This is a genomic window from Aquipuribacter sp. SD81, assembly GCF_037153975.1.
Taxonomy (GTDB): domain Bacteria; phylum Actinomycetota; class Actinomycetes; order Actinomycetales; family JBBAYJ01; genus Aquipuribacter.
This window is the reverse complement of sequence record NZ_JBBAYJ010000001.1, coordinates 1-54,803: the sequence shown is the minus strand read 5'-3', so window position 1 is coordinate 54,803 and position 54,803 is coordinate 1. Positions and strand designations below refer to the sequence as shown.

Below are 54,803 nucleotides of genomic sequence, written 5' to 3'. Positions count from 1 at the left end.
CACGCCGGCCTGGTTCTCCGCCAGCCGCAGGCACTCCCGCACGTTGCCGAAGTCGACCCCCGGCGTCGGGATGAACGACCCCAGCCGGAAGATCGCCATGATCCCCAGGGTGAAGAGGATCTTGGCCCGGAGATCCGGGGTCTTGAACGCGCTCACGAACGCGCCGAGGCTGACCACGACGACTTACCTCCTGCTAATGCCCCGAACGGGGCAGGGACGACCGGCCGGCACGCCGACGGGCCTCGTGCTCGCGACCCTAACACCAGGACCGGGGCGCGAGGCCCCGGTCCTGGGTGGCGTGCGTGGTGCCGAGACGGGCTCGGCCGGGCTCAGACGGTGGTGGTGCTGCCGCCGGCGGCCTCGATCTTGCTCTTCGCGGACGCGGAGAACTTGTGCGCCGAGACCTCGAGCCGGACGCCGAGGTCGCCGTCGCCGAGCACCTTGACCGGCAGGCCGTCGCGGACGGCGCCCTTGGCCACGAGGTCGGCCGGGGTCACCGTGCCGCCGTCGGGGTACAGCTGGCCGAGGCGGTCGAGGTTGACGACCTGGAACTCGGTGCGGAAGCGGTTCCTGAACCCGCGCACCTTCGGCAGGCGCATGTGCAGCGGGGTCTGGCCGCCCTCGAACCGGTCCGGCACCTGGTAGCGGGCCTTCGTGCCCTTGGTGCCGCGGCCGGCGGTCTTGCCCTTGCTCGCCTCACCCCGACCCACGCGGGTCTTGGGGGTGTGCGCGCCGGGGGCGGGGCGAAGGTGGTGCACCTTCAGCGCCTTGGCCCCGAACGAGTCGTTCGCCATCGTCACTCGACCTCCTCGACCGCGACGAGGTGCGCCACGGTCTGGACCATCCCGCGGATCTCGGGGCGGTCCTCCTTCACGACGACGTCACCGATGCGCTTGAGACCCAGCGAGCGGACGGTGTTCCGCTGCCCGTGGGTGCCGCCGATGACGCTCTTGACCTGGGTGACCTTGAGCCGCTTGCCCGAGGTCGTGGAAGTGCTGGCAGCCATGATCAGGACGCCTCCTGCCGGGCACGCAGCAGCGCGGCGGGGGCGACGTCCTCCAGGGGCAGGCCGCGGCGCGCCGCGACCGCCTCCGGCGGCTCGAGGCCCCGCAGGGCCGCGACCGTCGCGTGCACGATGTTGATCGCGTTGTCCGAGCCGAGCGACTTGCTCAGCACGTCGTGGATGCCCGCGGCCTCCAGCACGGCGCGCACCGGACCACCGGCGATGACACCGGTACCGGGAGCGGCCGGGCGGAGCATGACGACACCGGCCGCCTTCTCGCCCTGGATGGGGTGCGGGATGGTGCCGGCGATGCGCGGCACGCGGAAGAAGCTCTTCTTGGCCTCCTCGACGCCCTTGCTGATCGCAGCGGGCACCTCCTTGGCCTTGCCGTAGCCGACGCCCACCATGCCGTCGCCGTCGCCGACGACGACGAGCGCGGTGAAGCTGAAGCGACGGCCACCCTTGACGACCTTGGCGACGCGGTTGATCGCGACGACGCGCTCCACGTAGTTGGTGCGGTCGTCCCCACCGCGGCCACCGCGGTCGTCACGACGGTCGCGACCGCCACGGCGACCGTCGCGGCCGCCCTCGGGGCCACCGCCGCCGGCGGTGCTCCCGCGGCGCTGCTGCGGTCCAGCCATCAGAGGTCTCCTTCCTTCGGGTGCGTCGTACCGGTGGACTGCCCCGTGGTCAGCCCGGCCATCAGAGGGCCAGGCCCTTCTCGCGGGCGCCGTCCGCCACCGCCGCGACGCGACCGTGGTACTTGTTGCCGGAGCGGTCCAGGACGACCGCGCTCACACCGGCCGCCTTGGCGCGCTCGGCGACGAGCTCGCCGACGGCGCGGGCCTTGGCGGTCTTGTCGCCCGAGTCGGCGCGGAGGTCGGGCTCGAGGGTCGACGCCGAGGCGAGCGTGCGTCCCGTCGAGTCGTCCACGACCTGCACCACGACGTGGCGCAGGGAGCGGGTGACGACGAGACGGGGCCGCTCGGCGGTCCCGACGACGTGCTTGCGGACACGCTGGTGACGGCGGCTGCGGGCCGCGACGCGGCTGCGGCCGCCCTTGCGCGAGCTGCGCTCGACGACAGTGGGCATTACTTCTTCCCAGCCTTCCCGGCCTTGCGGCGGATCTGCTCGCCCTCGTAGCGGATGCCCTTGCCCTTGTAGGGGTCGGGCTTGCGGAGCTTGTGGATGTTGGCGGCCACCTCGCCGACGAGCTGCTTGTCGATGCCGGACACCGAGAAGCGCGTCGGGTTCTCCACGGCGAAGCTGATGCCCGCCGGGGGCTCGATGGTGATCGGGTGGCTGTAGCCGAGGGCGAACTCGAGGTTGCTCCCCCGCGCCTGCACGCGGTAGCCGGTGCCGTGGATCTCCATCTTCCGGGTGTAGCCGTCCGTCACGCCCGTGACCATGTTGGCGATGAGCGTGCGGGTGAGGCCGTGCAGCGACTTCGAGCGGCGCTCGTCGTCGGGACGGCTGACGACCACCGAGGTGTCCTCGGCGGCGACGGTGATGGGCTCGGCCACGACGTGGCTGAGCTCGCCCTTGGGGCCCTTGACCGTGACCGTGCGCCCGTCGAGGGCGATCGTCACGCCCGAGGGCACGGGCACGGGGTTCTTGCCGATGCGCGACATGGGGTTCTCCTCAGCTCCTCGCGGCCGTCACCAGACGTAGGCGAGCACTTCGCCGCCCACGCCCTGCTTCGCGGCCTGCTTGTCGGTGAGGAGGCCGGACGACGTCGACAGGATCGCGACGCCGAGGCCGCCCAGGACCTTGGGCAGGTTCGTCGACTTGGCGTAGACCCGCAGGCCCGGCTTCGACACCCGGCGCAGCCCGGCGATGGAACGCTCGCGGGACGGGCCGAACTTCAGCTCGACGGTGAGGGTGCGGCCGACCTCGGCCTCCTCCACCTTCCAGCCGGCGACGTAGCCCTCCTGCTTGAGGATCTCGGCCACGCTCGCCTTCAGCTTGCTGTACGGCATGGTGACGTCGTCGTGGTACGCCGAGTTGGCGTTCCGCAGACGCGTCAGCATGTCCGCGATCGGGTCGGTCATCGTCATCGGGCCTCAGCCCTTCCTGCCGCGGTTTCCGCTGTCGGACCTGCGGCGGTCATGAGGGTGTTCGGGAACGGGTGGTGCCGGTGGCTCCCCGCGCCGGGCGCGGGAAGGCTCACCAGGAGCTCTTGGTGACGCCCGGCAGCTCGCCGCGGTGCGCCATCTCGCGCAGGCACACGCGGCACAGGCCGAACTTGCGGTACACCGAGTGCGGACGCCCGCACCGCTGGCAGCGGGTGTAGGCGCGCACCTTGAACTTCGGCTTGCGGGCGGCCTTGTTGATGAGGGCGGTCTTCGCCATGGGTACTCCTCCCCTCAGCTGGTCTTGAAGGGGAACCCGAGCCGGCGGAGCAGGCTGCGTCCCTCGTCGTCGGTGGTCGCGGAGGTGACGACCGTGATGTCCATGCCCCGGACCCGGTCGATGCGGTCCTGGTCGATCTCGTGGAACATCGCCTGCTCCACGAGGCCGAAGGTGTAGTTGCCGCGACCGTCGAACTGGCGGTCCGACAGCCCGCGGAAGTCGCGGATGCGGGGCAGCGCGACCGACAGGAGCCGGTCGAGGAACTCCCACATGCGGTCCCCGCGCAGCGTCACGTGGGCGCCGATCGGCATGCCCTCGCGCAGCTTGAACTGCGCGATGGACTTGCGGGCCTTGGTGACCTGCGGCTTCTGGCCGGTGATGGCCGTGAGGTCGCGGACCGCGCCGTCGATGAGCTTGGAGTCCCGGGCCGCCTCGCCGACGCCCATGTTGACGACGACCTTGACGACGCCGGGCACCTGCATGACGTTCGGGTACGCGAACTCCTCGAGCAGCGCGGGGAGGATCTCCTCGCGGTAGCGCGTGCGCAGGCGCGGCGTCGGGGCGGCCGGGGCCTGCTCGGCCGGGGCGGTCTCGATGGTGTCGGTCATGCGATGTCCTTGCCCGAGCGCCGGGCGATCCGGACGCGCACGGTGCGCTCCCGGCCGTCACGCTCCTGGGTCTCGGTGCGGATGCCCACGCGGGTGGGCTTCTTGGTCTCCGGGTCCACGACCGCCACGTTCGACAGGTGGATCGGGGCCTCGGTGTGCACGAGGCCGCCCGTGCGCGAGCCGCGGCCGGTCTGGCCGGCGCGCACGTGCTTGGTCACGCGCTTGACGCCCTCGACGAGCACCCGACCGGACTCCCGGTCGACGGAGATGACCTTGCCGGTCTTCCCCTTGTCGGCGCCCGCGATGACGGTGACGGTGTCACCCTTCTTGATGCGGGTCCTGATGCGGGCCTTGCCCGCCTGCTGCCGCCCGGCCATCAGAGCACCTCCGGTGCCAGCGAGATGATCTTCATGAACTTCTTGTCGCGCAGCTCGCGACCCACGGGCCCGAAGATGCGGGTGCCGCGGGGGTCGCCGTCGTTGCGGAGGATGACGGCCGCGTTCTCGTCGAAGCGGATGTAGCTGCCGTCGGGACGGCGCCGCTCCTTGACGGTGCGGACGACGACGGCCTTGACCACGTCGCCGCGCTTCACGTTGCCGCCGGGGATCGCGTCCTTGACGGTCGCGACGATCGTGTCGCCGATGCCGGCGTAGCGGCGGCCGGAGCCACCGAGCACGCGGATGCAGAGGATCTCCTTCGCACCCGTGTTGTCGGCGACCTTGAGCCGGGACTCCTGCTGGATCACTGGTGCCTCACTTCGCCTTCTCGAGGACCTCGACGACGCGCCAGCGCTTGGTGGCCGACAGCGGTCGGGTCTCCATGAGCAGGACCAGGTCGCCGGTGCCGGCGCTGTTCTGCTCGTCGTGGGCCTTCACCTTGCTCGTGCGGCGCAGCACCTTGCCGTACAGCGGGTGCTTGACGCGGTCCTCGACGGCGACGACGACGGTCTTGTCCATCTTGTCGCTCACGACGTAGCCGCGGCGCACCTTGCGGTTGCCGCGCTCCGCGGCCGAGGCGGCGCCGGTGGTCTCGGTGCTCACGATGCGACCTCCTGCGAGGTGATGCCGAGCTCCCGCTCACGCATCACGGTGTAGATCCGGGCGATGTCCCGCTTGACGGCCTTGAGGCGGCCGTGGCTCTCCAGCTGGCCCGTGGCCGAGGCGAAGCGGAGGTTGAACAGCTCCTCCTTCGCCTTGCGGAGCTCCTCGACGAGCCTGTCGTCGTCGAAGGTGCGCAGGTTCTCGGGGGCGAGGTCCTTGCTCCCGACGCTCATCAGCTCTCACCACCTTCACGCTGGACGATGCGGCACTTCATGGGCAGCTTGTGCATGGCGCGGGTGAGCGCCTCGCGGGCGATGTCCTCGCTCGGGTAGCTGAGCTCGAACATCACGCGGCCCGGCTTGACGTTGGCGATCCACCACTCCGGCGAGCCCTTGCCGGAGCCCATGCGGGTCTCGGCCGGCTTCTTGGTGATGGGGCGGTCGGGGTAGATGTTGATCCACACCTTGCCGCCGCGCTTGATGTGACGGGTCATGGCGATACGCGCGGACTCGATCTGGCGGTTCGTCACGTACGCCGGCTCGAGCGCCTGCAGGCCCCAGTCCCCGAAGGTCACCTGGGTGCCGCCCTTGGCGGCGCCCCCGCGACCCGGGTGGTGCTGCTTGCGGTGCTTGACACGACGCGGGATGAGCATGGCTCAGGCCTCCTGTCCGGTCGCGCCCGCGCCCGCCTCGGCGGTCGCGGCGGTGACGGCGTTGGGGTCGGTCGCCGCGGCCTCGGCCACGGGGGCCTCGCTGCGCGGGGCGCGTTCGGCGCGCTCCGGGCGGTCGCCGCGGCGCGCCGGGCGCTCGCCGCGGTCGCGGCCACGACCGCGCGGAGCGGCGGCGGCCTGCTCGCGGGCGAGCTCCTTGGCCGTCTTGTCGCCGTTGTAGATCCACACCTTGACCCCGATGCGGCCGAAGGTCGTCTTGGCCTCGAAGAAGCCGTAGTCGACGTTGGCGCGCAGCGTGTGCAGCGGGACCCGGCCCTCGCGGTAGAACTCGGTGCGGCTCATCTCCGCGCCGCCGAGGCGGCCGGAGACCTGCACGCGCACGCCCTTGGCGCCCGCGCGCTGGGCCGACTGCATGCCCTTGCGCATGGCGCGGCGGAACGACACCCGGCTGGCCAGCTGCTCGGCGATGCCGACGGCCACGAGCTGCGCGTCGCCCTCGGGGTTCTTCACCTCGAGGATGTTGAGCTGGACCTGCTTGCCGGTGAGCTTCTCGAGCTCGCCGCGCAGGCGGTCCGCCTCCGCGCCGCGCCGGCCGATGACGATGCCGGGGCGTGCGGTGTGGAGGTCGACGCGGACGCGGTCGCGCGTGCGCTCGATCTCGACCTTCGCAATGCCCGCGCGCTCGAGGCCGTTCGTCATGAGCTTGCGGATCTTGACGTCCTCGCCCACGTAGTCGCGGTAGCGCTGACCCGTCGTCGTCGAGTCCGCGAACCAGCGCGACTTGTGCTCGGTGGTGATGCCGAGCCGGAACCCGTGCGGGTTGACCTTCTGACCCATCAGCGGGCTCCCTTCTTCGTGCGCGTCGTGGTGGTCGTGGCGCCCGCGGCCTCGGCCTCGGGCCCGGCGACCACGACGGTGATGTGGCTCGTGCGCTTGTTGATGCGGAACGCGCGGCCCTGGGCCCGCGGCTGGAACCGCTTGAGCGTCGGCCCCTCGTCGACGAACGCCGTCGTGACGACGAGCTCGTCCGCGACGAAGCGCTCGCCGTACTGGTCGGCCTGCACCCGGGCGTTCGCGATCGCGCTCTCGACGAGCTTGCGGACGGGCTCCGCCGCGGCCTGCGGCGCGAACCGCAGGACCTGCACCGCCTCGGTGGCGCGCCTGCCGCGCACGAGGTCGACGACGCGACGGGCCTTCATGGGCGTGACGCGAACGAAGCGCGCCTTCGCCGTGGCTTCCATGATCAGCTCCTGACCTGTCTCGGGAGGTACCGCCGCCTCAGCGGCGGCGGCCCTTCCGGTCGTCCTTCTCGTGCCCGCGGAAGGTGCGGGTGGGGGCGAACTCGCCCAGCTTGTGACCGACCATCGACTCGGTGACGAACACCGGGACGTGCTTGCGGCCGTCGTGCACCGCGATCGTGTGGCCGAGCATGTCGGGCACGATCATCGAGCGGCGCGACCAGGTCTTGATGACGTTCTTGGTCCCGGCCTCGTTCTGCGCGTCCACCTTCTTGGCGAGGTGGTCGTCGACGAAGGGGCCCTTCTTCAGGCTGCGTGGCATCGTCGCAACTCCTCTCAGCGCTTCTTGCCGGTCTTGCGGCGGCGGACGATCTGCTTGTCGCTGGCCTTGTTCGGCCGGCGGGTACGACCCTCGGGCTTGCCCCAGGGGCTGACGGGGTGACGGCCACCGGAGGTCTTGCCCTCACCACCGCCGTGCGGGTGGTCGACCGGGTTCATGACGACACCGCGGACGGTCGGGCGCTTGCCCTTCCAGCGCATGCGGCCGGCCTTGCCCCAGCTGATGTTCGACTGCTCGGCGTTGCCGACCTCGCCGACGGTCGCGCGGCAGCGCACGTCGACGTTGCGGATCTCCCCCGAGGGCATGCGCAGCTGCGCGTTGCCGCCCTCGCGGGCGACCAGCTGGACGCTGGCGCCGGCCGAGCGGGCGATCTTCGCGCCGCCACCGGGACGGAGCTCGATCGCGTGCACGACCGTGCCGACCGGGATGTTGCGCAGCGGCAGGTTGTTGCCGGGCTTGATGTCGGCCCCGGGGCCGTTCTCCACCACGTCGCCCTGCTTGAGCCGGAACGGCGCGAGGATGTAGCGCTTCTCGCCGTCGGCGTAGTGCAGCAGCGCGATGCGCGCGGTGCGGTTGGGGTCGTACTCGATGTGCGCGACCTTCGCGTTGACCCCGTCCTTGTCGTTGCGACGGAAGTCGATCACCCGGTAGGCGCGCTTGTGCCCGCCGCCCTGGTGCCGCGTCGTGATGCGCCCGGAGTTGTTGCGCCCGCCCTTCTTGGACAGGGGGCGCACGAGCGACTTCTCGGGCTCGCTACGGGTGACCTCGACGAAGTCGGCGACCGAGGAGCCGCGGCGACCGGGGGTCGTCGGCTTGTACTTGCGGATGGCCATGTGCAGTCAGTCCTCGTCAGTCCTCGGCCGTCAGCCGACCGGTCCGAAGATGTCGATCGAGCCCTCGCGGAGGGTGACGATCGCGCGCTTCGTGTCCTTGCGGCGGCCGGTGCCGTAGCGGGTGCGGCGGGCCTTGCCCTGGCGGTTGATGATGTTGACGCCCTTGGTGGCGACCTTGACGCCGAAGACCTTCTCGACCGCGATCTTGATCTCGGTCTTCGTGGCGCGGGGGTCGACGAGGAAGGTGTACTTCCCCTCCTCCTGCAGCCCGTAGGACTTCTCGCTCACGACCGGCGCGAGCAGGATGTCGCGCGGGTCCTTGCCGACGTTGCTGAAGTCGCTCACTGCCCGGCCTCCGTCTCGCTGGTCGTGCCGGCACCGGTGCGGGCCGCGACGAACTCGTCGTAGGCGGCGCCGACGAACACGACGTCGTCCGAGCACAGCACGTCGTAGGTGTTGATCTGGTCGACGGCCAGGAGGTGCAGGCCGGCGATGTTGCGCACGCTCTTCCACGTGAGCTCGTCGTCCCGGCTCACGACCACGAGCAGGTTGGTCCGCTCGGTGAGCGCCGCGAGCGCCGCGACGGCCGCCTTGGTGCTCGGCACCTCGCCGCCGACGACCGACTCCAGCACGTGCACGCGGCCGTGGCGGGCCCGGTCCGACAGGGCCCCGCGCAGCGCGGCGGCCTTCATCTTCTTGGGCGTCTTCTGCGTGTAGTCGCGCGGCACGGGGCCGTGCACCACGCCACCGCCGGCGAACTGCGGCGCGCGGGTCGAGCCCTGGCGGGCGCGGCCGGTGCCCTTCTGGCGGTACGGCTTCTTGCCGCCGCCGGACACCTCGCCGCGGTTCTTCGCCTTGTGCGTGCCCTGGCGGGCCGCGGCGAGCTGCGCGACGACGACCTGGTGGATGAGCGGCACGTTGGTCTGCACGCCGAAGACGTCGGCGGGCAGGTCGACCGTGCGCGAGCTCGACCCGTCGGGTGCGGTGACCGGGACGGTCAGCGTCTCGGTGGTCTCGGCCCCGGGGGCCGCGGTCTGGGTCGCCATGTCAGGCCCCCTTCTTGCTGGCGGTCTTCAGCAGCACGACGCCGCCGCGGGGACCGGGGACCGCGCCCTTGACCAGGACGTAGCCGCGCTCGGCGTCCACCGCGTGCACGGTGAGGTTCTGGGTGGTCTGGCGGGCACCGCCCATGCGGCCGGCCATGCGGACGCCCTTGAAGACGCGACCGGGGGTCGCGCAGGCGCCGATCGAACCGGGCTTGCGGTGGTTGCGGTGGGCACCGTGCGAGGCGCTCACGCCCGCGAAGCCGTGGCGCTTCATGACGCCCGCGTGGCCCTTGCCCTTGGTGGTGCCGACGACGTCGACCACGTCGCCGTCCGCGAACGTGTCGAGCCCGACCTCCTGGCCGAGCTCGAGCTCGACCGTGGTCCGCACCTCGACGAGGTGGCGGCGCGGCGGCACGCCGGCGCGCTCGAAGTGCCCGCCCAGCGGCTTGTTCACCTTGCGCGGGTCGATCCGGCCGTAGCCGATCTGCACGGCGCGGTAGCCGTCCTTGTCCTCGGTGCGCACGTCGGTCACGACGTTGCCGGCCGCCTCGACGACCGTGACGGGCACGAGGACGTTGTTCTCGTCCCAGACCTGCGTCATGCCGAGCTTGCGGCCCAGCAGCGCCTTCACGTCTCTCTCGATGGTCACGATCGGTCCCTCAGAGCTTGATCTCGATGTCGACGCCCGCGGGGAGGTCGAGCCGCATGAGCGAGTCGACGGTCTTGGGCGTCGGGTCGAGGATGTCGATGAGCCGCTTGTGGGTGCGCATCTCGAAGTGCTCGCGGCTGTCCTTGTACTTGTGGGGCGAGCGGATGACGCAGTAGACGTTCTTCTCCGTCGGCAGCGGCACGGGGCCGGCGACGGAGGCGCCGGTGCGCGTGACCGTCTCGACGATCTTGCGCGCCGACGAGTCGATGACCTCGTGGTCGTAGGCCTTGAGCCTGATGCGGATCTTCTGTCCCGCCATGGCGTCGTCCACTCTCTCTCTTCGTACCGGTTCCCGGCCTCGTGCGGCCGCCATCCGGTGGTCGTGCGTCGGTGTCGTCCCCGTCCGACCCCCGCGGTCGGGCGTGTCGCACGCTCGCCGCAGGTACGGGGTGGTCTCGTGTGTGGTGCAGGGGGTCGCTCCCCCGGGCCGGCCACCGTGCTCCGCACGTCGGCCCCGCCCCGGGTGGCGCAGTAGTGCGCCGGGCAACCGCAGCAGTCTGTCAGACCGGGCGCCCGATCCCAAATCGGCCGCCGGCTGCCGGCGGCCCGCCGGCGCGCCCGTCGCCGGGCGCACGACGGCGGCGGCACCCCGGGTACCCGGGGCGCCGCCGCCGCTCAGATCACTTGAGGATCTTGGTGACGCGGCCGGCGCCGACCGTGCGGCCACCCTCGCGGATGGCGAAGCGGAGACCCTGCTCCATGGCGATCGGCTGGATGAGCTGCACGCTCATCTGGGTGTCGTCGCCGGGCATGACCATCTCGGTGCCCTCGGGCAGCGTGATGACGCCGGTGACGTCGGTGGTGCGGAAGTAGAACTGCGGGCGGTAGTTCGAGTAGAACGGGTTGTGACGGCCGCCCTCGTCCTTCGACAGGATGTAGACCTGCGCCTCGAAGTCCGTGTGCGGGGTGATCGACCCCGGCTTGCAGACGACCTGGCCGCGCTCGACGTCCTCGCGCTTGATGCCGCGGAGCAGCAGGCCGACGTTCTCGCCCGCGCGTGCCTCGTCGAGGAGCTTGCGGAACATCTCGACACCTGTGACCGTCGTCTTGGTCGACGAGTCCTTGATGCCGACGATCTCGATCTCCTCGTTGACCTTGAGGATGCCGCGCTCGGCGCGGCCGGTCACGACGGTGCCGCGGCCGGTGATCGTGAAGACGTCCTCGATCGGCATGAGGAACGGCTGGTCGACGGCGCGCTCCGGCTCCGGGATCGCGGTGTCGACGGCGTTCATGAGCTCGAGCAGCTTCTCGCTCCACTCGGCGTCGCCCTCGAGCGCCTTCAGCGCCGAGACGCGGACGACGGGGACGTCGTCGCCGGGGAACTCGTACTGGCTGAGCAGGTCGCGGACCTCGACCTCGACGAGCTCGAGGATCTCCTCGTCGTCGACCATGTCGGCCTTGTTCAGAGCGACGACGATGTAGGGGACGCCGACCTGGCGGGCCAGGAGGACGTGCTCCTTCGTCTGCGGCATCGGGCCGTCGGTGGCGGCGACCACGAGGATCGCGCCGTCCATCTGGGCCGCGCCGGTGATCATGTTCTTGATGTAGTCGGCGTGACCGGGGCAGTCGACGTGCGCGTAGTGACGGTTCTCCGTCTGGTACTCGACGTGCGCGATCGAGATCGTGATCCCGCGCTCGCGCTCCTCGGGGGCCTTGTCGATCTGGTCGAACGGCGAGGCCTGGTTGAGGTCGGGGTACTTGTCGTGCAGCACCTTCGTGATCGCCGCGGTGAGCGTCGTCTTGCCGTGGTCGATGTGACCGATGGTGCCGATGTTGACGTGCGGCTTGGTCCGCTCGAACTTCGCCTTGGCCACTGGGGGCTCCTCCTCGGGCTGTTCTCCGCCGGCGAGGTTCGCCCGACGGTGGTCTTGGGTGTGGTGCGGTGTTCAGGTCTGGTGCTCTGACGGTGGTACGCGACCGGGGGCAAGCCTAGACCGCCCCCGAGGGGTCACTCGCCGCGGACCTTCTTGACGATCTCCTCGGCCACGTTGCGCGGGACCTCGGCGTAGGAGTTGAACTGCATGGTGTACATCGCGCGACCCTGGGTGCGCGAGCGCAGGTCCCCGACGTAGCCGAACATCTCCGACAGCGGCACGAGGGCCTTGACGACCTTGGCGCCGGAGACGTCGTCCATCGACTGCATCTGCCCACGACGGGAGTTGATGTCACCGATGACGTCGCCCATGTAGTCCTCGGGCGTCCGGACCTCGACGGCCATGATCGGCTCGAGCAGGACGGGGTCCGCCTTGCGGGCCGCCTCCTTGAAGCCGGCGGAGCCGGCGATCTTGAAGGCGAGCTCGGAGGAGTCGACGTCGTGCGCCGCGCCGTCCGTCAGGGTCGCCTTGACGCCGACCATCGGGTAGCCCGCGAGCACGCCGACCTGCATGGCGTCCTGGAAGCCGGCGTCGACGCTGGGGATGTACTCCCGCGGGACGCGACCACCGGTCACCTTGTTGTCGAACTCGTACTGCACGCCCTCCTCGGCGTCGACGAGGGGCTCGATCGTGAACTGGATCTTCGCGAACTGCCCCGAGCCACCCGTCTGCTTCTTGTGGGTGTAGGAGTACTTGTCGACGACGCGGCGGATGGTCTCGCGGTACGCGACCTGCGGCTTGCCGACGTTCGCCTCGACCTTGAACTCGCGCCGCATGCGGTCGACGAGGATGTCGAGGTGGAGCTCGCCCATGCCCTTGATGATGGTCTGGCCGGTCTCCTCGTCGAGCTCCACCTGGAAGGTGGGGTCCTCGTCCGCGAGCTTCTGGATCGCGACGGAGAGCTTCTCCTGGTCGGACTTGGTCTTCGGCTCGATGGCGACGTTGATGACCGGGTCCGGGAACGTCATGGACTCGAGCACGACCTGCTGCTGCGGGTCGCAGAGCGTGTCGCCGGTGGTCGTGTCCTTGAGGCCGATCATCGCGTAGATGTGGCCGGCCTGGGCGTTCTCGACCGGGTTCTCCTTGTTGGAGTGCATCTGGAAGAGCTTCCCGATGCGCTCCTTCTTGCCCTTGGTCGAGTTGATCACCTGGGCGCCGGAGTCGACGTTGCCGGAGTACACCCGCACGTACGTGAGCTTGCCGAAGAACGGGTGCGCGGCGACCTTGAAGGCCAGCGCCGAGAACGGCTCGTCGGAGGACGGCTTGCGGATGATCTCGACGGTCTCGTCGCGCGTGTCGTGGCCGATCATCGGCGGCACGTCGAGGGGCGTTGGGAGGTAGTCGATGACGGCGTCGAGCACGGGCTGCACGCCCTTGTTCTTGAACGCCGAGCCGCACAGGACCGGGTACGCCTCGCCGGCGATCGTGAGCTTGCGGACGGCCACCTTGATCTCCTCCGGGGAGATCTCCTCGCCGCCGAGGTACTTCTCGAGGAGCTCCTCGTCGGTCTCCGCGACGGCCTCGATGAGGGCGTTGCGGTACTCCTCGACCTTGTCGACCATGTCGGCCGGCACGTCCTCGATCGTGTAGTCCTCGCCCTTCTGCACCTCGCCGCGCCACGTGAGGGCGCGCTTGTAGACGAGGTCGACGACGCCGATGAAGTCGCTCTCGGAGCCGATCGGCAGCTGCAGCGGCAGCGGCTTGGCACCGAGGCGCTCCACGATCGTGCGGACCGTGAAGTAGAAGTCCGCGCCGAGCTTGTCCATCTTGTTGACGAAGCAGATGCGGGGGACGTTGTACTTGTCCGCCTGGCGCCACACCGTCTCCGACTGCGGCTCCACGCCCTCCTTGCCGTCGAACACCGCGACGGCGCCGTCGAGGACGCGCAGCGACCGCTCGACCTCGACGGTGAAGTCGACGTGGCCGGGCGTGTCGATGATGTTGATCTGGTTGTTCTCCCAGAAGCACGTCGTCGCGGCGGACGTGATGGTGATGCCGCGCTCCTGCTCCTGCTCCATCCAGTCCATCGTCGCGGCGCCGTCGTGCACCTCGCCGATCTTGTAGTTGATGCCGGTGTAGAACAGGATCCGCTCGGTCGTCGTGGTCTTGCCGGCGTCGATGTGCGCCATGATCCCGATGTTGCGGACCTTGGTGAGGTCGGTCAGGACGTCCTGAGCCACGGTTGGCCTTCCTGGTTCGTGGGGCGGGCGGGTGCGGGACGGACTCCGGCCGGCCGCCCCTCGCGGGGCGCCGGCCGTCGTGTCACCAGCGGTAGTGGGCGAACGCCTTGTTCGACTCCGCCATCTTGTGCATGTCCTCGCGGCGCTTCACGGAGGCACCGAGGCCGTTGCTGGCGTCGAGGATCTCGTTCATGAGGCGCTCGGTCATCGTCTTCTCGCGGCGGGCGCGGGCGAAGGTGACGAGCCAGCGCAGCGCGAGCGTCGTCGAGCGCGAGGGGCGCACGTCGACCGGCACCTGGTAGGTCGAGCCACCGACGCGGCGCGAGCGGACCTCGAGCGCGGGCTTCACGTTGTCCAGCGCGCGCTTGAGGATGATGACGGGGTCGTTGCCGGTCTTGGCGCGGGCACCCTCGAGGGCGCCGTACACCGTGCGCTCGGCGACGGACTTCTTGCCGTCGAGGAGCACCTTGTTGACCAGCTGGGTCACCAGCGGGGAGCTGTAGACCGGGTCGACGACGAGCGGCCGCTTGGGGGCGGGACCCTTACGAGGCATCAGCCCTTCTCCTTCTTCGCGCCGTAGCGGGAACGCGCCTGCTTGCGGTTCTTCACGCCCTGGGTGTCGAGCGAGCCGCGCACGATCTTGTAGCGGACGCCCGGGAGGTCCTTCACGCGGCCGCCGCGCACGAGCACCATCGAGTGCTCCTGCAGGTTGTGGCCGACGCCGGGGATGTACGCGGTGACCTCGATGCCGTTCGACAGCCGCACGCGGGCGACCTTGCGCAGCGCCGAGTTCGGCTTCTTCGGCGTGGTCGTGTAGACGCGCGTGCAGACGCCGCGGCGCTGGGGGGACCCCTTGAGCGCGGGCGTCGAGTTCTTGACCGGCTTGTCCTGGCGGCCCTTGCGCACCAGCTGCTGGATCGTGGGCACCTCGGCGGTACTCCCTACTTCGTGTCGTGGTTGTGCCTGGTCGGGGTCTGACCCCCGCGGTCGGGCGTGTCGCGCTGCCCTGGGAACCCCCGGACCTGCTCGAGGGGCGGGAGGGGGTGGCCCGGCGCCGCGGTGGTCCTGCGGCACGCGCGATGACCCGGTCGGACCGGGCAGCTCGGGAGAGGGTAACCGGCCCGAGCGTGACGGGTCAAAACGCCCCGGGGCGCCGGGTGGCGCCCCCGGGCACCGGCGCGGCCGGGACGACCACGGGGGTCGCCGCCGGCCGCGCCGGGCGGTGCGGAGGAGCTGCTCAGCGGTAGGAGCCGCCGAAGTCGAGGTCCTCGAGCGGGACGGCCTGCCCCGAGCCGGCGCCGAACGGCGCGTAGTCGCCGTCGTCGTAGCTCGGCAGCGTGTACATCGCCGCCTTCGCCTCCTCCGTCGGCTCGACCGTGACGTCGCGGTAGCGCGACAGGCCGGTGCCGGCCGGGATCAGCTTGCCGATGATGACGTTCTCCTTGAGGCCGACCAGCGGGTCGGACTTGGCGTTCATCGCCGCGTCCGTCAGCACCCGGGTGGTCTCCTGGAAGGAGGCCGCGGACAGCCACGACTCCGTCGCGAGCGACGCCTTCGTGATGCCCATGAGCTCCGGGCGCCCCGACGCGGGCTTGCCGCCGTTGCGCACGACCTCGCGGTTCGTCGTCTCGAAGCGCGCCCGCTCGGTCAGCTCGCCCGGCAGCAGGTCGCTGTCGCCGGAGTCGATGATCGTGACCCGCTTGAGCATCTGCCGGACGATGACCTCGATGTGCTTGTCGTGGATCGTCACGCCCTGGCTGCGGTAGACCCGCTGCACCTCGTCGACCAGGTGCTGCTGCACCTTGCGCGGGCCGAGCAGGCGGAGCACCTGCTTGGGGTCCACGACGCCGGCCACGAGCTGCTGGCCGACCACGACGGGGTCGCCGTCCTTGACCAGCAGCTTGGCGCGCGTGCTGACGGCGACCTCGATCTCCTCGCTGCCGTCGTCGGGCACCACCGTCACGCCGGTGACGACCTCGGCCTCGTTGCGCTCCAGGCGCACGCGACCGGTCACCTCCGCGATGGGCGCGTTGCCCTTCGGGGTGCGGGCCTCGAACAGCTCGACGACGCGGGGCAGACCCTGCGTGATGTCGTCGCCGGCCACACCACCGGTGTGGAAGGTCCGCATGGTCAGCTGCGTGCCGGGCTCGCCGATCGACTGCGCCGCCACGATGCCGACGGCCTCGCCGATGTCGACGAGCTTGCCGGTCGCGAGCGAGCGGCCGTAGCAGCGCGCGCACGTGCCGACGTGCGACTCGCACGTGAGGACCGAGCGCACCTTGACCTCGCGCACGCCGGCCGCGATGAGCCGGTCGATGACGACGTCACCGAGGTCGGTGTTGGCCGTGGCGACGACCTCGCCGTCCACCTCGACGTCGACCGCGAGGTTGCGGGCGTACACCGTGGACTCCACGTGCTCGTCCTTGGTGAGGACGCCCTCGCTGTTGTCGGTGCCGATCGGCATGACGAGGCCGCGCTCGGTCCCGCAGTCGTCCTCGCGGACGATCACGTCCTGGCTGACGTCCACCAGACGACGGGTGAGGTACCCGGAGTCGGCGGTGCGCAGGGCGGTGTCGGCGAGGCCCTTGCGGGCACCGTGCGTGGAGATGAAGAACTCGAGCACCGACAGGCCCTCGCGGAAGTTCGACTTGATCGGCCGCGGGATGATCTCGCCCTTCGGGTTCGCCACCAGGCCCCGCATGGCGGCGATCTGACGCATCTGCATCATGTTGCCGCGGGCGCCGGAGGTGACCATCCGGTAGATCGTGTTGGTGTCGGTGAGGTTCTCCTCCATCGCCTTCGCGACGGTGTCGGTGGCCTCGGTCCAGATCTCGATGAGCTCCGAACGGCGCTCGTCGTCGGTGATGAGACCGCGCTCGTACTGGCTCTGCACCTTGTCCGCGCGGGTCTCGTACGCCTCGAGGATCTGCGTCTTGTTGGCCGGCGGCACGACGTCGCTGAGGGCGACTGTCGTGCCGGAGCGGGTCGCCCAGTGGAACCCGGCCTCCTTGAGCGCGTCGAGGGTCGCCGCGACCTGCACCTTGGGGTAGCGCTCGGCGAGGTCGTAGACGATCGCCGACAGCTTCTTCTTGTCGACGGTGTAGTTGACGAAGGGGAAGCCCTCCGGCAGCGCCTCGTTGAACAGCGCCCGGCCGAGCGTCGTGTGCAGCCGCACCGGCTCGCCCTCGACGTGACCCTCCGGCGCCTCCCAGCCCTGCGGCGGGGTGACGTCGGTGAAGCGGATCTGCACCTCGGAGCCGACCGCGATCTCACCGCGGTCGTGGGCCATGAGGGCCTCGGACACGTCGGAGAAGACGCGCCCCTCCCCCGGCGCCTCGGCCACGTTCTTGGTGAGGTGGTAGAGGCCGATGATCATGTCCTGGGTCGGCATGGTCACGGGACGGCCGTCGGACGGCTTGAGGATGTTGTTGCTCGAGAGCATGAGGATGCGGGCCTCAGCCTGCGCCTCCGCGCTCAGCGGCAGGTGGACGGCCATCTGGTCGCCGTCGAAGTCCGCGTTGAACGCGGTGCAGACGAGCGGGTGGATCTGGATGGCCTTGCCCTCGACCAGCTGCGGCTCGAAGGCCTGGATGCCGAGGCGGTGCAGCGTCGGTGCGCGGTTGAGCAGCACGGGGTGCTCGGCGATGACCTCCTCGAGCACGTCCCACACGACCGAGCGCGAGCGCTCGACCATCCGCTTGGCGGACTTGATGTTCTGGGCGTGGTTGAGGTCGACGAGCCGCTTCATGACGAACGGCTTGAACAGCTCCAGCGCCATCTGCTTGGGCAGGCCGCACTGGTGCAGCTTCAGCTGCGGGCCGACGACGATGACCGAGCGGCCGGAGTAGTCGACGCGCTTGCCGAGGAGGTTCTGGCGGAACCGGCCCTGCTTGCCCTTGAGCATGTCCGACAGCGACTTGAGCGCCCGGTTGCCCGGGCCCGTGACGGGCCGGCCGCGGCGGCCGTTGTCGAACAGCGCGTCGACGGCCTCCTGGAGCATGCGCTTCTCGTTGTTGACGATGATCTCGGGCGCGCCCAGGTCGAGGAGGCGCTTGAGGCGGTTGTTGCGGTTGATGACACGGCGGTACAGGTCGTTGAGGTCGCTGGTGGCGAAGCGGCCGCCGTCGAGCTGGACCATGGGCCGCAGGTCCGGCGGGATGACCGGGACGCAGTCGAGCACCATGCCGAGCGGGGAGTTCGTCGTCGACAGGAACGCCGAGACGACCTTGAGCCGCTTGAGGGCACGGGTCTTCTTCTGGCCCTTGCCGGTCGCGATGATCTCGCGGAGGTTGCCCGCCTCGGCCTCGAGGTCGAAGGTCTCGAGGCGCTTCTGCAGCGCCGCGGCACCCATCCCGCCCTCGAAGTACATGCCGAAGCGCAGCCGCATCTCGCGGTACAGCTGCTCGTCGCCCTCGAGGTCCTGGACCTTGAGGTTCTTGAAGCGGTCCCAGACGGCCTCGAGCTTGTCGAGCTCCTGGGTCGCGCGACGGCGCATCTGCGACATCTCGCGCTCGGCGCCCTCGCGCACCTTGCGGCGCACGTCGGCCTTGGCGCCCTCGGCCTCGAGCTCGGCGAGGTCGGACTCGAGCTTCTTGGCCCGCTCCTCGATGTCGGCGTCGCGCCGCTTCTCGATCTCGGCCTTCTCGTTGAGGATGCCGGTCTCCAGCGACGACAGGTCGCGGTGGCGCGCCTCGACGTCGACGTGGGTGATCATGTAGGCCGCGAAGTAGATGACCTTCTCGAGGTCCTTCGGCGCGAGGTCGAGCAGGTAGCCGAGCCGGCTCGGGACGCCCTTGAAGTACCAGATGTGGGTGACGGGGGCGGCGAGCTCGATGTGGCCCATCCGCTCACGGCGCACCTTGGCGCGGGTCACCTCGACGCCGCAGCGCTCGCAGATGATGCCCTTGAACCGGACGCGCTTGTACTTGCCGCAGTAGCACTCCCAGTCCCGGGTCGGACCGAAGATCTTCTCGCAGAAGAGCCCGTCCTTCTCCGGCTTGAGGGTGCGGTAGTTGATCGTCTCGGGCTTCTTCACCTCGCCGTGCGACCAGGCCCGGATGTTGTCGGCGGTCGCGAGGCCGATGCGGAGCTCGTCGAAGAAGTTGACGTCGAGCACGTGTGTCCTTCTCTCGTGGTTCCTAGGTGTGGTCTGACCGGTGGCCGGCGGTGGCGCGGGAGCCGCTGGGCGGCTCCCGCACCGGACCGTCAGACCTCTTCGACGCTGCTCGGCTCCCGCCGGGACAGGTCGATGCCGAGCTCCTCCGCCGCACGGAAGACGTCGTCGTCGGAGTCACGCATCTCGATCGAGGTGCCGTCGCTGGAGAGCACCTCGACGTTCAGGCACAGCGACTGCATCTCCTTGATGAGGACCTTGAAGGACTCGGGGATGCCGGGCTCCGGGATGTTGTCGCCCTTGACGATCGCCTCGTAGACCTTCACGCGGCCGAGGACGTCGTCGGACTTGATCGTGAGGAGCTCCTGCAGCGCGTAGCTCGCGCCGTACGCCTCGAGCGCCCACACCTCCATCTCGCCGAACCGCTGGCCGCCGAACTGGGCCTTACCGCCCAGGGGCTGCTGCGTGATCATCGAGTAGGGGCCGGTCGAGCGGGCGTGGATCTTGTCGTCGACCAGGTGGTGGAGCTTGAGGATGTACATGTAGCCGACGCTCACCGGCTCGGGGAACGGCTCGCCGGAGCGGCCGTCGAGCAGGCGGGCCTTGCCCTCGGCGCCGACCAGGCGGTCGCCGTCGCGGTTCGGCCGGGTGGCCGTGAGGAGGCCCGTGACCTCGTCCTCGGTCGCGCCGTCGAAGACGGGGCTCGCGACGTTGGTGCCGGGCGGGGCCTCGCGCACGAGGTCGGGCAGGCGCCCGGCCCACTCCGGCGTCCCCTCGATCTGCCAGCCCTGGCTGGCGATCCAGCCGAGGTGCAGCTCGAGGATCTGGCCGATGTTCATGCGGCCGGGCACGCCGAGCGGGTTCAGGACGACGTCGACCGGGGTGCCGTCCTCGAGGAACGGCATGTCCTCCACGGGCAGGATCTTGGAGATGACGCCCTTGTTGCCGTGGCGGCCGGCGAGCTTGTCACCGTCGGTGATCTTGCGCTTCTGGGCGACGTAGACGCGGACGAGCTGGTTGACGCCCGGGGGCAGCTCGTCGCCCTCGTCGCGGTCGAAGACGCGGACGCCGATGACGGTGCCGGTCTCGCCGTGCGGCACCTTGAGGGAGGTGTCGCGGACCTCGCGCGCCTTCTCGCCGAAGATCGCGCGGAGCAGGCGCTCCTCGGGGGTCAGCTCGGTCTCGCCCTTGGGCGTCACCTTGCCGACGAGGATGTCACCGGGCACGACCTCGGCGCCGATGCGGATGATGCCGCGCTCGTCGAGGTCCGCGAGGACCTCCTCGCCGACGTTCGGGATGTCCCGGGTGATCTCCTCGGGGCCGAGCTTCGTGTCGCGGGCGTCGACCTCGTGCTCCTCGATGTGGATCGAGGACAGGACGTCGTCCTGCACGAGGCGCTGCGACAGGATGATCGCGTCCTCGTAGTTGAGGCCCTCCCACGGCATGAACGCCACGAGCAGGTTGCGCCCGAGCGCCATCTCGCCGCCGTCGGTCGAGGGGCCGTCGGCGAGGACGGTGCCGGCCTCGACGCGCTGCCCGGAGTCGACGAGCACGCGCTGGTTGTAGCTCGTGCCCTGGTTGGAGCGGCGGAACTTGTGGACCCGGTAGGTGCGGTACGTGCCGTCGTCCTGCTGGATGGTGACGGCGTCGGCCGCCACCTCCTGCACGACGCCGGGCGCCTCGGCCACGACGACGTCGCCGCCGTCGACCGCCGCACGCAGCTCCATGCCGGTGCCGACGTACGGCGCCTCGGCGCGCACGAGCGGGACGGCCTGGCGCTGCATGTTCGAGCCCATGAGGGCGCGGTTGGAGTCGTCGTGCTCGAGGAACGGGATCATCGCGGTCGCGACCGAGGAGATCTGGCGCGCCGAGACGTCCATGTAGTCGACCTCGTCGCCGTGGACGTAGTCGACCTCGCCGCCGCGGGTGCGGACGAGGACGCGCTCCTCGGCGAAGCGGTTGGCGTCGTCGAGCGGGGCGTTCGCCTGCGCGACGACGAAGTTGTCCTCCTCGTCGGCCGTCAGGTAGTCGACGGCGTCGGTGACCGTGCCGTCGGTCACCCGGCGGTACGGCGTCTCGACGAAGCCGAAGGAGTTGATGCGCGCGTACGTCGCGAGCGAGCCGATGAGGCCGATGTTCGGGCCCTCCGGGGTCTCGATCGGGCACATGCGGCCGTAGTGCGACGGGTGCACGTCACGCACCTCGAAGCCGGCGCGGTCGCGGGACAGACCACCGGGGCCCAGCGCGGACAGACGACGCTTGTGCGTCAGGCCGGCGAGCGGGTTGTTCTGGTCCATGAACTGCGACAGCTGGGACGTCCCGAAGAACTCCTTGATCGCGGCGACGACCGGACGGATGTTGATGAGGCTCTGCGGCGTGATCGCCTCGACGTCGGAGGTCGTCATGCGCTCGCGGACGACGCGCTCCATCCGGGACAGGCCCGTGCGGACCTGGTTCTGGATGAGCTCGCCGACGCTGCGCAGGCGGCGGTTGCCGAAGTGGTCGATGTCGTCGACCTCGACCCGCAGCTCGACCTGCTCGCCCTCGCGGGCGCCGAGCAGCGGACGGCGCTCGCCGCCGGTCTGGGCCGCGTTCTCGTTGGCGTGCAGCGTGACGAGGAACTTCAGCGTCGCGACGATGTCCTGCAGCGTCAGCGTGGAGTCGCCGAGCGGCTTGTCGACCCCGAGCTTCCGGTTGATCTTGTACCGGCCGACCTTCGCGAGGTCGTAGCGCTTGGGGTTGAAGTACAGGTTGTCGAGCAGCGTCTGGGCCGCCTCGCGCGTCGGGGGCTCGCCCGGGCGCAGCTTGCGGTACAGGTCGAGCAGCGCGGCGTCGGAGTCGGCCGTCGTGTCCTTGTCGAGCGTGCCGAGCATGGAGTCGAAGCCGGCGAACTCCTCGCGGATCTCCTGCTCGGTCATGCCGAGGGCCTTGAGGAAGACCGTCACCGACTGCTTGCGCTTGCGGTCGACGCGCACGCCGACGGCGTCGCGCTTGTCGATCTCGAACTCGAGCCACGCGCCGCGGCTCGGGATGAGCTTCGCGGTGTAGACGTCCTTGTCGCTCGTCTTGTCGCGGACGCGCTCGAAGTACGCGCCCGGCGAGCGGACGAGCTGGGAGACGACGACGCGCTCGGTGCCGTTGATGACGAAGGTGCCGCGGTCGGTCATGAGCGGGAAGTCGCCCATGAAGACCGTCTGGCTCTTGATCTCGCCGGTCGTCATGTTCATGAACTCGGCGGTGACGAAGAGCGGCGCAGCGTACGTCATGTCCTTGTCGCGGCACTCCTCCACCGTGTACTTCGGGGGCTCGAAGCGGTGGTCGCGGAACGACAGCGACATCGTCTCGGAGAAGTCCTCGATCGGGGAGATCTCCTCGAAGATCTCCGCGAGGCCGGACAGGCCGGGCTCCTCACCGAGCTCGGCGCAGCGGGCGAGCCAGTCGTCGTTGCCGAGCAGCCAGTCGAAGCTCTCGGTCTGCAGGGCGAGGAGGTCGGGGACCTCGAGTGGTTCGCGGATCTTGGCGAAAGAGGGGCGGGGGTTCACCGGTACGGGCTGAACACGGGGAGCGGGCGCGGTGCGCGAGGCGACCAAGACGGGTCCTTCCACGGGCCTGCTGATGGTTTTTTGGGCACGCCTGACACCCGTGGTCAAATCCACGGGGCCAGAAGATGGGCAGCAAAGGACAACGATAGGCGCTCGTGCCCACCAAGGCAAATCGCCCTGGCCCCCGCACGGTGCGTGCGGGGGCCAGGGCGACGTGGTCCTCCCGGGCTGCCGGCGCCGGAGGGCGCCGGCGGCCTCAGGAGGTGGGTGTCACTTGACGGTGACGGTGGCGCCGGCGGCCTCGAGCTTGCCCTTGGCAGCCTCGGCGGCCTCCTTGTCGACCTTCTCCAGGACGGCCTTGGGGGCGCCGTCGACGAGGTCCTTGGCCTCCTTGAGGCCGAGGCTCGTGAGCGCGCGCACCTCCTTGATGACCTGGATCTTCTTGTCGCCGGCGGCCTCGAGGACGACGTCGAACTCGTCCTGCTCCTCCGCGGCGGGGGCCTCGGCGCCACCGGCGGCACCACCGGCGGCCGCGACGGCGACCGGGGCGGCGGCGGTGACCTCGAAGGTCTCCTCGAACTTCTTCACGAACTCCGAGAGCTCGAGGAGGGTCATGTCCTTGAACTGCTCGAGCAGCTCGTCGGCGCTGAGCTTCGCCATGAGGGTGTCTCCTGATCTGGGTGGGACCTGGTGGGTGTGGGGCGCGCGGTGCCGGTGGGCGCCGCGGTGCTGCGGGTGGTGCGCCGGTGCGGCAGCAGGTGCGGTGTGCGGTGACCCGGAGGTCAGGCCGCCTCGCCGCCCTCCTGCTCGCGCTTGGCCCGCAGCGCGTCGACCGCACGGGCGGCCTGGGCGAGCGGGGCGTTGGCCATGTAGACCGCCTTGGACAGCGGGGCCTTCATGGCGCCGGCGAGCTTGGCGAGGAGCACCTCGCGCGGCTCGAGGTCGGCCAGCTTCTGCAGCCCGGCCGCGTCGATCGGACGTCCCTCGAGGACGCCGCCCTTGATGACGAGGGCGGGGGCGTCCTTGCCGAAGTCGCGCAGGCCCTTGGCCGCCTCGACCGGGTCACCGGTGACGAAGGCGATGGCCGTGGGGCCCGTGAGAGCGTCGGTGTCGAGGCCCTCGAAGCCCGCCTTCTCGGCGGCGATCTTCGTGAGGGTGTTCTTGACGACGGCGTAGGTCGCGTTCGCGCCCAGGGCGCGACGCAGGGCGGTCAGCTGGGAGACGGTGAGCCCGCGGTACTCGGTGAGGACGGCGGCGTTCGAGGCGCGGAACAGGTCCGCGAGCTCGGCGACCGCGTCGGCCTTCTCCTGGGTGGGCATGTGGGTCCTTCCGTCCGGCCCGGGTCGCGGGACCGCTGGCGCGGTCCCGGCCGAACGGAGGAGGCCCGGGGACGACGAACGCCCCGTGCGCCGGCGCACGGGGCGTGGGGCCGTTCGTGGCCCTGCTCTGTGTCACCTGCGCGGGCCGTCCGGGGTGTCCCGGCTCCTTCGACCACCCCGGAGGGCGGCGACCAGCGGTCTTCGGCGTCTGAAGGGTACGCGGCGCGGGGCGCGGCGACCAAATCGCGTCGCGCGGCTCCCCGCGCGACTGGGACGTCTCCCCCGCGCCTGGGACGGCTTCGGGGTCCTGGACGCCGCGCCACCCCGAGGACGTCCGCGTCGCCGCCGGAACGTCCCACTCGCCGCCGGTGGTGGGAGCGCGCGCACGCCGCTACGGCCCCGGCCGGACCACGACGTCCCCCGACTCGCGGCTGGGACGTTCGGCCTTCGACTGGGACGTCTGAGGGCGGGGCGGGGCGGTGGGACCCCGAGGACGTCCCAGGCGCGAGCGGGACGTCCCAGGCGCGTGCCGGACGTCTCAGGCGACTGCGGCCGGACGCGCCGGAGCCCGGCACGCGCGTGGCGTGCCGGGCTCCGGCGGGAGTGCTGCGTCGCTCAGACGGCGGCGGCGTCCGTCGCGCCGAGGGCGCTCGGGTCCAGCGGGATGCCGGGGCCCATGCTCGAGGCGAGCGTCGCCTTCTTCACGTAGCGGCCCTTGGCGGCCGACGGCTTGAGGCGCATGACCTCGTCCATGGCGGCCGCGTAGTTCTCGGCGAGCTTGTCGGCGTCGAAGGACGCCTTGCCGATGATGAAGTGGAGGTTCGAGTGCTTGTCGACCCGGAACTCGATCTTGCCGCCCTTGATGTCGGTGACGGCCTTGGCGACGTCCATCGTGACCGTGCCGGTCTTCGGGTTCGGCATGAGGCCGCGGGGCCCCAGCACCTTGCCGAGCCGGCCGACCTTGCCCATGAGGTCGGGGGTCGCGACGACGGCGTCGAAGTCGAGCCAGCCGCCCTGCACCTTCTCGATCATGTCGTCGGAGCCGACGTAGTCGGCGCCGGCGTCGAGGGCCTGCTGCGCACGGTCACCGGTGGCGAAGACCAGGACCCGGGCGGTCTTGCCCGTGCCGTGCGGCAGGTTGACGGTGCCGCGGACCATCTGGTCGGCCTTGCGGGGGTCGACGCCCAGCCGCAGGGCGACCTCGACGGTCGCGTCGTACTTCGTGGTCGACGTGTCCTTGACGAGGCGGACGGCCTCGGTCGGGGTGTACAGGCGCTCGCCGTCGATCTTGTCGGCGGCGGCGCGGTAGGCCTTGCTGCGCTTCATGTCTGCTCCTGCTCGGGGGCCGGCGGTGTGCCGGCGGGTCGGAGTCGTGGTCTGCGGGCCGCGCGCGGCCCTCCCACGTGCCTCGCGGTGGAGGCGGGCGGGGCGTCGCTCAGTCGGCGACCGTGACGCCCATGCTGCGGGCGGTACCGGCGATGATCTTCGCGGCCTGGTCGACGTCGTTGGCGTTGAGGTCGGCCATCTTGGTCTCGGCGATCGAACGGACCTGGTCGCGGCTGATCGTGGCGACCTTGGTCGTGTGCGGGGTGCCGGAGCCCTTCTCGATGCCGGCGGCCTTCTTGATGAGCTGCGCGGCCGGCGGCGTCTTCGTGACGAAGGTGAACGAGCGGTCCTCGTACACGGTGATCTCCACCGGGACGATGTCCCCGCGCTGCGACTCGGTGGCCGCGTTGTACGCCTTGCAGAACTCCATGATGTTGACGCCGGCCGCACCGAGGGCGGGGCCGATCGGCGGAGCGGGGTTCGCGGCGCCGGCCTTGATCTGGAGCTTGATGACTCCTGTGACCTTCTTCTTCTTGGGAGGCACGTCTCGGGTCCTTCTGGTTCAGAGGGGTGGGGCCGACGGGCATGGGCGTGCCCGCCGACCGCCAGGTCGACCGGTGGATTGTCTCAGAGCTTGGCGACCTGGTTGAACGACAGCTCGACGGGCGTCTCGCGGCCGAAGATCGACACGAGCACCTTGAGCTTCTGGGAGTCGACGTTGATCTCGGAGATCGTCGCCGGGAGCGTCTGGAACGGGCCGTCCATGACCGTGACGGACTCGCCCACCTCGTAGTCGACCGTGGCGGCCGGCGCCTGGGCGCCCCCACCGCCGCCGGCGGCGCCGCCCGCGGCGGCCGCGGGCTGGGCGACGGTCGGGGCCAGCATCCCGACGACCTCGTCGACGGTCAGCGGCACCGGGTGGTGAGCGGAGCCGAGGAAGCCGGTGACGCCGGGCGTGTGCCGCACCGCACCCCACGACTCGTCGGTGAGGTCCATGCGCACGAGGACGTAGGAGGGGATCCGGACCCGACGGACCTGCTTCTTCTGCCCGTTCTTGATCTCGGTCACCTCCTCCATGGGGACCTCGACCTGGTGGATGTACTCCTCCATGTTGAGGGAGGTGATGCGTGCCTCGAGGTTCGTCTTCACGCGGTTCTCGTAGCCCGCGTAGCTGTGGACGACGTACCACTCCCCCGGCACGCGGCGGAGCTCGCGGCGCAGGTCCTCGACCGGGTCGGCGGGGGCCTCGTCGGCCGAGGTGGTGCCGACGACCTCGGTGACGTCGTCGGTGGCGTCGCCGTCCTCGTCGACGTAGTCCTCGCTGCGGACCTCGGGGGGCTCGGTGGCGGCCAGGTCGGCCTCCTGCACGCTGAGCGAGGAGTCGTCGAGGTCGTCGAGGTCGTCGGCCCCGTCCGTCGTCCCGTCGAGGTCGGGCGCCTGGGTGCCGTCGACGGAGTCCTCGGCGTCGGTCACGACGTCGGGCTGGTCGGACATGCGGGGAACCTGCTTCCTGGTCGGGGGCGTGGGCGGACGGGCGCGCGGCCCGCGGCGGACCTCAGCCGCCGAAGGCCCACAGCACGAGGCGCCCGAACGCGAAGTCGAGCACCCCGACGTAGATCATGATGGCGACGACGAAGACGAGGACGACGCTCGTGTAGGCGACGAGCTCGTCGCGGGTCGGTCGGACGACCTTGCGGAGCTCGGCGACGACCTGCCGGAGGAAGAGGACGAAGCCACCGTTCCGACGGCGGTCGTCGGTCGGGCTGCTCTGACCCTCGCGGGTGTCGGTCACCGTGCTGCCTTCTCTCCTCGAGCGCCCCCGGGCGCCGTACCGTGCCCGGCTCGGCCGGGTGCCTGTCGCGCAGGGCAGGAGGGACTCGAACCCACAACCGCCGGTTTTGGAGACCGGTGCGCTACCAATTGCGCCACTGCCCTTCGGAGCGCCCCGCCGCGCCGAGCGCCCCGGCCGGGGCACGTCGAGCACGTGCGGGTGCACGCCGTCGAGTGAGCATACGCACCCGGCACGTCCCGGGTCGAACCCGCTGCACGGACGGCCTCGGCGCCCGGCCGGGCCACCCGGCAGGATGGGCGGCATGAGCACGCCGCAGCCCGACGCCAGCCCCGACGTCACGCCCGCCAGCCGTCCCCGGGTCTCGGCCCGGGTGGGGGGCATCAGCGAGTCCGCCACCCTCGCCGTCGACGCGAAGGCGAAGGCCCTCAAGGCGCAGGGCCGGCCCGTCATCGGCTTCGGTGCCGGCGAGCCCGACTTCCCGACCCCGCCGGAGGTCGTGCAGGCGGCGGTGGAGGCCTGCTCGGACCCCGCGACGCACCGCTACACCCCGGCGGGCGGGCTGCCCGCGCTCAGGGAGGCGGTCGCGGCGAAGACGGCGCGCGACTCCGGCTACGAGGTGCAGCCCTCGCAGGTGCTCGTCACCAACGGCGGCAAGCAGGCGGTGTACGAGGCGTTCGCCACCCTGCTCGACCCGGGTGACGAGGTGCTGCTCCCGGCGCCGTACTGGACGACGTACCCGGAGGCGATCCGCCTCGCGGGCGGCGTGCCGGTGGAGGTCTTCGCCGGTCCCGAGCAGGGCTACCTCGTGACGGTCGAGCAGCTGGAGGCCGCCCGCACCCCGCGGACGAAGGTGCTGCTGTTCTGCTCCCCGTCCAACCCGACCGGCGCCGTGTACCCGCGGGAGCAGGTCGAGGAGGTCGGCCGCTGGGCGCTGGAGCACGGGGTGTGGGTCGTCACCGACGAGATCTACGAGCACCTCACCTACGACGGCGTCGAGGCGGCGTCGATGCCGGTGGTCGTGCCCGAGCTCGCCGACACGTGCGTCGTGCTCAACGGGGTCGCGAAGACGTACGCGATGACGGGCTGGCGGGTCGGCTGGCTCCTCGGCCCGGCCGACGTCGTCAAGGCCGCGACCAACCTGCAGTCGCACCTGTCGAGCAACGTCGCCAACGTCTCGCAGCGCGCGGCGCTCGCGGCCCTGTCGGGCTCGCTGGAGGCCGCGCACCGCATGCGGGAGGCCTTCGACCGGCGCCGGGCGACGATGGTGCGGATGCTCGAGGAGATCGACGGCGTCTCCTGCCCCGTCCCGAAGGGCGCCTTCTACGCCTACCCCGACGTGCGCGGGGTCCTCGGCCGCGAGGTGGCGGGGCGCACGCCCACCACGTCGGCGGAGCTCGCCGAGGTCATCCTCGAGGAGGCGGAGGTCGCGGTCGTGCCGGGCGAGGCGTTCGGGCCCAGCGGCTTCCTGCGGCTGTCGTACGCGCTCGGCGACGACGACCTCGTCGAGGGCGTCGGACGCATCCAGCGCCTGCTCGGCGCCGGCTGAGGCGGGGGTCCACTGACCGGTGGACCCCGGTGCCAGCCGGGCGGTGCTCGCGGGGGCGCGGCGCCCCCGACGAGCCTGGGGGCATGACACCGGACGCCACCCTCCCGCCCGGCACGGACCTCGCCGTCCGCGTGCGCGGGCTCCGCAAGTGCTACCGCGTCGACCGGTCGACGGTGCGGGACGCCGTCGCGGGCGTCGACCTCGACGTCGCCCGAGGCGAGGTGCTCGCCCTGCTCGGGCCGAACGGCGCCGGCAAGTCGACGACGACGGAGGTCCTCGAGGGCATCCGCCGCCGCGACGCCGGCGACGTCGACGTCCTCGGCCGTGACCCCTGGCAGGCGCCGCTGTCGTGGCGCGCCCGGGTCGGGGTCGTCCTGCAGGACACGTCGGAGCCGGTCGACCTCACCGTCGCCGAGCTCGTCCACCACTGGAGCCGGCTGTACCCGGACCCGCGTGACCCCGACGAGGTCGTCGGGCTCGTCGGGCTCGCCGAGAAGGCCCGGGCCCGGGTGCCCTCGCTGTCCGGCGGGCAGCGACGGCGCCTCGACGTCGCCCTGGCCGTCGTCGGGCGCCCCGAGCTGCTGTTCCTCGACGAGCCCACGACCGGCTTCGACCCCGCCGCGCGCCGCGCCTTCTGGGAGGTCCTCGAGGGGCTGCGGGACGAGGGCACGACGATCCTCCTCACCACGCACTACCTCGACGAGGCGGCCCGGCTGGCCGACCGGGTCGCCGTCGTCCACGGCGGCCGGCTCGTCGCCTGCGGCCCGCCCGCGACCCTCGGGGGCGCGCTGCGGGAGGAGTCGACCGTCGTGTGGCGCGACGCGGACGGCCTCGTGCACCGCCAGGCGACCCGCACCCCCACCCGCGTCGTCCGCTCGCTGCCGACCGGACCCGACGGCGAGGTCGCCGGGCTGCAGGTGACGCGCCCGTCCCTGGAGGACGTCTACCTCCGCCTCATCGGCGACGCCGCCGCCGACGACCCCGTCGCGCACCCCGCGACCCGTCCCGACCTCGAGGAGGCCGTGCGATGAGCACGCTCGCGATCGGCGCCGCCCGCACCCGCGTGGAGCTCCTGCAGTTCTTCCGCGAGCGCGACGCCGTGATCTTCAACCTGCTCTTCCCCGTCATCCTGCTCGTGATCTTCGGCAGCGTCTTCGACGCCGAGCTGCCGGGCGGCGTGCCCTTCACCCAGTACTTCGTCGCGGGCATCGCCGCCGCCGGGGTCCTGCTCACGAGCTTCCAGGCCATGGCCATCGAGCTGACGATCGAGCGGGACAACGGCACCCTCAAGCGGCTGCGGACCACGCCCATGCCGCCCGTGGCCTTCTTCCTCGGCAAGATCGGCCAGGTCCTCCTCACCACGGCGCTTCAGCTCGTGCTGCTGCTCACCGTCGCGGTCCTGTTCTTCGACGTCACCCTGCCGAGCGGCGCGGACCTGTGGGTCCGCTTCGCGTGGATCGTCGTGCTCGGCACCGCCGCGGGCACGGTCCTCGGCATCGCCTTCAGCTCCGTGCCGCCGAACGCCCGCTCCGCGAGCGCGGTCGTGACGCCTCCGATGATCGTCCTGCAGTTCATCAGCGGCGTGTACTTCGTCGTGTCCGACCTGCCCGGCTGGATGCTCGACGTCGCCTCGCTCTTCCCGCTCAAGTGGATGGCGCAGGGCATGCGGTCGGTGTTCCTCGATGACACGGGCTGGCTGCAGGTGGAACCCTCGGGGTCGTGGCAGACGACCGAGACGGCGGTCGTGCTCGTCGTGTGGCTCGTCGCCGGGCTGGTCCTCGCCCGGCTGACGTTCCGGTGGCTGCCCCGTCGGCACGGGTGAGCGAGCACACCGGCCCCACGACCCCGCCGGTCCACGCGTGGGACCGACGGGTCGTGGGGTGGGACGCCGCGTTCTGGGTCGTCCTCGCCCTCGCCGCGGTCTCCCTCGTTGCCGAGGGCGACAACCCGCCCGAGCAGCTCGTGACGGCGTTCACCGTGATCGGCGTCCTCGCGGTGGCCTACCTGCTCCTCGGCGGCCCGGCCGCCCGGACACGGTCGCAGCCGCGGGCCTTCGGCTACCTCGCGGTGCTCGTGGTCGCCCTCGTGCTGCTGCTGTGGCTGGACGCCGGCACCTCGTTCCTGCTGTTCCTCGCCTACCCGCAGGTGTGGCTGCTGGTCGAGGGCCGTGCCCGCGCCGTCGCGATGACGGCGGTCGTGTCGGTCGCCGGGCTCGTCGGCTTCGGCCTCGCGTTCGGCTTCGGCCCCGCGGCGCTGCGCAGCTACGGCGCGGCGGTAGCGGCGAGCTTCCTGTTCAGTCTGACGCTGGGACTGTGGATCAGCTCGATCATCGAGCAGTCCGCCGAGCGGGCCGACCTGCTCGACCAGCTGCGCCTCACCCGTGCGGACCTCGCCGCCGCCGAGCGGTCCGCCGGTGCGGCCGAGGCGCGGGCCCGGGTCGCCCGCGACATCCACGACACCCTCGCGCAGGGCTTCACGAGCCTCGTCGTGCTCGCGCAGGTGGCGCGCCGCGACGTGGAGACCGGCGACGCCGACCGGGCTCGCGAGCGTCTCGCCGCGATCGAGGACGTCGCCCGCACGAACCTCGTGGAGGCGCGGGCGCTCGTCGCCGCCTTCTCCCCGGTGGAGGTCCACGGCAGCGACCTGGCCGGGGCGCTGCGCCGCCTCGCGGACCGGTTCGCGGCGGAGACGGGGCTGCGGGTGTCGGTGGAGGTCGAGCAGGCCGGCGCGGACCTCGACCAGGACCTCGCCGTCGTGCTGCTGCGCACGGCGCAGGAGGGCCTGGCGAACGTGCGCAAGCACGCCGCGGCGACGACGGTGCGGCTGGGTCTCGACCGCTCCGACGGCACCGTCCGCCTCGTGGTCGAGGACGACGGCCGCGGCCTGGTCCCCGGCGCGGCGCCGACGGGGTACGGCCTGCAGGGCCTGCGGCAGCGCGCCGGGGACGTCGGCGGCCGCGTCGACGTCGCGAGCGGCCCGGGTGGCGGCACGCGCCTCGCGGTGGAGGTGCCGGAGGCGTGAGCGACGCGCGGCCGGTCCGGGTCCTCGTCGCCGACGACCACCCCGTCGTGAGGGCGGGCATCGTCGGCCTGCTGTCCGGGGAGCCCGACGTCGAGGTGGTCGGGCAGGCCGCGGACGGCGAGGAGGCCGTCACGCTGCACGAGCGGCTGCGCCCCGACGTGCTGCTCACCGACCTGCGCATGCCGCGCCTGGACGGCGCCGGGGCGACCGAGCGCGTGCTGGCTCGCGACCCCGGGGCGGCGGTGCTCGTGCTCACGACGTACGACACCGACGCGGACATCCTCCGTGCCGTCGAGGCCGGCGCGCGCGGGTACCTGCTCAAGGACTGCCCCGCCGAGGTCCTCGTGCAGGGCCTGCGCGCCGCGGCGCGCGGCGAGACGGTGCTCGCGCCCCAGGTGGCCGCCCGCCTCGTGCGCCGGGTCCGCGCGCCGGCCGCGCCCTCGCTGACCCCGCGGGAGACCGACGTCCTGCGGGGGGTCGCCGAGGGGTGGAGCAACGCGGAGATCGGCCGCCGGCTGTTCATCGGCGAGGCGACGGTCAAGACGCACCTGCTGCGCGTCTTCGCGAAGCTCGACGTGGACGACCGCACCCGCGCCGTCGTCGTCGCCCAGCAGCACGGCCTGCTCTGAGGCGACGGGCCCGCGGCGAGGCACCGGGCGCAGGGGCGCCCTGCGTAGTCTGCCGCGGTGCCCACGCCCGCCGGTCGCCGTGACCTCGCGACGCTGCCCAAGGCGCACCTGCACCTGCACTTCACGGGCTCGATGCGCCCCGGCACGCTCGAGGAGCTCGCCGCCGGGTGCGGCGTCCGGCTGCCGGAGACGCTGCGGGAGCACCACCTGCTGCGCGTGCCCGCGGACGAGCGCGGCTGGTTCCGCTTCCAGCGGCTGTACGACGCGGCGCGCGCGTGCGTGCGCAGCGCCGCCGACATGCGGCGGATCGTGCTCGAGGCGGCCGCGGACGACGCCGCCGAGGGCTCGCGCCGCCTGGAGCTGCAGGTGGACCCGACGTCGTACGCGCCGCACGTGGGCGGCCTCACCCCCGCGCTGGAGGTCGTGCTCGACGCCGCGCGCGAGGCGAGCGCCACGACCGGGTGCTCGGTGGGGGTGGTCGTGGCCGCGAGCCGGCTCCGGCACCCCCTGGACGCCCGCACCCTCGCGCGCCTCGCGGCCCGGCACGCGGGCGACGGGCCCGGCGAGGTCGTGGGGTTCGGGCTGAGCAACGACGAGCGGCGCGGGGACACGGCCGAGTTCGGCCCCGCCTTCGCCATCGCCCGGCGCGCCGGGCTCGCGTCCGTCCCCCACGGCGGTGAGCTGCTCGGCGCCGACCACGTCGCGCACGTGCTCGCCGAGCTCCGCCCCGACCGGCTGGGCCACGGCGTCCGCTCGGTCGAGGACCCTGCCGTGCTGCGGCAGGTCGTCGCGGCGGGGGTGGGGCTCGAGGTGTGCCCGGCCAGCAACGTCGGCCTCGGTGTCTACCCGGAGCCCGAGGCCGTCCCGGGGCGGCGGCTGCTGGCCGCGGGCGCGCAGGTGGCGCTCGGCGCCGACGACCCCCTGCTCTTCGGGTCCCGCCTGGTCGCGCAGTACGAGACGGCCCGCGACGGCTGGGGCCTCGACGACACCGCGCTCGCCGACCTGGCCCGGGCCAGCCTGCGGCTGGCCCGGGTGGGCGAGGCGCAGCGGGCGGGCTGGCTCGCGGAGGTCGACGCGTGGCTCGCCACCCCGCCGGGCGCGCCCGCCCGGGGCCACGACGCCCGCGACGCCCGCGACGCCGTCAGAGGCTGACGCCGACCAGCCGCGGCTCGGGCACGAGCACGACCCCGAACGCCGTCACGACGGCGTCGCGGACCTCGCGGGCGAGCGCGACGACGTCCGCGGCCCGCGCGCCGCCCCGGTTGGTGAGGGCGAGGGTGTGCTTGGTCGACACGGCCGCCGGGCCCGGCAGGCCGTGCCCCCGGCCGATGCCCGCGTGCTCGATGAGCCACGCGGCGGGCAGCTTGACGAGCGCCCGGCCGTCGCCGTCCTCCCCCGCCGGCCAGCGGGGCGCGTCCGCGAGCGCCGCGGTGAGCGCGTGCTCCGGCACGACCGGGTTGGTGAAGAACGAGCCGACGCTCCACGTGTCCGGGTCCGGGGCGTCGGGTGAGTCGAGCACCATGCCCTTGCCCGCCCGCAGCGCGAGCACGGCCTCGCGGACCTCCTGCAGCGGCGCGCGCCCGCCGACGTCGACCCCGAGCCGGCGGGCGAGCTCGGTGTAGCGGACCGGGGCGGACAGGTCGGCCAGGCGCAGCTGGAAGCGCACCCGCAGCACGACGTAGCGGTCACCGCCGTCCGGCCCGGAACGGGCGGCCCGCTTGAGGGCGGAGTCGCGGTAGGCGAAGGCGCACTCGCGGTTCGCGAGGGTCCGCACGCGCCGCTCGAGGCGGTCGTAGACCTGGACCGACGCGACGGTGTCGGCGACCTCCGCGCCGTACGCGCCGACGTTCTGAACCGGAGTGGCCCCGACGCTGCCGGGGATGCCGGACAGCGCCTCCAGACCCGCCCAGCCGGAGCGGCACGCGAGCGCGACGAGCTCGTCCCACACCACACCGGCCTCGACGAGCACGTCGGCGCCACCACAGGCGTCCGCGCCCGGCACCGTGACCCCGGGCACGGGCCGCAGCGCGTCGTCCGCCGCGCCGGCGACGAGGCCGGGGGCCCGGACGTGGACCACGGTGCCGTCGAAGCCGTCGTCGCCGACGACGAGGTTGGACCCGCCCGCGACGAGGAGCAGCCGCTCGCCCCGCGCGTCGACCTCCGAGACCGCCGCGAGCAGGCCGTCGGCGTCGTGGACGTCGACGAGCCGGCCGGCCGGCCCGCCGACGCGCAGGGTCGTGAGGTCGGCGAGGGTCGTCACCGCGGCAGGTTAGCCGCGTCCGCCGGGCGCCCGGGCGGGCGCGTCGACCGGGACGGCGACCGGGTCGGCGGACCCGCTCCCCGGCGGCGCGGGCGTCACCGGGCGCATGGCCGCGGCCGTGCAGGCCGCGAGGACGGCGGCGCCGAGCGCGGCGAGCAGGGCGAGGTCGGTGCCGAAGCGCTCGCCGAGCAGGCCGACCAGCGGCGGCCCGGCGAGGAAGGCGGTGTAGGCGACGGAGGCCACGACCGACACCCGCACCGCCGCCTTCACGGGGTCGTCCGCGGCCGCCGTCATGCCGACGGGGAAGCCGAGGCTCGCCCCGACGCCCCACAGGACGGCACCGAGCACGGGCCCGAGCAGGCCGGGCACGAAGACGACGCTCAGCACACCGAGCACGACCATGCCCGCCATGACGAGGAGCGGGCGGTAGCGGCCGTAGCGGTCGAGGACCGCCGGGCCGAGGAAGCGGCCGGCCATGACGCTGGCGAGGAACACCCAGTACACGGCCACCCCCACGTGCTCCTCGGCGCCGCGCGAGTCGCGCACGGCGATCGCGAGCCAGTCACCGGCGATGCCCTCGGCCAGCGCGAAGCCGAGCATGGTGACGCCGACGAGGAGGGTGCGGGGCTCGCGCCACGCGTCTGCGAGGGAGTAGCGCCGGACCGGGGCGCCGGCGGGGGCACCCGACGCGGCGGCGGCCTCGGCCGCGTTGCGGGCGTGCTCGTCGGCCGCGCCGCGGGAGCCGAGGTGCGGCGGCAGGAAGTGGCGGACCGACAGTGCGGCACCGACCAGGACGAGCACCGACATGACGAGCAGGTGCGGCCCGCGCCCGACGGCGAGGAACGCCGCCCCCGCGGCGACACCCGCACCGAGCACCGTGCCGACGCTCCACAGCCCGTGGAACCGCGGCATGATCGTGATGCCGAGGCGGCGCTCGACGTCGGCGGCCTCGACGTTCATGGCGACGTCCCACGCGCCGTTGGCGAAGCCCCACACGAAGAGCCCGACCGCGAGCAGGACGCGGTCCGGCGCCCAGCCGACCACGGCGACCCCGAGGCAGGCCGCGACGGCCCCCGCGAGGACGACCGGGCGCACGCCGAGGCGCTGCACGAGGGCGCCCGCGGTGGGCAGCGCGAGCAGCGAGCCGACCGAGCCGGCGAGCAGGAGCAGCCCGAGCTGCTGGGGGCTCAGCGCGAGGTCCTCCCGCACGGCGGACAGCCGCGCGAGCAGGCCGGAGATGAGGACGCCGTTGGCGGCGAACACGGCGTACACCGACAGGGTCGCGGCCCGCACGGCGCGGGCGTCGGCGTCCGTCCGGGTCTCGTCGACGACGCTCACGGTGCTCCTCCTCCTGGACCGCCGCGGCGGGCCGCATGGGTCGAATCGTTTCGATCGAATCGATGCGATGCTACGGCAGACTGGACCGGTCGCCAACCCTCCCGCCGGGGGGTGCCCGCCCACCACGAGGAGGCCGAGCCCCATCGCTCCCGTCCCGCGTCCCGCGCGCGCCACGCGGCGCCCCACCCTCGCCGACGTCGCCGCGGCCGCGGGCGTCTCCGCCTCGACCGCCTCGCTCGCCTTCAGCGGCGCGGGTCCGGTGGCGGTGGCCACGCGCGAGCGCGTGCTCGCCGCCGCCCGCGGGCTCGGCTACGCCGGGCCCGACCCGACCGCCGCGTCGCTGCGGCGCGGGCGCTCCGGCGTCGTCGGCGTCGTGGTGGGCGAGCGGCTCCGCGACGCCTTCCGCGACCCCTACGTCGCGACGCTGCTCGACGGCGTCGTCGACGCGCTGGCCGGCGAGGGGCTCGCCATCCTCCTGCTGCCCATGACGCACGACCTCTCCGGCGCCCCGGCCGAGCAGTACCGGACCGCCGCGATGGACGCCGTCGTCTTCGCCACCGGCGGGCTGCCGGACGACCCGGCGCTCGCCGTGGTCCGCGACCGCGGCGTGCCGGTCGTGTCGATCGAGGGCCCGGACGTGCCCGGCGCCTCGCTCGTGCGGGTCGACGACCGGACCGGCTCGCGCGAGGCGGCCGAGCACCTGCTCGCGCTCGGGCACGAGCGCGTCGCCGTCGTCACGATGCCGTGGCGGCTGGACGGGCACGAGGGGGCGCTGGGGTCCCGGCGCCGACGGCTCCGAGGCTTCGCCGACTGCACCGCCCGGCTCGCGGGCGTGGAGGACGCGCTGCGTCCCGTCGCGGTGCACGAGTGCGCGACGAACGCCGTCGAGCACGGCCGCCGGGCCGCGCACGCCGTGCTCGCCGACCCCGCGGGGCCGGCGGGTCGCGGGCGGCCCACGGCCGTGGTCGCGCAGAGCGACGTCCTCGCGGCGGGTGTCGTGCAGGCGTGCGGCGAGCTCGGCCTCGCCGTGCCGGGCGACGTGAGCGTCGTCGGGTTCGACGGCGTCGACCTGCCGTGGCTGCGCCCGCACGCGCTCACGACCCTCGTGCAGCCGGTGGCGGACAAGGCACGGGCCACCGCCGACGCCGTCCTCGGCCGCCTGGGCGGCGGCGAGCCCACCGACGTCACCCTGCCGGTGCACCTGCGGACGGGCACCACGACGGGCCCGGCCCCCGGACGCTGAGGGCCGCGCTCGTCAGGCGAGCCGGACCGTCGCGCGCGTCTTGGTGAGGACGGTGTCCCCGCCGCACGTGACGGTGAGGTCGACGACGCAGCGGCGCGCCTCGACGTCGACGGAGCGCACCGCACCCGTCACCTCGACGGTCGCGGCTCCCGGGTCGGGCACGACCACCGGCCGGGTGAAGCGGGTGGAGTAGGCGAGCACGGCGGTCGGCTCCCCCGCCCACTCGGCGACGACCTGAGAGGCGAGGCCCATCGTCAGCATGCCGTGGGCGATGACGCCGGGCAGGCCGACCTCGCGGGCGACGCGGTCGCTCCAGTGGATGGCGTTGTGGTCCGTGGACGCCCCGGCGTACGCGACGAGGGCGGCGCGGTCGACGACGAAGGAGCGCGCCGGGAGGGCGTCGCCGACCGCGACGCCGTCGAGGGGGCGCAGGGCGCTCACGCGGCCGCTCCGCGGTGCACGAGCATGGCGGTCACCGTGCTGCGTGCCTCGCCGGCGACCGTCGTCACCTCGGTCCGCAGCGTGAGCATGTCGACCCCGGCCGCCTGCCGCAGCGCCGCCACGGTCGTGGTGACGAGGAGCTCCTCCCCCGCGACGACCGGGGCGTGGTGCTCGAAGCCCTGCTCGCCGTGGACGACGCGGGCGTACTCGATGCCGACCTCGGGGTCGGCCACGAGCCGCTGCGTCGCGCCCTGGGCGGCGACCACGAGGAACGTCGGCGGCGCGACGAGGTCGGCGAAGCCCGCCGCGCGGGCGGCGCCGACGTCGTGGTGCCACGGGTGCGTGGCCCCCACGGCGCGCGCGAAGGCCCGTACGGCCTCGCGGCCGACGACGAAGGGCTCGTCGGCGGGGTACTCCCGGCCGACGAGCCCCTGGTCGAGCGTCACGCGGGTGCGATCAGCGGGTCTCGCGGTGCGCGGTGTGCTTGCCGCAGCGCGGGCAGAACTTTGCGAGGTCGAGCCGGTCGGGGTCGTTCCGACGGTTCTTCTTCGTGATGTAGTTCCGCTCCTTGCACTCCGTGCACGCCATCGTGATCTTGGGGCGGACGTCAGCGCTCTTGGCGGCCATGGCGGGAACCTTCCGGTGGGCAGGTGGTGTCGTTCTGAGCAGGTGTACCGGTAGCGGTGGCCGGACTTGAACCGACGACACAGCGATTATGAGCCGCTTGCTCTACCAACTGAGCTACACCGCCTCGTGGGGCGCCTGGCGACAGGCGCCCACAGAGCCCCGATAGGGAATCGAACCCTAGACCTTCTCCTTACCATGGAGACGCTCTGCCGACTGAGCTATCGGGGCAACAGCGACGAGGGTACAGGACCCGGGAGCGTGCGCGTGCACGCCCGCCCGGCCCCGGACCGTGACCGTCCCGCAACCACCCGGCAACCGACCCGCAACCGCCGCGGCACGTCCGCGTGCCCTCCGTACGGGAGACTCGGACCCGATGGACACCACGACCGACGCGCGCGCCGCAGGCGACGCCCTCCCCGGACGCGGGGCCGGCGGCCGCGTCCCGCCGGCCGCGCGACGACCCACCCGCTCCGAGCGGGCCGCGGCCGGGCGCGCGGCGCCGGGACCGGGGGCGCCGCTCCCGCTGTGGGCCGGCGTGCTCGCCGCCGTCGCCGCGGTGCAGACCGCGCTCAGCCTCGACGCGACCGCGCCCGTGCAGACCAAGGACGAGATCGGCTACCTCATGGCCGGCCGGCTGCTCGGCGGCGGCGGGGGCGCCGACCTGATCATGCCGCCGCACGCGGGCGGCTACTCCGCGGGCTGGGGGCTGCTCGCCTCCCCGCTGTGGACCGTGGCCGCCGGCGACCCCGTGCGCTTCCTCTCCCTCACGATCGCCCTCAACGTCGTGCTCGCGACGGTCGCGGTGGGCGTGTGGGCGGCGGTCTCCCGCCGCCTCGGGGCCGGCCCGCGGACGGCCCTGGTCGTGGGCGCCGTCGTCGCGGTCGCGCCCGGGCGGGCGCTGTACACCGGCTACGCGCTGCCCGAGGCGCTCGTCGGCGTGCTCGTGGCGGCGGCGTTCCTGCTCGTGCTGCGGCTGTGGGACGGCGCCGCCGTGCCGAGCGACCGGCGCACCGGCACCGCCGTCGCCCTCGCCCTGCTCGCGGGCTACCTCGGGCTCGTGCACTCCCGCTTCGTACCGACCGCCGCGCTGCTCGTCGTCGTGCTCGCGTGGTGGGCGTGGCGTTCCCGGGCGCGCCACGGCTGGACCGTCACGGCGCTCGGGGCGGCGGGCGTCGTCGCCTCCGTCGTCGTCAACCGTCTCGTGGAGGCGCGGCTGTACGGCGACGTCGACCGCTTCTCCGCCGCCGGGGACCAGGTGGGTCAGCTGCACGCCGGCTTCATGGCCTCCCTCGTCGTGGGCCACGCGTGGTACGGCGCGGTCGCCTGGGTGGGGCTCACGGTCGTCGGCGGCCTGTGGGCCGCGCGCCACGCGCGTACCGAGCTCCGCCGCCGGACCCCCGGCCCGTGGACGGTCCTGCTCGTGCTGTCGCTCGGCCAGCTGGTCGTCGGCGCCGTCTACCTGTCCACCCGCCTGACGGTCGGGGCCGGGCGCCTCGACCAGGTGGTCTACGGCCGCTACACCGACCCGGTGTGGGCGCTGCTCGCGACCGTCGGGCTGACGGTCGTGGTGACGGGCCTGCTCGACCGGCCGCTGTGGCGCCGCTCGGTGCAGGTGGTCGCGCTGCTCGGCGTCGGTGTCGCGGTCGTCCTGTTCGCCGTGGGCGGCATCGTCGCCGGCCTCGTGCAGCTCAACGTCCCCGGCATCGAGATGTGGGAGTGGACGTCGGGCCAGGAGCTCGCCGTGCCGTTCGTGCAGGCGACGCTCGCCGCGCTCGCGGTGCTGCTCGGGCTGCGCTGGCTGCTGGCCCGCGGTCTCGCCCGGGCCGCCGCCGCGGGCGTGGTGCTCACGGTCGCGGCCGGCCTGGCCCTCGCGGGCACCTTCACCGCCGAGCACCGGACGATCGACCCGCGCGACGAGTACCTGCGCGAGCTCTTCACGCTGCGGGAGACGGTCGAGGAGTACCCGGACGCCCGCGTGGTGCTCGTCGTGGACCGACCGCTGCTGCTGACCGGCACGGCCTTCCAGTACTGGCTCGGCGACCGGGACTACCGCCTCACCGACCCCGCCGAGGAGGCGACGCGGATCGCCGAGGGCGAGCTCGTGGTCGGCACGCTGTGGCCGCGCCCGCTCATGATCGGCGCGCAGACCCGGCTGGTCGAGGTGGACCCGACCGCGCGCTACGGCGTCTGGTACGCCCCGGCCGGTCCGTCGGTCCCCGCGGGCGGCTGAGGCAGGCGCCGACGACGACGAGAGGCCGGGCCCGACCGGGCCCGGCCTCTCGGCGGCGTGTGGCAGGTGCAGGATTCGAACCTGCGAAGGCAGTGCCGGCTGATTTACAGTCAGCTCCCTTTGGCCGCTCGGGCAACCTGCCGGGTGCGCGTGCCGCCCCGGCGCGGACGCCGCGGCAGCGGTGCGAGGATAGCAAGGCGGCGGGCGCCCTCGTGACGCCCGGGCGTCGCGCCCGGCCCGCCGAGACGTACACCCGCCCCCCACCAGGAAGGTGCTCCCCGTGGCAGCGGACTCCTCGTTCGACGTCGTCAGCAAGCTCGACCGCCAGGAGGTCGACAACGCCCTCAACCAGGCGGCCAAGGAGGTCGCGCAGCGCTACGACTTCAAGGGCACGGACGCCTCGATCGCCTGGCGCGGCGAGGAGGCGATCCGCATCGAGGCCAACAGCGAGGAGCGCGCCCAGGCCGTGCTCGACGTGCTGCAGACCAAGCTCATCAAGCGCGGGGTGTCGCTCAAGGCGCTGGACTCCGGCGAGCCGAAGGCCTCGGGCAAGGTCTACGTCCTCGACTCGGCCCTCAAGGAGGGCCTGAGCCAGGAGAACGCGAAGAAGATCGGCAAGCTCATCCGCGACGAGGGGCCCAAGGGCGTCAAGGCGCAGATCACCGGCGACGAGATGCGCGTGTCGAGCAAGAGCCGCGACGACCTGCAGCAGGTCATCCAGCTGCTCAAGAACGCCGACCTCGACGTCGCGCTTCAGTTCGTCAACTACCGCTGAGGTCCGCAGGTTCGGAGCCCTCCGCATCCGCAGGTGCCCGTGACCGGCGTGGGGGCATACAGGGGGCACACCTCGGAGACGCAAGGTGCCCCGTCAGCCGGTGCCCGTGGGAGGCGGGGCGCGCTCTCGCAGCGGGGGCCGGGGGTCGGCATCGGCCGGCAGTTCGCGACGGCGGAGCTCACCGCAGCGAGTCCTTCTGACACCTGCGGCCTCCCTCCCCCTCGACGGCCCAGCCTCCGCCTCTCACCAAGTCGGGTTTCGTGTCCTCATCGCGAAAGCCAGCGAGCGGACGAGTCGGTCGATAACGTGCCGTGATCGTCGGTGAGGGAGGGGGAGGACATGGCGGACGAGAGCTGGCACGAGGCGCGACTGATTCCGACGTCGGGCATCAACGGGGCCGAGGAGCAGGAGCGCCGCGCCACCTCGGCACTCCTAGCGGTTATGACGGCGGTACGGGAATTCGGTCGTGCCCTCACCAAGCCATACGGCGCCCCCGCCGGGCATGTCGAGACCTACATCGAGGTGCCGTTCGACCTCGGGGACAAGCGGCTCTACCCGGACGGCCTCATCCGTGTGAGCCGTGGCTCGAAGTCGTGGACGGCGCTGGTCGAGGTGAAGACCGCGGGCAACACGCTTGCCGTGGAGCAGATCGAGAACTACCTCGACATCGCAAGGGAACGCGGCTTCGATGCTGTGCTCACCATCTCCAACGAGATTCCCCCGATCGCCGGGCAGCACCCGACGCGGGTCGACAAGCGCAAGCTGCGCAAGGTTGACCTGCATCACCTGTCCTGGACCCACGTGCTGGCCGAGGCCGTCCTGCAGAAGGAGTTCCGCGGCGTCGCCGACCCAGACCAGGCGTGGATCCTCGGCGAACTGATCCGCTACCTCGAGCACCCGCGCTCGGGGGCGATGGAGTTCGAGGACATGAGCGACAGCTGGGTCGCCACGCGTGACGCCGTCACCGCCAGCACGCTACGAAAGACCGACAAGGGGGTGCAGGAGGTAGCCGCGAGGTTCGACGCCCTTCTTCGCTTTGCGAGCCTCCAGCTCGGCCGACAGCTCGGCACCGAAGTCACCCCTGTGCTGAGTCGGAAGGAGCTGGCGGAGCCCGCCCTGCGCACCGACGCCCTCGTCGCCCAGCTGGTCGACACCGGCCTTCTCAGCGGCGCCATCCGCATTCCCGACACAGTCGGACCATTGGTCGTCACAGCCGACCTGCGCGCCAAGACCGTCACATGCCATGTCGACCTCGACGCGCCGAAGGAGGGGCGCCCCACAACTCGGGTCAACTGGCTCATCCGACAGCTCAAAAGCGCTCCAGAAGGCATCCGCATCGAGGCGAGTGCGGCGCACGCCCGCGGGGCCGGGGCTGCCGACCTGCTGCGCGTGGTCAGAGACGATCCCGGCGTTCTCGTCGCCGACCCCACGAAGGAACTCCGGTCCTTCCGGGTCGCTGTCACGCGCGCCATGGGAAGCAAGAGGGGCCGTGGCCGTGGGGCCTTCATCGACTCGGTTCTCGATGCCGTCGACGCCTTCTACGCCGACGTGATCCAGAACCTCAAGGCCTGGTCCGCGGCCCCGCCGAGGCTTCGAGCCGAGCCTGTGACCGCAGATCCGACCGTCGGCGCGGCGCTCAGCTCCACGAGCCTCTCGTCCCAGGACGAACCCGACCTGGCGGTGACACGTCAGTCGGGTGGCCTCTGAAGGGGCCGAGCAATGCACCGCCGATCGACGTCAGCGACCGCAAGACAGTCCTGACGACACACGAGGTGCCTAGCCAGCACCACAGGGAGGGACGTTGTCGCAGCTCGTGGTTCGTTGGGACTGGACAGCAGTGGGGGCAATCCACATCGCCGAGGACGGTCAGACGCTCGACTGGCCGGCGATGCCTGCAGGCGCTGGTGTCTACCGCATCAATCTGCATCTGGGGGAGCGCACGCGTACGTACATCGGCGAGACCGACAGGTACGCCAGGCGCTTTCGCCACTACGACCGCCCCGGCCCGTCGCAGACGACGAACCGCAGGATGAAGGAGCGGCTCGTAACCCTCCTGGGAGTCCACGGCGGCACGGCCAGTGTCGATGTCGCCACGAGTGTCTCCCTGGAATCGGACAGAGGGCCCGTCGAACTGTCCAACCTCCCGCCGGTCTTCGTACGACGGCTTCTCGAGAATGCGGCCCTGTGCGTCGAGCGCGCCCGCGGTGGCGAGGTCGTCAACGGCCCCGGTTTTCCGAAGGGAGAGCTCTGGCCCGACTAGTGGGGACCGGGGCCCGGGTCACCACGACCGCACCGGCAGTTGAGTGACCGACTCAGGCTCGTGCCGCGGCCAGCCGCTGTTTCGTCCTACGCCTCTTCGCCGAGCGCCCGCAGCACCGCGGCCACGACCGGCGCCGGGTCGTCGCGGTGCACCGAGTGCCCCGCCCCGGCCGCGCGCTCGACGGTGACGAGCGGGTTCGCCGTCACGACGGCCTCCTGGGCGGGCGTGAAGAGCGCACCGACCGCGGGGTCGGCCCCTACGACGTGCGTGGGCACCGCGACCTGGGCGAGGGCGGCCACCCGGCCGTCCCACGGCGCGTTGTCGGTGAACCACCGCTCGACCGTGCCCGGGCTGACGGCCCGCGCGGCGGCGGCCTTGTGGTGGGCGTCGTCCGGGTGCCAGCGCAGGTTGTCCGCCGCGACCCGCGCCGCGTCGCGCGACGCGCGCACCTCGGCGACCTGGTCGACGACCAGGGCCGCCATGTCGTCGGCGCCGAGGAACGGGTCGACGAGCACGAGCGCAGCGACGTGGACCGCGCCGGACCGCGCGAGCTCGAGCACGACGGGGCCGCCGAAGGAGTGCCCGACGACCACGTCCCAGCGGGACCCGAGCGGGACGAGGTCCGCGGCGAGGTCGGCGAGGCGGTAGCGCGTGCCGGCGGGGGCACCGCCGTGGCCGCGGAGGTCCGGCGCCGTGACGGCGACGCCCTGCTCGGCGAGCGCCGAGGCCACCCGCCACCAGCCGGCGCCGCTCGCGCTCACGCCGTGGACGAGCAGGGCCCGGCGCCGACCGCCGAGCCCCCACTCGAGCACCGGCAGGCGGACCGCGACGGGCGCCGGGTCGCCGCTCACGCGTCCGTGCGCAGCACCCGCGCCTCCCACGGGCGCAGCACCGCGGCCTGCTGCGGCTCACCGAGGCTCCCGAGCACGAGCGGCAGGCCGACGGCCTCCGGCAGCAGCTCCCCGAGGTCGACGGCGCTCCCGCCGACGTTGCACACGACGAGCACCGCGGCCGGGTCGGCGCCGGGCAGCGTGCGGCGGAAGGCGTACACCTGCTCGTGCTCGGGCAGGAGCATCTCGAAGTCGCCGAGCGCCACCACGTCGAGGTCCTTGCGCAGCCCGATGAGCCGCCGGTGGTGCGCGAGCACCGAGCCCTCGTCGTCGCGCTGGGCCTCGACGTTCCACCGCACGTGGTCGGGGTTGACCTCGATCCACGGCTCCCCCGCGGTGAACCCGGCCTGCGGGGTGGCGTCCCACTGCACGGGGGTGCGGGCGTTGTCGCGGCTGTGCGCACGCAGCCCGGGCAGCAGGTCGGCGACGTCGCGGCCGGCGGCCTCCTGCTCGTTCGCCCAGCGCAGCGACTCCAGGTCGCGCAGGTCGAGCAGGCGCTGGAACGGCACGTTGGCCATGCCGATCTCCTCGCCCTGGTACACGTACGGCGTCCCCCGGTGCAGGTGCAGGAGCGTGGCGAGGCACGTCGCGGAGTCGCGGCGGTGCTCCTCGGAGTCGTCGCCGAAGCGGGAGACCGCCCGCGGCTGGTCGTGGTTGTCCCAGTACAGGCTGTTCCAGCCGACGTCGGCGAGCCCCGCCTGCCACCGCCCGAAGGTCGCCTTGAGGTCGCGCAGGTCGACGGGGCGGGGGTCGAACTTGCCCGCCGGGCCGTGGTCGAGCCCGACGTGCTCGAACTGGAAGACCATGTCGACCTCGCGACGGGCCGGGTCGGTGAACAGCCGCGCCTCCTCGACCGTCACCCCCGGCATCTCCCCCACCGTCAGCAGCGGCCCGCCGTCGAAGGCGCGGCGACCCTCGAACACCTCGCGGTGCATCTCGGCGAGGAACTCGTGGATGCGGGGCCCGCAGACCGTCTCACCGCTGCGGTCGCCGTAGCGCGAGCCGTCGGCGACGGGTCCGTCGTGGAGCCGGCCGTCGGGGCCCACACGCTTGGAGATGAGGTTGATGACGTCCATGCGGAACCCGTCGACCCCCCGGTCGAGCCACCACCGCATCATCGCGTAGACGGCGTGCCGGACCTCCGGGTTCTCCCAGTTGAGGTCGGGCTGCTTGCGGCTGAACAGGTGGAGGTAGTACTCGCCGCTCGCCTCGTCGAGCTCCCACGCGGGCCCGGAGAAGAAGCTCTCCCAGTTGGTCGGCTCCGCGCCCGGCGCCCCGGCCGCCATGCCCTCGCGCGGCGGGCGCCACCAGTACCAGTCCCGCTTCGGGCTGCTCGGCGAGGACCGGGACTCCGTGAACCACGGGTGCTCGTCGGAGGTGTGGTTGACGACGAGGTCCATGAGCAGCCGGATGCCGCGGGCGTGCAGCTGCTCGATCAGCTCGTCGAGCTGCTCGAGCGTGCCGAACACCGGGTCGACGTCGTGGTAGTCGCTGATGTCGTAGCCGTTGTCGTCCTGCGGGGAGCGGTAGACCGGCGACAGCCACAGCACGTCCACGCCGAGGTCGGCGAGGTGGTCGACGCGCTGGAGCACCCCGCCGAGGTCCCCGATGCCGTCGCCGTCGGAGTCCATGAACGAGCGCGGGTAGACCTGGTACACGGTGCTGCGCGTCCACCAGGGAGCGTCTCGCTGCGCGTCGTCGGCCATGTCCCGACCCTGCCAGCCGCGAGCGCGCCGGGCCAGGGCTGTCAGGGGGCCCCGGCGTCGCGCCCGGCCCGCTCCAGCCCGGCCTCGACGTCGGCGTCGACGAGGTCGCCGTTGCAGCCCACGCCCGCCCGCGAGCCCGCCGACACGGCGTCGACGACCTGCGCGGCCGGGTCGGCGACGTTCCCCGCGGCGTAGAGCCCGGGGACCGACGTGCGCCCGTGCGCGTCGACGACGACCCACGAGCCCTCTCCCCGGCGCTCGGTCGCCGCGCCGAGCCCCAGCAGCAGCGTGTCGGTGCCGCGGAACTGCGGCCCGACGAAGAGGGCCTGCAGGTCGACGACGTCACCGTCCTCGAGCCGTGCCCGGCGCAGCGCGTCGTCCTCGACCTCCAGGGCCACGACGCGCCGCGGCTCCACCGGCACGTCGAGGACGGCGAGGCGGCGCTGCTCGTCGGCGTCCACCGCGAGGCCGTGCGCGAGCACGACGACGTCGTCGCACCACTGCCGCACGAGCCGCGCCTGGTGGAAGGACCCGGGGCTGGTGGCCAGCACGCCGACCCGCAGGTCGGCGACCTCCCGGCCGTGGCAGTACGGGCAGTGGAGCACGTCGCGCCCCCAGCGCTCCCCCAGGCCGGCCACGTCGGGCAGCTCGTCCGACAGGCCCGTGCACACCACGAGCGCCCGGCACCGCACGCGGCGCCCGTCGACCGTCCGCACCTCGAAGCGGTCGCGTGCGTCCTCGACGGGCTCGACGGGCTCGACGGGCTCGACGGGCTCGACGGCGGCGGTGTCGGGCGCCAGGCGGACGACGGCGTCGACCGACGCACGCTCCACCCGCCCGCCGTAGGCGGTCACCTCCTCGCGACCGAGCCGCAGCAGCTCCGCCGGCGCGATGCCCTCCCGGGTGAGGTAGCCGTGTGCGTGCTCCGCCGCGGCGTTGCGCGGACCACCCGCGTCGAGGACGAGCACGTCACGCCGCGCGCGGGCCAGCACGAGGGCGCAGCCGAGGCCTGCGGCACCCCCTCCCACGACGACGACGTCGGCGCGCTCGCCGGCAGGTTCGCGGGCCGTGCCGGGAGCGGCGCCGGCGGTGGTGTGGGTCGGGGTCACCGGCGGGACGTACCCCGCCCGGGCGGGTCCACCCCGGCGCGGGACCGCTCCGACAGGGCGAGCGTGCGGCGGCGCACCGCGTCGCCCACCAGCGACAGCCCGCTGTTGACGAGCGCGAGACCGGCCGCCCCCTGGCCGGCCCAGCGCCGCGTGGCCGCACCGTCGTGACGGCGGACGGCCGCGTCGACGGCGACGCTCACCCCCGCGCCGACGAGGAGCAGCCCCACCGGGGCGAGCCACAGGTACGTGCGGTCACCGGTTCCGGACACGTCAGGACCCACCCGGCCCAGAGTAGGTCTCGAAGGCGGGGTGGGTCCGGACGGCAGGAGGGGCTCAGACCGCGGGCGACCCCGCCGGAACCGGCCCGAGCACGCGCTCGAGCGCGTCGGCGAGCCACGCGCGGGCCTGCTCGGCCGACTCGGGAGGGGCGAGCGACCGGGCCGCGACGTACATGTCGGGGCGCACGAGCAGCGCGCCGCCGTCGTCGACCTCGCGCAGCTCCGCCCAGTAGCCGTACGGGTCCTCGACGGGCTCACCCGGCCCGATCGACACCGGCCGGACCGTCAGCCCGCGCTCGGCCCCGAGCTGCTCGGCGGCGTCCAGCCACGCGCGCCCGCCGATGCCGGTGACGAGGCTCCACTCGCCGCCGCCGACCAGGTCGAGGGTGGAGACCCGGTGCCCGCGGCGCGTCACCCACGCGTGCGGCAGCTTCGCCCCGGGCCACGTGGTCGGCCGGGCGTACAGCTCGGGGTCGCGGGTGTGCTCGGGGACGGGGGTGCCGTCGGGGACGACGGCGCCGGAGGCGTAGCGGTGGTTGTGCTCGACGCCGTGGGCGTTGAACTCGTACGACTTGTAGGCGATCGCCTCGCGCAGGGCGGTGCGCACCTTGTCGCCCTCGGGGCCCGGCTCCTTGCGGGCCGCGAGGGCCGCCTCCAGCCGCGCGGGGTCGGAGGTGTCGTCGAGGCCGAGGGCCTGCATGATGCGCCCGGTGTCGGCGATGGACTGGTTCGCGCGCTCGACGATCTGCCGCGCGACGGGCGCCCGCTCCGCGTCGTAGCTGTCGAGCAGCGCCGGGGAGGCGGTGCCGCGAAGCACGTGGGCGAGCTTCCACGCCAGGTTGTACGCGTCCTGCACCGACGTGTTGGACCCGAGCCCGTTCGTCGGGGGGTGGCGGTGCACGGCGTCGCCGGCGCAGAACACGCGCCCGCGGGCCAGCGTCGTGGCGTAGTGGTGGTTGACGGTCCACGGCGAGCGCGCCGTCACCCGCATCTCGAAGTCGTCGGTGCCGACGAGCATGACGGCGAGCTCGCGGATGTAGTCGTCGGTGAGGTCGGGCGGGCCGTCGGCCACCGCGTAGCCCCACATGAGCATCCACTCGTGCCACGGCTTGATCATGCGGAGGACGCCGAGGCCGACGCCCTCCTTCTCCGCGCCGGGCTGCAGCATCCAGTACAGGACGGACGGGCGGTGTGCGACGAAGCGCGACAGGTCCGCCTCGAAGATGATCCCGAGGGCGCCGCCCACGGCACCGGGACCCTCGAACGGCAGGTCGAGGTCGCTCGCGACCGTCGAGCGGGCCCCGTCGGCGCCCACGAGGTATCGGGAGCGGACCTCGTACGTGCTGCCGGTGAGCCGGTCCCGCACGACGGTGGTGACGCCCTCGTCGTCCTGCGTGTGCGAGACGTACTCGGTCTCGAAGCGGACGCGCGCGCCGCGCTCCTGCGCCGCCTTCATCATCACCGGCTCGGTGATGGTCTGCGGCGCGTCGAGCATGTGGCACGGGCTCGCGGCCTCGTAGTCGGCCCGACGCGCCTCGGACGTGCCCCACGACTGCACGCGGCCGAGCTCCTCGCCGGCCAGGCTCGTGCAGAAGGTGGTGTTCGACATGGACTCCCACGGCGTCGCCTCGCGCATGAGCGTCTCCTCGAGGCCCATGTCGCGCAGCGTCTCCATCGTGCGCTGGTTCGTGATGTGGGAGCGCGGCGTGTCCGACAGCCGCCGGTACTTCGTGACGACGAGGACGTCCACCCCGTACGTCGCGAGGAACAGGGCCGCCGAGGCCCCCGCCGGGCCGGAGCCGACGACGAGCACGTCGGTCCTCACCTGTGCCGTGTGGTCCATCAGTCGCCTCCGTCGCCGACCTGCCTGCCGCGGACAATCGTCCGCGTGGCGTACACCTCGTTGACCGGTGAACTGTCACCCGGGCCGGCCGCACTGTCAACCGGTTCCCCGGAGCCGTCCGTCCCCGCGGCCGGCGAGCGACCTCCGCAGGTCCGTACCCACTACCCTCCGGACGGTGCCGCACGGCACCCGGTGACCAGCGCGGCCGCCGAGGCCCGCCGGGCCGAGCGACGCCGGAGGTGACGGTGCCCCGACGCGACGACGACCCCGACTTCGTCGAGGCGGTGGCCCGCGGTCTCGACGTGCTGCGCGCGTTCGCGCCCCGGCAGCCGGCCATGTCGCTCAGCGAGGTCGCGGCCGCGAGCGGGCTCGCGCGCCCCACGGCCCGGCGCATCCTGCTCACGCTGGAGACGCTCGGGTACGTGCGCTCCGGCGACGGGCAGTTCTCCCTGACGCCGCGCGTGCTCGAGCTCGGCCTCACGTACGTGCAGTCGATGGGGTTGTGGGACGTGGCCCGCCCCCACCTGGAGGCCCTGGTCGCCCGCACCGGCGAGTCCTCGTCGGTGGCCCAGCTCGACGGCAGCGACATCGTCTACGTCGCGCGGGTGGCCGTGCCGAAGATCATCGCGCTGGCGGTGCAGGTGGGGACCCGGTTCCCCGCGCCTGCGACGTCGATGGGCACCGTGCTGCTCGCCGACCTGACGCCGCGTGAGGTCGACACCGCCCTCGCGCAGCCGAGCCGCTCCGGGGTCGTGCCGCGCTGGGAGCCGACGCGCGCGGAGCTCGAGGAGGCCCTCGCCGACGCGCGCGCGGCCGGGTACGCCGTCGCGGACGAGAAGCTCGCGCCCGGCGTGCGGTCGGTGGCGGCCCCGCTGCGGCGCGGGGCCGGCGGACCGGTCGTCGCCGCGGTCAACGTCACGGTCCACGCGGCGGAGACCTCGCTCGCCACGCTGCTGGAGCACCACCTGCCGCTGCTGCTCGCCACGGCCGAGACCGTCAGCGAGGAGCTCGCCCTCGTCGCCCGCCTGCCCGTCTCCCACGTCGACACCGACGCCAACGGCAGCGAGGGCCGGCCGACCGGGCCCGCCCCGCCCGCTTGACACCCTCCGGGCCCAGCCGGAGACTCCTCGTGCGGACAGTCGTCCGCTCAGCGGACACGGAGGACGGATGACGGCGTCTGACTCTCACGGCCCGGCTCGTACCGGCCCGCTCGCCGGGCTGCTCGTCGCGGACTTCTCCCGCATCCTCGCCGGGCCCTACGCGACGATGCTGCTCGCCGACATGGGCGCCGACGTCGTCAAGGTGGAGAACCCCGGCACGGGCGACGACACGCGCACGTGGGTGCCCCCCGTGCGCGGCGAGGTGTCGACCTACTACCTCGGCGTGAACCGCGGGAAGCGGTCGGTCGCCCTCGACCTGCGCGACCCCGACGACCTGCGGGCGGCCCGCGAGCTCGCCCGGCGCGCCGACGTCGTCATCGAGAACTTCAAGCCGGGCGGGCTCGCCAAGTACGGCCTGGACTACGCGAGCGTGAGCGAGGCGAACCGCGGCGTCGTGTACGCGTCCATCACGGGGTTCGGCGCGGACGCCGGTGCCCACCTGCCGGGCTACGACCTCATGGTCCAGGCGATGTCGGGGCTCATGAGCCTGACCGGCGACCCCGAGGGCGAGCCGTACCGGGCGGGCATCAGCGTCTTCGACGTCATGAGCGGCATGCAGGCGACCATCGGCATCCTCGCGGCGCTCACCCACCGCGCGGGGCCCGGGGCGGGCGCGGGGCAGCACGTGCAGGTCAACCTCATGTCGACGGCGCTGTCCGGCCTCGTCAACCACACGAGCGCGTGGGTGGCCGGCGGCACCGTGCCGTTCCGCATGGGCAACGCCCACCCGAGCCTGTTCCCCTACGAGCCGCTGCCCGTGGCCGACGGCGAGCTCATCGTCATCGCGGGCAACGACGGGCAGTTCGCCCGGCTGTGCGAGGTCCTCGGCCTGCCCGAGCTGCTCGAGGACCCGCGCTTCGCGCACAACCAGGACCGCACCGCCAACCGCGACGAGCTGCGCCCGCTGCTGGTGGAGCGCCTGCGCACCCGCACCCGTGACGAGTGGTTCCGCGCGCTGCTGGACGCCGGCGTCCCGTGCGCGCCCATCAACACCGTCGACGAGGGCGTCGCCTTCGCCGAGGAGATCGGCCTGGACCCCGTCGTGGAGGTGGGCGGGGCCGGGCGGGCGGTGCCGAGCGTCCGCAACCCCGTCCGCTTCAGCACGACGCCCGCGTCGTACGAGCTGCCGCCGCCGGAGCTCGACGAGCACGGCGAGGAGATCAGGCGCTGGCTGCTGTCCGACGGGCCGCGCCCCGGCGCCTCGCACGAGTCCCGGGCGGAGGCGCACCGGTGAGCGACGTGGCCGGTGACGGCCCCACCTTCCCGACCGGTCTCGGCACGTCCGACGCCACGCAGATCCGCCTCATGGGGCACGACCTCGCCGAGGACCTCATGGGCCGGGTGGGCTTCGGCGAGCTCGCGCTGTGGCTCATGACGCAGGAGCGGCCCTCGCCCGGTCACGTGCGCGTGTTCGAGACCGTCCTCGTCGCCCTCGCGGACCACGGCTTCACGCCGACCGCGATCGCGTCGCGGCTCACGTACCTGAGCGCGCCGGACTCCCTGCAGGGCGCGCTCGCCGCCGGGCTGCTCGGCGGGGGCTCGCGCTTCCTCGGGGTGACGGAGGACTGCGGCCGCTTCCTCGCCGGGGTCCTCGCGACGGTCGACGGCGACCTGCCGGGCGACGACGCCGGCTGGGACGCGCTGGCTCTCACGGCCGTGCAGGAGGCGCGCGCCGCGAAGCGCTTCGTGCCGGGCCTCGGCCACCCCGTGCACAAGGAGCAGGACCCCCGCACCCCCCGGATCCTCGCCGTCGCGGAGGAGGAGGGGCTGCGCGGGCCGCACCTGCGCCTGTTCGAGGCCGTGGGCCGGGTGCACCCGCAGGTGCTGGGCCGCACCCTGCCGCTCAACGGCGCCGGTGTGTGCGGCGCCGCGCTCGCGGACCTCGACCTGCCCGTCGAGCTGCTGCGCGGCGTGGCGCTGCTCGCCCGCACCGCCGGCCTGCTCGGGCACCTCGCGGAGGAGCGGCGCCGCCCGCTCGGCATGGACGTCTACCTCGCCGTCGACCGCAACGCCACGTACGTGCCCCACGAGACCGCGGACTGAGCGCTCCCCCCACCCCCGGACCGGACGAAGGAGTCCCGAGTTGGCAGAGATCGTCGCCGTCATCGCCTCGACCCACCACCCGTTCTACTACCGGGCGAGCACGTCCACGGGGGCCGAGCGGCCGCCGTTCGCCGACGAGTGGGTGCGGCGGGTCGAGCGCTTCCGCGCCACCCTCACGGCCGCGCGGCCCGACGTGCTGCTCATGGTGGGCAGCGACCACTTCCACCAGCTGTGGCTGGACAACATGCCCCAGTTCCTCGTCGGGCACGCGGAGCGCTACGACGCGAACTGGTACAACGAGGAGCGGGAGTTCGGCCTGCCGCGCATGCACATGGCCGGGGACCGCGACCTGTCCGGGCACCTGCTGCGCAGCGGCCTCGACCTCGGCTTCGACCTCGCGTTCAGCAACGAGCTGCGCATCGACCACTCCGTGACGTGCCCGATCATCACGCTGCGCCCGGAGAACGACCTGCCGATCGTGCCGGTCTACACCAACATCTTCGCCCCGCCCCTGCCGCAGCCGAAGCGCTTCGTCCAGCTCGGGCAGGCCATCCGGGAGATGGTCGCGTCGTGGCCGAGCGACAAGCGGGTCGCCGTCATCGGCACGGGTCACCTGTCGTTGGAGCTCGGCGGCCCCCGGCAGTTCGGCCCGCACGGACCCGACCCCGACTTCGACCGGAAGGCCGTCGGCTGGATCGCCTCCGGCGACATCGAGAAGACACTCGCCGAGGTGACGCTGGAGTCGCTGCACACCCCGGGCAACGCGACCCACGGCTTCATGGACTTCATGCTCATGATGGGCGTCGCCGGCGAGGGGCAGCAGGCCGACCACGTCGACCACCTCGACCTGTTCCACACGATGGAGGCGTACTTCACGTGGTACCCCGGCGGGCCGCCGCCGGCGGAGGTGGCGGGCAGCCTCGTGCGGGACCTGCCCGGCGAGCGCGAGGAGGTCGGGGCGTGAGCCGCTACCTGGTGAACAAGTTCCTGTTCTGCGTCGACCGCGACCCCGAGCTCGTCGAGCGGTACCGCGAGGACCCGGCCGGGACGGTCGAGTGGTGGGAGGAGCACGAGGCGAACCGGATCCTCGCCTGCCACGGCGACGAGCGCTCGACCTGGCTCGCGTTCACCGACGAGGAGCGCGAGGCCCTGCGCACCCACGACCACCCCGCCCTGTTCGGCCTGGGAGCGCACCCGTTCCTCACGCTCACGCTCTTCATCGCGATGTTCGAGCGCGACCACGCCGAGCCGCTCGGCTTCCAGCTGCAGTACGCCCAGCGCCTCGCGCACTTCTCGATGCCCTACCCCGACATCGCCACGTGACCCGGGGGACCTAGGTCCTCCCGGCCCCGGGGGTCACCGGCCGATACTCACCTCGTGCCAGCCGCACCCGACCGCGCCCCGAGCGGGGACCCGGACAGCCTCGTCACCCTCCTCGGCGGGCGCACCGGGGCCCTCGACGCGTCCCTGCCGGGCCTCGTCCTCGTCGCCGTCGTCGTGTGGCGTGACGACCTGGGCCTCGCGCTGGGTGTCGCCGTGGCCGTGGCGGTCCTGCTCGGCGCGCTGCGGCTGCTGCGGGGCCGCCCGCCGCGCGCAGCCCTGCTCGGCCTGCTGGGGACGGTCGTCAGCGCGCTCGTGGTGGCCCGTACCGGCCGCGCGGTCGACTTCTTCCTCCTGCAGCTGCTCGCCAACGGGGCGAGCGCGCTCGTGTGGACGCTGTCGGTGTGGCTGCGCCGGCCGCTGCTCGGCCTCGTCGTGGGGGGCGTGCTGCGGCAGCGTGGAGCGTGGCGGCGCGACCCCGTCCTGCTGCGCGCCTACAGCCGGGCCAGCTGGTGGTGGGTGGGCAGCTACGTGCTCCGCTTCGCGGTGTTCGCCACGCTGTGGTGGGCGGACCAGCTCCTCGCCCTCGGCGTCGCCCGCGCCGCGCTGTCGTGGCCGCTCGTCACCGCCGTCGTGGCGCTCAGCTGGTGGACGGTCCGCCGGATGCTGCCGGCGGGACACCCCGGGCTGCGTCACCCGCAGGTGCCCGACGGCGACCCGGCGCCGCGAGGAGCACGACGACCGCGACGACCGCGCTCAGACGCAGTGCACCGACCGGCTGCACCGGACCCAGCCGCTCCCCCGGCAGCAGCAGCGCCGGCACCGTCGCCGTCGCCGGCTGGACGAGGGTGAGCACCACCGCGAGGACGTCGCGGGCGAGCGCCGCGACGGCGGGGCGGTAGCGGCCGTCCGCGCCGGACGACAGCCCCGCGTCCCGGCCGCGGCCACGGCCACGGCCCCGCCCGCCGGGCCGCCCGTGGCCCGGGACGCCGCCGCGAGCACGACCAGCGGGCGGGCGGGGGACCGGTCCGCCCTCCGGCACGGCGCGGCGCAGGCGCCGCGGCGGCGGCAGGGACCGCACCGTACCGCCACCCGGGCG

General features: G+C 72.9%; 60 protein-coding genes, 4 tRNA genes and 1 pseudogene (1 of these 65 running past the window's edge). 17 read left to right on the top strand and 48 right to left on the bottom strand.

Annotated features, from left to right (window positions below; translation table 11 throughout):
• From secY to WAA21_RS00155, 35 genes and pseudogenes are all read right to left on the bottom strand, one after another.
• Positions 1 to 177 carry the start of a preprotein translocase subunit SecY gene (gene secY / locus WAA21_RS00325; protein ID WP_336920733.1) on the bottom strand. Its footprint begins 1,134 nt before the window's first position, so only the first 177 of its 1,311 coding nucleotides appear in the window; it begins with the start codon at positions 175 to 177; its stop codon lies off the left edge, out of view.
• 152 nt (positions 178 to 329) lie between these two features.
• Positions 330 to 794, bottom strand: a complete 465-nt coding sequence (gene rplO, locus WAA21_RS00320; RefSeq protein WP_336920732.1) for a 50S ribosomal protein L15 — start codon at positions 792 to 794, stop codon at positions 330 to 332.
• Positions 795 to 796: 2 nt separating this feature from the next.
• Positions 797 to 1,006 carry a 50S ribosomal protein L30 gene (gene rpmD / locus WAA21_RS00315; RefSeq protein WP_336920731.1) on the bottom strand — a complete coding sequence of 70 codons (210 nt, stop codon included), beginning with the start codon at positions 1,004 to 1,006 and terminating at the stop codon, positions 797 to 799.
• A 2-nt stretch (positions 1,007 to 1,008) separates the two neighbouring features.
• A complete protein-coding gene (gene rpsE / locus WAA21_RS00310; protein WP_336920730.1) occupies positions 1,009 to 1,644 on the bottom strand; it encodes a 30S ribosomal protein S5 in 636 nt (211 codons plus the stop codon).
• A 61-nt stretch (positions 1,645 to 1,705) separates the two neighbouring features.
• The gene (gene rplR / locus WAA21_RS00305) at positions 1,706 to 2,095 is read right to left on the bottom strand and encodes a 50S ribosomal protein L18 (RefSeq protein WP_336920729.1); all 390 of its coding nucleotides are present in this window, start codon (positions 2,093 to 2,095) and stop codon (positions 1,706 to 1,708) included.
• On the bottom strand, positions 2,095 to 2,634 hold the full coding sequence (gene rplF, locus WAA21_RS00300) for a 50S ribosomal protein L6 (RefSeq protein WP_336920728.1): 540 nt from the start codon (positions 2,632 to 2,634) through the stop codon (positions 2,095 to 2,097). Before rplF ends, rplR begins: the two co-directional genes overlap by 1 nt.
• A 27-nt stretch (positions 2,635 to 2,661) precedes the next feature.
• A complete protein-coding gene (rpsH, locus tag WAA21_RS00295) occupies positions 2,662 to 3,060 on the bottom strand; it encodes a 30S ribosomal protein S8 (RefSeq protein WP_336920727.1) in 399 nt (132 codons plus the stop codon).
• 109 nt (positions 3,061 to 3,169) lie between these two features.
• Positions 3,170 to 3,355 (bottom strand): type Z 30S ribosomal protein S14, encoded by a 186-nt coding sequence (locus tag WAA21_RS00290; RefSeq protein WP_336920726.1) that lies wholly within the window; start codon positions 3,353 to 3,355, stop codon positions 3,170 to 3,172.
• Between the two features lie 14 nt (positions 3,356 to 3,369).
• On the bottom strand, positions 3,370 to 3,963 hold the full coding sequence (rplE, locus tag WAA21_RS00285; protein WP_336920725.1) for a 50S ribosomal protein L5: 594 nt from the start codon (positions 3,961 to 3,963) through the stop codon (positions 3,370 to 3,372).
• A complete protein-coding gene (gene rplX, locus WAA21_RS00280; RefSeq protein WP_336920724.1) occupies positions 3,960 to 4,340 on the bottom strand; it encodes a 50S ribosomal protein L24 in 381 nt (126 codons plus the stop codon). Before rplX ends, rplE begins: the two co-directional genes overlap by 4 nt.
• Positions 4,340 to 4,708 carry a 50S ribosomal protein L14 gene (gene rplN, locus WAA21_RS00275; RefSeq protein ID WP_336920723.1) on the bottom strand — a complete coding sequence of 123 codons (369 nt, stop codon included), beginning with the start codon at positions 4,706 to 4,708 and terminating at the stop codon, positions 4,340 to 4,342. The genes rplX and rplN overlap by 1 nt, the downstream gene beginning before the upstream one ends.
• A gap of 7 nt (positions 4,709 to 4,715) precedes the next feature.
• Complete coding sequence (rpsQ, locus tag WAA21_RS00270) at positions 4,716 to 5,003, bottom strand: 30S ribosomal protein S17 (protein ID WP_336920722.1); 288 nt, start codon at positions 5,001 to 5,003, stop codon at positions 4,716 to 4,718.
• A gap of 2 nt (positions 5,004 to 5,005) precedes the next feature.
• Positions 5,006 to 5,236: pseudogene (gene rpmC, locus WAA21_RS00265) on the bottom strand (50S ribosomal protein L29); the annotation flags it as partial.
• Positions 5,236 to 5,655 (bottom strand): 50S ribosomal protein L16, encoded by a 420-nt coding sequence (gene rplP / locus WAA21_RS00260; RefSeq protein ID WP_336920721.1) that lies wholly within the window; start codon positions 5,653 to 5,655, stop codon positions 5,236 to 5,238. The pseudogene rpmC and the gene rplP, both read right to left, overlap by 1 nt.
• A gap of 3 nt (positions 5,656 to 5,658) precedes the next feature.
• Positions 5,659 to 6,510 carry a 30S ribosomal protein S3 gene (gene rpsC / locus WAA21_RS00255; protein WP_336920720.1) on the bottom strand — a complete coding sequence of 284 codons (852 nt, stop codon included), beginning with the start codon at positions 6,508 to 6,510 and terminating at the stop codon, positions 5,659 to 5,661.
• Positions 6,510 to 6,914: a 50S ribosomal protein L22 gene (gene rplV / locus WAA21_RS00250; protein ID WP_336920719.1), complete on the bottom strand. Its 405-nt coding sequence runs from the start codon at positions 6,912 to 6,914 to the stop codon at positions 6,510 to 6,512. Before rplV ends, rpsC begins: the two co-directional genes overlap by 1 nt.
• A gap of 37 nt (positions 6,915 to 6,951) precedes the next feature.
• Positions 6,952 to 7,233: a 30S ribosomal protein S19 gene (rpsS, locus tag WAA21_RS00245; RefSeq protein ID WP_336920718.1), complete on the bottom strand. Its 282-nt coding sequence runs from the start codon at positions 7,231 to 7,233 to the stop codon at positions 6,952 to 6,954.
• Positions 7,234 to 7,247: 14 nt separating this feature from the next.
• Positions 7,248 to 8,084, bottom strand: a complete 837-nt coding sequence (rplB, locus tag WAA21_RS00240) for a 50S ribosomal protein L2 (RefSeq protein WP_336920717.1) — start codon at positions 8,082 to 8,084, stop codon at positions 7,248 to 7,250.
• Positions 8,085 to 8,114: 30 nt separating this feature from the next.
• Entirely contained in the window at positions 8,115 to 8,429 is a 315-nt protein-coding gene (rplW, locus tag WAA21_RS00235) for a 50S ribosomal protein L23 (protein WP_336920716.1), read from the bottom strand.
• Positions 8,426 to 9,130, bottom strand: coding sequence for a 50S ribosomal protein L4 (gene rplD, locus WAA21_RS00230; RefSeq protein WP_336920715.1), 705 nt, complete (start codon positions 9,128 to 9,130; stop codon positions 8,426 to 8,428). The genes rplW and rplD overlap by 4 nt, the downstream gene beginning before the upstream one ends.
• A 1-nt stretch (position 9,131) precedes the next feature.
• On the bottom strand, positions 9,132 to 9,779 hold the full coding sequence (gene rplC, locus WAA21_RS00225) for a 50S ribosomal protein L3 (RefSeq protein WP_336920714.1): 648 nt from the start codon (positions 9,777 to 9,779) through the stop codon (positions 9,132 to 9,134).
• Between the two features lie 10 nt (positions 9,780 to 9,789).
• Positions 9,790 to 10,098, bottom strand: coding sequence for a 30S ribosomal protein S10 (rpsJ, locus tag WAA21_RS00220; RefSeq protein WP_336920713.1), 309 nt, complete (start codon positions 10,096 to 10,098; stop codon positions 9,790 to 9,792).
• Between the two features lie 361 nt (positions 10,099 to 10,459).
• Complete coding sequence (tuf, locus tag WAA21_RS00215; RefSeq protein WP_336920712.1) at positions 10,460 to 11,653, bottom strand: elongation factor Tu; 1,194 nt, start codon at positions 11,651 to 11,653, stop codon at positions 10,460 to 10,462.
• Positions 11,654 to 11,787: 134 nt separating this feature from the next.
• Positions 11,788 to 13,893, bottom strand: coding sequence for an elongation factor G (gene fusA / locus WAA21_RS00210; RefSeq protein ID WP_336920711.1), 2,106 nt, complete (start codon positions 13,891 to 13,893; stop codon positions 11,788 to 11,790).
• Between the two features lie 82 nt (positions 13,894 to 13,975).
• Positions 13,976 to 14,446, bottom strand: coding sequence for a 30S ribosomal protein S7 (gene rpsG, locus WAA21_RS00205; RefSeq protein WP_336920710.1), 471 nt, complete (start codon positions 14,444 to 14,446; stop codon positions 13,976 to 13,978).
• Positions 14,446 to 14,820: a 30S ribosomal protein S12 gene (rpsL, locus tag WAA21_RS00200; protein WP_336920709.1), complete on the bottom strand. Its 375-nt coding sequence runs from the start codon at positions 14,818 to 14,820 to the stop codon at positions 14,446 to 14,448. Before rpsL ends, rpsG begins: the two co-directional genes overlap by 1 nt.
• 310 nt (positions 14,821 to 15,130) lie before the next feature.
• The gene (locus tag WAA21_RS00195) at positions 15,131 to 19,009 is read right to left on the bottom strand and encodes a DNA-directed RNA polymerase subunit beta' (RefSeq protein WP_336920708.1); all 3,879 of its coding nucleotides are present in this window, start codon (positions 19,007 to 19,009) and stop codon (positions 15,131 to 15,133) included.
• 89 nt (positions 19,010 to 19,098) lie between these two features.
• Positions 19,099 to 22,596 carry a DNA-directed RNA polymerase subunit beta gene (gene rpoB, locus WAA21_RS00190; protein ID WP_442893205.1) on the bottom strand — a complete coding sequence of 1,166 codons (3,498 nt, stop codon included), beginning with the start codon at positions 22,594 to 22,596 and terminating at the stop codon, positions 19,099 to 19,101.
• A gap of 222 nt (positions 22,597 to 22,818) precedes the next feature.
• A complete protein-coding gene (gene rplL, locus WAA21_RS00185) occupies positions 22,819 to 23,208 on the bottom strand; it encodes a 50S ribosomal protein L7/L12 (protein ID WP_336920706.1) in 390 nt (129 codons plus the stop codon).
• Positions 23,209 to 23,330: 122 nt separating this feature from the next.
• On the bottom strand, positions 23,331 to 23,867 hold the full coding sequence (gene rplJ / locus WAA21_RS00180; protein ID WP_336920705.1) for a 50S ribosomal protein L10: 537 nt from the start codon (positions 23,865 to 23,867) through the stop codon (positions 23,331 to 23,333).
• A gap of 615 nt (positions 23,868 to 24,482) precedes the next feature.
• Positions 24,483 to 25,193, bottom strand: a complete 711-nt coding sequence (gene rplA / locus WAA21_RS00175; RefSeq protein ID WP_336920704.1) for a 50S ribosomal protein L1 — start codon at positions 25,191 to 25,193, stop codon at positions 24,483 to 24,485.
• A gap of 109 nt (positions 25,194 to 25,302) precedes the next feature.
• Positions 25,303 to 25,737, bottom strand: coding sequence for a 50S ribosomal protein L11 (gene rplK / locus WAA21_RS00170; protein WP_336920703.1), 435 nt, complete (start codon positions 25,735 to 25,737; stop codon positions 25,303 to 25,305).
• An 83-nt stretch (positions 25,738 to 25,820) separates the two neighbouring features.
• Positions 25,821 to 26,687 (bottom strand): transcription termination/antitermination protein NusG, encoded by an 867-nt coding sequence (gene nusG, locus WAA21_RS00165; RefSeq protein ID WP_336920702.1) that lies wholly within the window; start codon positions 26,685 to 26,687, stop codon positions 25,821 to 25,823.
• Between the two features lie 61 nt (positions 26,688 to 26,748).
• Positions 26,749 to 26,985, bottom strand: a complete 237-nt coding sequence (gene secE, locus WAA21_RS00160) for a preprotein translocase subunit SecE (protein WP_336920701.1) — start codon at positions 26,983 to 26,985, stop codon at positions 26,749 to 26,751.
• A gap of 70 nt (positions 26,986 to 27,055) precedes the next feature.
• A tRNA-Trp gene (locus tag WAA21_RS00155) sits at positions 27,056 to 27,128 on the bottom strand.
• A 158-nt stretch (positions 27,129 to 27,286) separates the two neighbouring features.
• Here WAA21_RS00155 and WAA21_RS00150 point away from each other — a divergent pair.
• The 6 genes from WAA21_RS00150 (at position 27,287) to WAA21_RS00125 (ending at position 33,333) form a co-directional block, all read left to right on the top strand.
• A complete protein-coding gene (locus WAA21_RS00150; RefSeq protein WP_336920700.1) occupies positions 27,287 to 28,531 on the top strand; it encodes a pyridoxal phosphate-dependent aminotransferase in 1,245 nt (414 codons plus the stop codon).
• Positions 28,532 to 28,614: 83 nt separating this feature from the next.
• On the top strand, positions 28,615 to 29,562 hold the full coding sequence (locus WAA21_RS00145) for an ABC transporter ATP-binding protein (protein ID WP_336920699.1): 948 nt from the start codon (positions 28,615 to 28,617) through the stop codon (positions 29,560 to 29,562).
• Positions 29,559 to 30,353: an ABC transporter permease gene (locus WAA21_RS00140; RefSeq protein WP_336920698.1), complete on the top strand. Its 795-nt coding sequence runs from the start codon at positions 29,559 to 29,561 to the stop codon at positions 30,351 to 30,353. The genes WAA21_RS00145 and WAA21_RS00140 overlap by 4 nt, the downstream gene beginning before the upstream one ends.
• Positions 30,350 to 31,552, top strand: coding sequence for a sensor histidine kinase (locus WAA21_RS00135; RefSeq protein WP_336920697.1), 1,203 nt, complete (start codon positions 30,350 to 30,352; stop codon positions 31,550 to 31,552). The genes WAA21_RS00140 and WAA21_RS00135 overlap by 4 nt, the downstream gene beginning before the upstream one ends.
• Complete coding sequence (locus tag WAA21_RS00130) at positions 31,549 to 32,181, top strand: response regulator transcription factor (RefSeq protein ID WP_336920696.1); 633 nt, start codon at positions 31,549 to 31,551, stop codon at positions 32,179 to 32,181. Before WAA21_RS00135 ends, WAA21_RS00130 begins: the two co-directional genes overlap by 4 nt.
• Positions 32,182 to 32,313: 132 nt before the next feature.
• Positions 32,314 to 33,333, top strand: coding sequence for an adenosine deaminase (locus WAA21_RS00125; protein WP_442893204.1), 1,020 nt, complete (start codon positions 32,314 to 32,316; stop codon positions 33,331 to 33,333).
• On the opposite strand, the gene WAA21_RS00120 is transcribed toward WAA21_RS00125, so the two are convergent.
• Both WAA21_RS00120 and WAA21_RS00115 read right to left on the bottom strand, forming a co-directional pair.
• Positions 33,323 to 34,441 (bottom strand): UDP-N-acetylmuramate dehydrogenase, encoded by a 1,119-nt coding sequence (locus WAA21_RS00120; protein WP_336920694.1) that lies wholly within the window; start codon positions 34,439 to 34,441, stop codon positions 33,323 to 33,325. The two genes, WAA21_RS00125 and WAA21_RS00120, sit on opposite strands and share 11 nt — an antisense overlap.
• A 9-nt stretch (positions 34,442 to 34,450) precedes the next feature.
• A complete protein-coding gene (locus WAA21_RS00115) occupies positions 34,451 to 35,779 on the bottom strand; it encodes an MFS transporter (RefSeq protein WP_336920693.1) in 1,329 nt (442 codons plus the stop codon).
• Positions 35,780 to 35,846: 67 nt separating this feature from the next.
• Between WAA21_RS00115 and WAA21_RS00110 the strand changes: the two genes are divergently transcribed.
• Positions 35,847 to 37,022: a LacI family DNA-binding transcriptional regulator gene (locus WAA21_RS00110; RefSeq protein WP_336920692.1), complete on the top strand. Its 1,176-nt coding sequence runs from the start codon at positions 35,847 to 35,849 to the stop codon at positions 37,020 to 37,022.
• Between the two features lie 12 nt (positions 37,023 to 37,034).
• Here WAA21_RS00110 and WAA21_RS00105 read toward each other — a convergent pair whose 3' ends face one another.
• From WAA21_RS00105 to WAA21_RS00085, 5 genes are all read right to left on the bottom strand, one after another.
• Positions 37,035 to 37,463 carry a MaoC/PaaZ C-terminal domain-containing protein gene (locus WAA21_RS00105; protein ID WP_442893199.1) on the bottom strand — a complete coding sequence of 143 codons (429 nt, stop codon included), beginning with the start codon at positions 37,461 to 37,463 and terminating at the stop codon, positions 37,035 to 37,037.
• On the bottom strand, positions 37,460 to 37,909 hold the full coding sequence (locus WAA21_RS00100; protein ID WP_336920691.1) for an FAS1-like dehydratase domain-containing protein: 450 nt from the start codon (positions 37,907 to 37,909) through the stop codon (positions 37,460 to 37,462). Before WAA21_RS00100 ends, WAA21_RS00105 begins: the two co-directional genes overlap by 4 nt.
• Positions 37,910 to 37,919: 10 nt before the next feature.
• Positions 37,920 to 38,090 carry a 50S ribosomal protein L33 gene (rpmG, locus tag WAA21_RS00095; protein WP_336920690.1) on the bottom strand — a complete coding sequence of 57 codons (171 nt, stop codon included), beginning with the start codon at positions 38,088 to 38,090 and terminating at the stop codon, positions 37,920 to 37,922.
• 51 nt (positions 38,091 to 38,141) lie between these two features.
• Positions 38,142 to 38,214: transfer RNA gene (locus WAA21_RS00090), tRNA-Met, on the bottom strand.
• A gap of 31 nt (positions 38,215 to 38,245) precedes the next feature.
• A tRNA-Thr gene (locus WAA21_RS00085) sits at positions 38,246 to 38,318 on the bottom strand.
• Between the two features lie 145 nt (positions 38,319 to 38,463).
• Between WAA21_RS00085 and WAA21_RS00080 the strand changes: the two genes are divergently transcribed.
• On the top strand, positions 38,464 to 40,320 hold the full coding sequence (locus WAA21_RS00080; protein ID WP_336920689.1) for a hypothetical protein: 1,857 nt from the start codon (positions 38,464 to 38,466) through the stop codon (positions 40,318 to 40,320).
• A 60-nt stretch (positions 40,321 to 40,380) separates the two neighbouring features.
• On the opposite strand, the gene WAA21_RS00075 is transcribed toward WAA21_RS00080, so the two are convergent.
• Positions 40,381 to 40,462 (bottom strand) — tRNA-Tyr (locus WAA21_RS00075).
• A gap of 138 nt (positions 40,463 to 40,600) precedes the next feature.
• On the opposite strand from WAA21_RS00075, the gene WAA21_RS00070 reads away from it, so the two are divergent.
• From WAA21_RS00070 to WAA21_RS00060, 3 genes are all read left to right on the top strand, one after another.
• On the top strand, positions 40,601 to 41,095 hold the full coding sequence (locus WAA21_RS00070) for a YajQ family cyclic di-GMP-binding protein (protein ID WP_336920688.1): 495 nt from the start codon (positions 40,601 to 40,603) through the stop codon (positions 41,093 to 41,095).
• 339 nt (positions 41,096 to 41,434) lie between these two features.
• On the top strand, positions 41,435 to 42,802 hold the full coding sequence (locus WAA21_RS00065; protein WP_336920687.1) for a hypothetical protein: 1,368 nt from the start codon (positions 41,435 to 41,437) through the stop codon (positions 42,800 to 42,802).
• A gap of 94 nt (positions 42,803 to 42,896) precedes the next feature.
• Entirely contained in the window at positions 42,897 to 43,355 is a 459-nt protein-coding gene (locus tag WAA21_RS00060) for a hypothetical protein (protein ID WP_336920686.1), read from the top strand.
• Between the two features lie 86 nt (positions 43,356 to 43,441).
• Here the strand turns inward: WAA21_RS00060 and WAA21_RS00055 are convergent, their stop codons facing one another.
• The 5 genes from WAA21_RS00055 to WAA21_RS00035 are packed head-to-tail and all read right to left on the bottom strand — an operon-like array spanning position 43,442 to position 49,181.
• Positions 43,442 to 44,206, bottom strand: a complete 765-nt coding sequence (locus WAA21_RS00055; RefSeq protein WP_336920685.1) for an alpha/beta fold hydrolase — start codon at positions 44,204 to 44,206, stop codon at positions 43,442 to 43,444.
• Positions 44,203 to 45,951 carry a glycoside hydrolase family 13 protein gene (locus tag WAA21_RS00050; RefSeq protein WP_336920684.1) on the bottom strand — a complete coding sequence of 583 codons (1,749 nt, stop codon included), beginning with the start codon at positions 45,949 to 45,951 and terminating at the stop codon, positions 44,203 to 44,205. Before WAA21_RS00050 ends, WAA21_RS00055 begins: the two co-directional genes overlap by 4 nt.
• Positions 45,952 to 45,992: 41 nt before the next feature.
• Complete coding sequence (locus tag WAA21_RS00045; RefSeq protein ID WP_336920683.1) at positions 45,993 to 47,060, bottom strand: NAD(P)/FAD-dependent oxidoreductase; 1,068 nt, start codon at positions 47,058 to 47,060, stop codon at positions 45,993 to 45,995.
• On the bottom strand, positions 47,057 to 47,341 hold the full coding sequence (locus WAA21_RS00040; protein ID WP_336920682.1) for a hypothetical protein: 285 nt from the start codon (positions 47,339 to 47,341) through the stop codon (positions 47,057 to 47,059). Before WAA21_RS00040 ends, WAA21_RS00045 begins: the two co-directional genes overlap by 4 nt.
• A gap of 52 nt (positions 47,342 to 47,393) precedes the next feature.
• Complete coding sequence (locus tag WAA21_RS00035; RefSeq protein WP_336920681.1) at positions 47,394 to 49,181, bottom strand: FAD-dependent oxidoreductase; 1,788 nt, start codon at positions 49,179 to 49,181, stop codon at positions 47,394 to 47,396.
• A 245-nt stretch (positions 49,182 to 49,426) separates the two neighbouring features.
• Here WAA21_RS00035 and WAA21_RS00030 point away from each other — a divergent pair, with 245 nt between their 5' ends.
• The 6 genes from WAA21_RS00030 to WAA21_RS00005 all read left to right on the top strand — a co-directional run bounded on the left by WAA21_RS00030 (position 49,427) and on the right by WAA21_RS00005 (position 54,556).
• Positions 49,427 to 50,281 carry an IclR family transcriptional regulator domain-containing protein gene (locus WAA21_RS00030; RefSeq protein WP_336920680.1) on the top strand — a complete coding sequence of 285 codons (855 nt, stop codon included), beginning with the start codon at positions 49,427 to 49,429 and terminating at the stop codon, positions 50,279 to 50,281.
• A gap of 67 nt (positions 50,282 to 50,348) precedes the next feature.
• On the top strand, positions 50,349 to 51,575 hold the full coding sequence (locus WAA21_RS00025) for a CaiB/BaiF CoA transferase family protein (RefSeq protein WP_336920679.1): 1,227 nt from the start codon (positions 50,349 to 50,351) through the stop codon (positions 51,573 to 51,575).
• Positions 51,572 to 52,384: a citryl-CoA lyase gene (locus WAA21_RS00020; RefSeq protein WP_336920678.1), complete on the top strand. Its 813-nt coding sequence runs from the start codon at positions 51,572 to 51,574 to the stop codon at positions 52,382 to 52,384. Before WAA21_RS00025 ends, WAA21_RS00020 begins: the two co-directional genes overlap by 4 nt.
• Positions 52,385 to 52,424: 40 nt before the next feature.
• Positions 52,425 to 53,348, top strand: a complete 924-nt coding sequence (locus WAA21_RS00015; protein WP_336920677.1) for a hypothetical protein — start codon at positions 52,425 to 52,427, stop codon at positions 53,346 to 53,348.
• Positions 53,345 to 53,707, top strand: a complete 363-nt coding sequence (locus WAA21_RS00010) for a hypothetical protein (protein ID WP_336920676.1) — start codon at positions 53,345 to 53,347, stop codon at positions 53,705 to 53,707. Before WAA21_RS00015 ends, WAA21_RS00010 begins: the two co-directional genes overlap by 4 nt.
• 54 nt (positions 53,708 to 53,761) lie before the next feature.
• Positions 53,762 to 54,556 (top strand): DUF3159 domain-containing protein, encoded by a 795-nt coding sequence (locus WAA21_RS00005; RefSeq protein ID WP_336920675.1) that lies wholly within the window; start codon positions 53,762 to 53,764, stop codon positions 54,554 to 54,556.
• The last annotated feature ends 247 nt before the right edge of the window (positions 54,557 to 54,803 follow it).

What these genes read in the sequence shown, in the direction of transcription:
- rplO (WP_336920732.1), bottom strand. Translation starts at nt 794, where the DNA reads ATGGCGAACGACTCGTTCGGGGCCAAGGCGCTGAAGGTGCACCACCTT.
- rpmD (WP_336920731.1), bottom strand. Translation starts at nt 1,006, where the DNA reads ATGGCTGCCAGCACTTCCACGACCTCGGGCAAGCGGCTCAAGGTCACC.
- rpsE (WP_336920730.1), bottom strand. Translation starts at nt 1,644, where the DNA reads ATGGCTGGACCGCAGCAGCGCCGCGGGAGCACCGCCGGCGGCGGTGGC.
- rplR (WP_336920729.1), bottom strand. Translation starts at nt 2,095, where the DNA reads ATGCCCACTGTCGTCGAGCGCAGCTCGCGCAAGGGCGGCCGCAGCCGC.
- rplF (WP_336920728.1), bottom strand. Translation starts at nt 2,634, where the DNA reads ATGTCGCGCATCGGCAAGAACCCCGTGCCCGTGCCCTCGGGCGTGACG.
- rpsH (WP_336920727.1), bottom strand. Translation starts at nt 3,060, where the DNA reads ATGACGATGACCGACCCGATCGCGGACATGCTGACGCGTCTGCGGAAC.
- WAA21_RS00290 (WP_336920726.1), bottom strand. Translation starts at nt 3,355, where the DNA reads ATGGCGAAGACCGCCCTCATCAACAAGGCCGCCCGCAAGCCGAAGTTC.
- rplE (WP_336920725.1), bottom strand. Translation starts at nt 3,963, where the DNA reads ATGACCGACACCATCGAGACCGCCCCGGCCGAGCAGGCCCCGGCCGCC.
- rplX (WP_336920724.1), bottom strand. Translation starts at nt 4,340, where the DNA reads ATGGCCGGGCGGCAGCAGGCGGGCAAGGCCCGCATCAGGACCCGCATC.
- rplP (WP_336920721.1), bottom strand. Translation starts at nt 5,655, where the DNA reads ATGCTCATCCCGCGTCGTGTCAAGCACCGCAAGCAGCACCACCCGGGT.
- rpsC (WP_336920720.1), bottom strand. Translation starts at nt 6,510, where the DNA reads ATGGGTCAGAAGGTCAACCCGCACGGGTTCCGGCTCGGCATCACCACC.
- rplV (WP_336920719.1), bottom strand. Translation starts at nt 6,914, where the DNA reads ATGGAAGCCACGGCGAAGGCGCGCTTCGTTCGCGTCACGCCCATGAAG.
- rpsS (WP_336920718.1), bottom strand. Translation starts at nt 7,233, where the DNA reads ATGCCACGCAGCCTGAAGAAGGGCCCCTTCGTCGACGACCACCTCGCC.
- rplB (WP_336920717.1), bottom strand. Translation starts at nt 8,084, where the DNA reads ATGGCCATCCGCAAGTACAAGCCGACGACCCCCGGTCGCCGCGGCTCC.
- rplD (WP_336920715.1), bottom strand. Translation starts at nt 9,130, where the DNA reads ATGGCGACCCAGACCGCGGCCCCCGGGGCCGAGACCACCGAGACGCTG.
- rpsJ (WP_336920713.1), bottom strand. Translation starts at nt 10,098, where the DNA reads ATGGCGGGACAGAAGATCCGCATCAGGCTCAAGGCCTACGACCACGAG.
- rpsG (WP_336920710.1), bottom strand. Translation starts at nt 14,446, where the DNA reads ATGCCTCGTAAGGGTCCCGCCCCCAAGCGGCCGCTCGTCGTCGACCCG.
- rplL (WP_336920706.1), bottom strand. Translation starts at nt 23,208, where the DNA reads ATGGCGAAGCTCAGCGCCGACGAGCTGCTCGAGCAGTTCAAGGACATG.
- rplJ (WP_336920705.1), bottom strand. Translation starts at nt 23,867, where the DNA reads ATGCCCACCCAGGAGAAGGCCGACGCGGTCGCCGAGCTCGCGGACCTG.
- rplA (WP_336920704.1), bottom strand. Translation starts at nt 25,193, where the DNA reads ATGAAGCGCAGCAAGGCCTACCGCGCCGCCGCCGACAAGATCGACGGC.
- nusG (WP_336920702.1), bottom strand. Translation starts at nt 26,687, where the DNA reads ATGTCCGACCAGCCCGACGTCGTGACCGACGCCGAGGACTCCGTCGAC.
- WAA21_RS00150 (WP_336920700.1), top strand. Translation starts at nt 27,287, where the DNA reads ATGAGCACGCCGCAGCCCGACGCCAGCCCCGACGTCACGCCCGCCAGC.
- WAA21_RS00145 (WP_336920699.1), top strand. Translation starts at nt 28,615, where the DNA reads ATGACACCGGACGCCACCCTCCCGCCCGGCACGGACCTCGCCGTCCGC.
- WAA21_RS00140 (WP_336920698.1), top strand. Translation starts at nt 29,559, where the DNA reads ATGAGCACGCTCGCGATCGGCGCCGCCCGCACCCGCGTGGAGCTCCTG.
- WAA21_RS00125 (WP_442893204.1), top strand. Translation starts at nt 32,314, where the DNA reads ATGCGCCCCGGCACGCTCGAGGAGCTCGCCGCCGGGTGCGGCGTCCGG.
- WAA21_RS00110 (WP_336920692.1), top strand. Translation starts at nt 35,847, where the DNA reads ATGCTACGGCAGACTGGACCGGTCGCCAACCCTCCCGCCGGGGGGTGC.
- rpmG (WP_336920690.1), bottom strand. Translation starts at nt 38,090, where the DNA reads ATGGCCGCCAAGAGCGCTGACGTCCGCCCCAAGATCACGATGGCGTGC.
- WAA21_RS00080 (WP_336920689.1), top strand. Translation starts at nt 38,464, where the DNA reads ATGGACACCACGACCGACGCGCGCGCCGCAGGCGACGCCCTCCCCGGA.
- WAA21_RS00065 (WP_336920687.1), top strand. Translation starts at nt 41,435, where the DNA reads ATGGCGGACGAGAGCTGGCACGAGGCGCGACTGATTCCGACGTCGGGC.
- WAA21_RS00050 (WP_336920684.1), bottom strand. Translation starts at nt 45,951, where the DNA reads ATGGCCGACGACGCGCAGCGAGACGCTCCCTGGTGGACGCGCAGCACC.
- WAA21_RS00035 (WP_336920681.1), bottom strand. Translation starts at nt 49,181, where the DNA reads ATGGACCACACGGCACAGGTGAGGACCGACGTGCTCGTCGTCGGCTCC.
- WAA21_RS00025 (WP_336920679.1), top strand. Translation starts at nt 50,349, where the DNA reads ATGACGGCGTCTGACTCTCACGGCCCGGCTCGTACCGGCCCGCTCGCC.